This is a genomic window from Pseudomonas sp. GM21, assembly GCF_000282215.1.
GTDB lineage: Bacteria > Pseudomonadota > Gammaproteobacteria > Pseudomonadales > Pseudomonadaceae > Aquipseudomonas.
In genome coordinates, this window is the sequence record NZ_AKJS01000101.1 from 1 (window position 1) to 44,425 (window position 44,425).

46 protein-coding genes and 2 pseudogenes are annotated in these 44,425 nt (G+C 59.3%); 22 read left to right on the plus strand and 26 right to left on the minus strand.

The window, feature by feature from the left end:
• Window positions 1-20: 20 nt before the first annotated feature.
• Window positions 21-167, minus strand: a pseudogene (locus tag PMI22_RS30605) (PAAR domain-containing protein); the annotation flags it as partial.
• A gap of 455 nt (window positions 168-622) precedes the next feature.
• On the opposite strand from PMI22_RS30605, the gene PMI22_RS13045 reads away from it, so the two are divergent.
• Entirely contained in the window at window positions 623-973 is a 351-nt protein-coding gene (locus PMI22_RS13045; RefSeq protein WP_007946331.1) for a DUF6152 family protein, read from the plus strand.
• Window positions 973-1,485 (plus strand): DUF6644 family protein, encoded by a 513-nt coding sequence (locus PMI22_RS13040; protein ID WP_007946332.1) that lies wholly within the window; start codon window positions 973-975, stop codon window positions 1,483-1,485. The genes PMI22_RS13045 and PMI22_RS13040 overlap by 1 nt, the downstream gene beginning before the upstream one ends.
• 114 nt (window positions 1,486-1,599) lie before the next feature.
• Here PMI22_RS13040 and PMI22_RS13035 read toward each other — a convergent pair whose 3' ends face one another.
• The 6 genes from PMI22_RS13035 to PMI22_RS13005 all read right to left on the minus strand — a co-directional run bounded on the left by PMI22_RS13035 (window position 1,600) and on the right by PMI22_RS13005 (window position 8,019).
• Window positions 1,600-1,872, minus strand: a complete 273-nt coding sequence (locus tag PMI22_RS13035) for a hypothetical protein (protein ID WP_007946333.1) — start codon at window positions 1,870-1,872, stop codon at window positions 1,600-1,602.
• Window positions 1,873-2,016: 144 nt separating this feature from the next.
• Window positions 2,017-2,463: an NUDIX hydrolase gene (locus tag PMI22_RS13030; RefSeq protein ID WP_007946334.1), complete on the minus strand. Its 447-nt coding sequence runs from the start codon at window positions 2,461-2,463 to the stop codon at window positions 2,017-2,019.
• A gap of 114 nt (window positions 2,464-2,577) precedes the next feature.
• A complete protein-coding gene (locus tag PMI22_RS13025) occupies window positions 2,578-3,126 on the minus strand; it encodes a cupin domain-containing protein (RefSeq protein ID WP_007946335.1) in 549 nt (182 codons plus the stop codon).
• Between the two features lie 419 nt (window positions 3,127-3,545).
• Window positions 3,546-4,829, minus strand: coding sequence for an NAD(P)/FAD-dependent oxidoreductase (locus PMI22_RS13015; protein ID WP_033049308.1), 1,284 nt, complete (start codon window positions 4,827-4,829; stop codon window positions 3,546-3,548).
• Window positions 4,830-4,900: 71 nt separating this feature from the next.
• On the minus strand, window positions 4,901-6,391 hold the full coding sequence (locus PMI22_RS13010) for an aldehyde dehydrogenase (RefSeq protein ID WP_007946338.1): 1,491 nt from the start codon (window positions 6,389-6,391) through the stop codon (window positions 4,901-4,903).
• 251 nt (window positions 6,392-6,642) lie between these two features.
• A complete protein-coding gene (locus tag PMI22_RS13005; RefSeq protein WP_007946339.1) occupies window positions 6,643-8,019 on the minus strand; it encodes a glutamine synthetase family protein in 1,377 nt (458 codons plus the stop codon).
• Between the two features lie 284 nt (window positions 8,020-8,303).
• On the opposite strand from PMI22_RS13005, the gene PMI22_RS13000 reads away from it, so the two are divergent.
• From PMI22_RS13000 to PMI22_RS12980, 5 genes are all read left to right on the plus strand, one after another.
• The gene (locus PMI22_RS13000) at window positions 8,304-9,065 is read left to right on the plus strand and encodes a gamma-glutamyl-gamma-aminobutyrate hydrolase family protein (RefSeq protein WP_007946340.1); all 762 of its coding nucleotides are present in this window, start codon (window positions 8,304-8,306) and stop codon (window positions 9,063-9,065) included.
• Window positions 9,066-9,274: 209 nt separating this feature from the next.
• Entirely contained in the window at window positions 9,275-10,417 is a 1,143-nt protein-coding gene (gene potA, locus PMI22_RS12995) for a polyamine ABC transporter ATP-binding protein (RefSeq protein ID WP_007946341.1), read from the plus strand.
• Window positions 10,418-10,446: 29 nt separating this feature from the next.
• Window positions 10,447-11,328: an ABC transporter permease subunit gene (locus PMI22_RS12990; protein ID WP_162131646.1), complete on the plus strand. Its 882-nt coding sequence runs from the start codon at window positions 10,447-10,449 to the stop codon at window positions 11,326-11,328.
• Window positions 11,325-12,209 (plus strand): ABC transporter permease subunit, encoded by an 885-nt coding sequence (locus PMI22_RS12985; protein ID WP_007946343.1) that lies wholly within the window; start codon window positions 11,325-11,327, stop codon window positions 12,207-12,209. The genes PMI22_RS12990 and PMI22_RS12985 overlap by 4 nt, the downstream gene beginning before the upstream one ends.
• A 214-nt stretch (window positions 12,210-12,423) precedes the next feature.
• Window positions 12,424-13,521 (plus strand): polyamine ABC transporter substrate-binding protein, encoded by a 1,098-nt coding sequence (locus PMI22_RS12980; RefSeq protein WP_007946344.1) that lies wholly within the window; start codon window positions 12,424-12,426, stop codon window positions 13,519-13,521.
• A gap of 232 nt (window positions 13,522-13,753) precedes the next feature.
• Here the strand turns inward: PMI22_RS12980 and thpR are convergent, their stop codons facing one another.
• Window positions 13,754-14,293 carry an RNA 2',3'-cyclic phosphodiesterase gene (thpR, locus tag PMI22_RS12975; RefSeq protein WP_007946345.1) on the minus strand — a complete coding sequence of 180 codons (540 nt, stop codon included), beginning with the start codon at window positions 14,291-14,293 and terminating at the stop codon, window positions 13,754-13,756.
• A gap of 60 nt (window positions 14,294-14,353) precedes the next feature.
• Between thpR and PMI22_RS12970 the strand changes: the two genes are divergently transcribed.
• Complete coding sequence (locus tag PMI22_RS12970; RefSeq protein ID WP_007946346.1) at window positions 14,354-14,548, plus strand: hypothetical protein; 195 nt, start codon at window positions 14,354-14,356, stop codon at window positions 14,546-14,548.
• 14 nt (window positions 14,549-14,562) lie between these two features.
• On the opposite strand, the gene PMI22_RS12965 is transcribed toward PMI22_RS12970, so the two are convergent.
• Both PMI22_RS12965 and PMI22_RS12960 read right to left on the minus strand, forming a co-directional pair.
• Window positions 14,563-14,916 carry a DUF1428 domain-containing protein gene (locus PMI22_RS12965; RefSeq protein WP_007946347.1) on the minus strand — a complete coding sequence of 118 codons (354 nt, stop codon included), beginning with the start codon at window positions 14,914-14,916 and terminating at the stop codon, window positions 14,563-14,565.
• A 2-nt stretch (window positions 14,917-14,918) separates the two neighbouring features.
• The gene (locus PMI22_RS12960) at window positions 14,919-16,007 is read right to left on the minus strand and encodes a hypothetical protein (protein WP_007946348.1); all 1,089 of its coding nucleotides are present in this window, start codon (window positions 16,005-16,007) and stop codon (window positions 14,919-14,921) included.
• A 422-nt stretch (window positions 16,008-16,429) separates the two neighbouring features.
• Here PMI22_RS12960 and PMI22_RS12955 point away from each other — a divergent pair, with 422 nt between their 5' ends.
• Window positions 16,430-16,699: a hypothetical protein gene (locus tag PMI22_RS12955; protein ID WP_007946351.1), complete on the plus strand. Its 270-nt coding sequence runs from the start codon at window positions 16,430-16,432 to the stop codon at window positions 16,697-16,699.
• On the opposite strand, the gene PMI22_RS12950 is transcribed toward PMI22_RS12955, so the two are convergent.
• Together PMI22_RS12950 and PMI22_RS12945 are read right to left on the minus strand one after the other, a co-directional pair.
• The gene (locus PMI22_RS12950; RefSeq protein WP_007946352.1) at window positions 16,696-17,334 is read right to left on the minus strand and encodes a Vgb family protein; all 639 of its coding nucleotides are present in this window, start codon (window positions 17,332-17,334) and stop codon (window positions 16,696-16,698) included. The two genes, PMI22_RS12955 and PMI22_RS12950, sit on opposite strands and share 4 nt — an antisense overlap.
• Window positions 17,335-17,370: 36 nt before the next feature.
• The gene (locus PMI22_RS12945) at window positions 17,371-18,582 is read right to left on the minus strand and encodes a hypothetical protein (protein WP_007946353.1); all 1,212 of its coding nucleotides are present in this window, start codon (window positions 18,580-18,582) and stop codon (window positions 17,371-17,373) included.
• Between the two features lie 184 nt (window positions 18,583-18,766).
• Between PMI22_RS12945 and PMI22_RS12940 the strand changes: the two genes are divergently transcribed.
• A complete protein-coding gene (locus PMI22_RS12940; protein ID WP_007946354.1) occupies window positions 18,767-19,198 on the plus strand; it encodes a nuclear transport factor 2 family protein in 432 nt (143 codons plus the stop codon).
• 73 nt (window positions 19,199-19,271) lie between these two features.
• Here PMI22_RS12940 and PMI22_RS12935 read toward each other — a convergent pair whose 3' ends face one another.
• Window positions 19,272-20,474 carry an NAD(P)/FAD-dependent oxidoreductase gene (locus tag PMI22_RS12935; RefSeq protein WP_007946355.1) on the minus strand — a complete coding sequence of 401 codons (1,203 nt, stop codon included), beginning with the start codon at window positions 20,472-20,474 and terminating at the stop codon, window positions 19,272-19,274.
• Window positions 20,475-20,720: 246 nt separating this feature from the next.
• Here PMI22_RS12935 and PMI22_RS12930 point away from each other — a divergent pair, with 246 nt between their 5' ends.
• Both PMI22_RS12930 and PMI22_RS12925 read left to right on the plus strand, forming a co-directional pair.
• Window positions 20,721-21,290 (plus strand): RrF2 family transcriptional regulator, encoded by a 570-nt coding sequence (locus PMI22_RS12930; protein WP_007946356.1) that lies wholly within the window; start codon window positions 20,721-20,723, stop codon window positions 21,288-21,290.
• A gap of 49 nt (window positions 21,291-21,339) precedes the next feature.
• A complete protein-coding gene (locus PMI22_RS12925) occupies window positions 21,340-21,741 on the plus strand; it encodes a hypothetical protein (RefSeq protein ID WP_007946357.1) in 402 nt (133 codons plus the stop codon).
• A gap of 133 nt (window positions 21,742-21,874) precedes the next feature.
• Here PMI22_RS12925 and PMI22_RS32280 read toward each other — a convergent pair.
• The 3 genes and pseudogenes from PMI22_RS32280 to PMI22_RS12915 form a co-directional block, all read right to left on the minus strand.
• Window positions 21,875-22,006 (minus strand): annotated as a pseudogene (locus PMI22_RS32280) (DUF6124 family protein); the annotation flags it as partial.
• A 372-nt stretch (window positions 22,007-22,378) separates the two neighbouring features.
• Window positions 22,379-23,164 (minus strand): hypothetical protein, encoded by a 786-nt coding sequence (locus PMI22_RS12920; RefSeq protein ID WP_007946358.1) that lies wholly within the window; start codon window positions 23,162-23,164, stop codon window positions 22,379-22,381.
• A gap of 16 nt (window positions 23,165-23,180) precedes the next feature.
• Window positions 23,181-23,993 (minus strand): DUF2092 domain-containing protein, encoded by an 813-nt coding sequence (locus PMI22_RS12915; RefSeq protein WP_007946359.1) that lies wholly within the window; start codon window positions 23,991-23,993, stop codon window positions 23,181-23,183.
• Window positions 23,994-24,243: 250 nt separating this feature from the next.
• Here PMI22_RS12915 and PMI22_RS12910 point away from each other — a divergent pair, with 250 nt between their 5' ends.
• The 3 genes from PMI22_RS12910 (at window position 24,244) to PMI22_RS12900 (ending at window position 25,899) form a co-directional block, all read left to right on the plus strand.
• A complete protein-coding gene (locus PMI22_RS12910) occupies window positions 24,244-24,921 on the plus strand; it encodes a DUF3313 domain-containing protein (protein WP_007946360.1) in 678 nt (225 codons plus the stop codon).
• A gap of 63 nt (window positions 24,922-24,984) precedes the next feature.
• Window positions 24,985-25,413, plus strand: a complete 429-nt coding sequence (locus PMI22_RS12905; protein ID WP_007946361.1) for a hypothetical protein — start codon at window positions 24,985-24,987, stop codon at window positions 25,411-25,413.
• A 27-nt stretch (window positions 25,414-25,440) separates the two neighbouring features.
• Window positions 25,441-25,899, plus strand: coding sequence for a glycine zipper 2TM domain-containing protein (locus PMI22_RS12900; protein ID WP_007946362.1), 459 nt, complete (start codon window positions 25,441-25,443; stop codon window positions 25,897-25,899).
• A 31-nt stretch (window positions 25,900-25,930) separates the two neighbouring features.
• Here PMI22_RS12900 and PMI22_RS12895 read toward each other — a convergent pair whose 3' ends face one another.
• Window positions 25,931-26,743 (minus strand): hypothetical protein, encoded by an 813-nt coding sequence (locus tag PMI22_RS12895; RefSeq protein ID WP_007946364.1) that lies wholly within the window; start codon window positions 26,741-26,743, stop codon window positions 25,931-25,933.
• A 228-nt stretch (window positions 26,744-26,971) separates the two neighbouring features.
• Here PMI22_RS12895 and PMI22_RS12890 point away from each other — a divergent pair, with 228 nt between their 5' ends.
• From PMI22_RS12890 to PMI22_RS12880, 3 genes are all read left to right on the plus strand, one after another.
• Complete coding sequence (locus tag PMI22_RS12890; protein WP_007946365.1) at window positions 26,972-28,585, plus strand: arylsulfatase; 1,614 nt, start codon at window positions 26,972-26,974, stop codon at window positions 28,583-28,585.
• Window positions 28,586-28,652: 67 nt separating this feature from the next.
• Window positions 28,653-29,918 carry an OmpP1/FadL family transporter gene (locus tag PMI22_RS12885; RefSeq protein WP_007946366.1) on the plus strand — a complete coding sequence of 422 codons (1,266 nt, stop codon included), beginning with the start codon at window positions 28,653-28,655 and terminating at the stop codon, window positions 29,916-29,918.
• A gap of 50 nt (window positions 29,919-29,968) precedes the next feature.
• Window positions 29,969-30,643, plus strand: a complete 675-nt coding sequence (locus PMI22_RS12880) for a DUF3313 domain-containing protein (RefSeq protein ID WP_007946367.1) — start codon at window positions 29,969-29,971, stop codon at window positions 30,641-30,643.
• A gap of 68 nt (window positions 30,644-30,711) precedes the next feature.
• Here PMI22_RS12880 and ligD read toward each other — a convergent pair whose 3' ends face one another.
• From ligD to PMI22_RS12860, 4 genes are all read right to left on the minus strand, one after another.
• Window positions 30,712-33,288 (minus strand): DNA ligase D, encoded by a 2,577-nt coding sequence (ligD, locus tag PMI22_RS12875; RefSeq protein ID WP_007946369.1) that lies wholly within the window; start codon window positions 33,286-33,288, stop codon window positions 30,712-30,714.
• Window positions 33,285-34,277: a methyltransferase gene (locus PMI22_RS12870; protein ID WP_007946370.1), complete on the minus strand. Its 993-nt coding sequence runs from the start codon at window positions 34,275-34,277 to the stop codon at window positions 33,285-33,287. The genes ligD and PMI22_RS12870 overlap by 4 nt, the downstream gene beginning before the upstream one ends.
• A 10-nt stretch (window positions 34,278-34,287) precedes the next feature.
• Window positions 34,288-35,664, minus strand: coding sequence for an iron-containing redox enzyme family protein (locus PMI22_RS12865; RefSeq protein WP_007946371.1), 1,377 nt, complete (start codon window positions 35,662-35,664; stop codon window positions 34,288-34,290).
• A gap of 261 nt (window positions 35,665-35,925) precedes the next feature.
• Window positions 35,926-36,651 carry a tellurite resistance TerB family protein gene (locus tag PMI22_RS12860; protein WP_007946373.1) on the minus strand — a complete coding sequence of 242 codons (726 nt, stop codon included), beginning with the start codon at window positions 36,649-36,651 and terminating at the stop codon, window positions 35,926-35,928.
• A gap of 227 nt (window positions 36,652-36,878) precedes the next feature.
• Here PMI22_RS12860 and pcsA point away from each other — a divergent pair, with 227 nt between their 5' ends.
• Window positions 36,879-37,601, plus strand: a complete 723-nt coding sequence (gene pcsA / locus PMI22_RS12855) for a phosphatidylcholine synthase (protein ID WP_033049304.1) — start codon at window positions 36,879-36,881, stop codon at window positions 37,599-37,601.
• 175 nt (window positions 37,602-37,776) lie between these two features.
• On the opposite strand, the gene PMI22_RS12850 is transcribed toward pcsA, so the two are convergent.
• Together PMI22_RS12850 and PMI22_RS12845 are read right to left on the minus strand one after the other, a co-directional pair.
• Window positions 37,777-38,589, minus strand: coding sequence for a class I SAM-dependent methyltransferase (locus PMI22_RS12850; RefSeq protein ID WP_007946375.1), 813 nt, complete (start codon window positions 38,587-38,589; stop codon window positions 37,777-37,779).
• Window positions 38,590-38,626: 37 nt separating this feature from the next.
• A complete protein-coding gene (locus tag PMI22_RS12845) occupies window positions 38,627-38,896 on the minus strand; it encodes a DUF4242 domain-containing protein (RefSeq protein WP_007946376.1) in 270 nt (89 codons plus the stop codon).
• Window positions 38,897-39,077: 181 nt separating this feature from the next.
• On the opposite strand from PMI22_RS12845, the gene PMI22_RS12840 reads away from it, so the two are divergent.
• On the plus strand, window positions 39,078-40,055 hold the full coding sequence (locus PMI22_RS12840) for an AraC family transcriptional regulator (RefSeq protein ID WP_007946377.1): 978 nt from the start codon (window positions 39,078-39,080) through the stop codon (window positions 40,053-40,055).
• A 22-nt stretch (window positions 40,056-40,077) separates the two neighbouring features.
• On the opposite strand, the gene PMI22_RS12835 is transcribed toward PMI22_RS12840, so the two are convergent.
• The 3 genes from PMI22_RS12835 to PMI22_RS12825 all read right to left on the minus strand — a co-directional run bounded on the left by PMI22_RS12835 (window position 40,078) and on the right by PMI22_RS12825 (window position 41,959).
• Window positions 40,078-41,286 carry a cytochrome c biogenesis protein DipZ gene (locus PMI22_RS12835; RefSeq protein WP_007946378.1) on the minus strand — a complete coding sequence of 403 codons (1,209 nt, stop codon included), beginning with the start codon at window positions 41,284-41,286 and terminating at the stop codon, window positions 40,078-40,080.
• A gap of 148 nt (window positions 41,287-41,434) precedes the next feature.
• Complete coding sequence (locus tag PMI22_RS12830) at window positions 41,435-41,647, minus strand: hypothetical protein (protein WP_007946379.1); 213 nt, start codon at window positions 41,645-41,647, stop codon at window positions 41,435-41,437.
• Window positions 41,648-41,695: 48 nt separating this feature from the next.
• The gene (locus tag PMI22_RS12825; RefSeq protein ID WP_007946381.1) at window positions 41,696-41,959 is read right to left on the minus strand and encodes a DUF2790 domain-containing protein; all 264 of its coding nucleotides are present in this window, start codon (window positions 41,957-41,959) and stop codon (window positions 41,696-41,698) included.
• A gap of 306 nt (window positions 41,960-42,265) precedes the next feature.
• Between PMI22_RS12825 and PMI22_RS12820 the strand changes: the two genes are divergently transcribed.
• Window positions 42,266-43,006, plus strand: a complete 741-nt coding sequence (locus PMI22_RS12820; RefSeq protein ID WP_007946382.1) for a response regulator — start codon at window positions 42,266-42,268, stop codon at window positions 43,004-43,006.
• Complete coding sequence (locus tag PMI22_RS12815; protein WP_007946383.1) at window positions 43,003-44,313, plus strand: ATP-binding protein; 1,311 nt, start codon at window positions 43,003-43,005, stop codon at window positions 44,311-44,313. Before PMI22_RS12820 ends, PMI22_RS12815 begins: the two co-directional genes overlap by 4 nt.
• Window positions 44,314-44,425: the final 112 nt, after the last annotated feature.

Consider the following 44,425-nt stretch of genomic DNA (forward strand, 5'->3'; position numbering starts at 1 on the left):
AACTACCTTGAAAAACGCCGAACAGCACCACAGCCACAGGTATCACCCACACGAGCTGCACCCATGAAGTTGATATTTGTGTCGGCGCTAGCTGAAGCAATAGGGGTTGTACCGTGACCTGGCATTGGACAGACATGCTTGTCGCCCAACCGTGCAGAAGAAATCATGCAGCATCCTTAATCGTCCTTGGAAAAACCCGCGCTGAGGCGCGGGCAGAATGACGTTACTCCGGAATCCGATGGCTGACTTTAGGACATCTCCCAAAAGTCACGCTCCGATTTCCGACTCCATGTCATTGCTGGGGCCCGAGGGTAACCGGTCTGGATTGAGGTTTTGAATAGTGGCAGTTCGCCTAATGAGGGTTTCGTATCAGAAAAACCACGACGATGGACGACCTGCCCCTTGCCCTCACGCTCAAAATTCCCACTGACTTCCCTAATCATCGACAACGACACACTCGTACCAGGTGCCCAGCAAAAGGTGACACAGCTATTTACTAAATAAACCTGTCACCTTTTTCGTTGTCACCGTTTTCGTCTATTTTTATAGATGCTCTGGATTGACCTTTTCCTGATCAGAACGGGCTGACGGTCATCAATGATCCGTAACAGGAGATCGCATCATGAAGCGCTTGCTTGGGTCCCTTGGATTTTCATTGTTACTAGTGGCATCGGCGGTGTTCGCTCATCACGGCTGGAGTGAGTACGACTCGAGCAAAACGTTGCAGCTGGACGGAACGATCGAGGAATCCGGTTACTCCCACCCGCATGGGTTCGTTCGCCTGAAAACCGACGACAAGACTTGGAACGTAGTACTGGCGCCACCCTCGCGCATGGAGAACCGTGGTCTTTCCAGGGAAATGCTGAGTGTCGGCAATCGGGCGCTGGTGGTGGGCTATCAGAATCGCAACAAACCCGATGAACTGCGCGCAGAACGCATCACCGTCGACAACAAAACCATTGAGTTACGCTGATGCAGACAACTGGCACCCGCGACGGATCGGGTCTTGAGGGCTGGCTGGACTATGTGGGCGACTCGCAACTCGGGTCGGCCATGCGAAGCGAGTTATGGATGTACCCGATAGTCGAAGTGCTTCACATCATTGGTTTCGTGGTGCTTGTCGGCTCTGTCGTGCTGTTCGATCTGCGGGTTCTCGGGTGCTCGAGAGATCTTCCGGTGACGGCACTGGCTCGCCACCTCCTGAGGTGGGGAGTCGCGGCCCTGCTATTGATTGTCCCGGCTGGGCTGATGATGTTTTCAGCACATCCGCATGACTTCGCATCCAACGACGTGTTTATTCTGAAGCTTTGCCTGATCGGTATTGCGGGCCTCAATGCGGCTGTTTTTCACGTTGGTGTCTTGCGCTCAGTAGACCGGTGGAATACGGACACCGCGGCGCCTGGAATAGCAAAAATCCAGGCGATCCTTTCGATTATGTTATGGATCAGCGTGGTGCTCTGCGGCCGACTGCTGGCCTACACCTGACGTAGCTGCCCTCACGATGCGGCAACAGGGATGGAAGAAAAAATGCCCATATCTCACGACACAGGCATTTTCTTCATCCGACCAACCAATAGCCGTACTGGCTCAACCAAAAAACTAACTTCCGCCACTGCTACTGCTGCTACCTTGCGGCCCACTCGCCTTGGTGCCAGCCGCTGCCGGGCCGTTATCGGTTGTCCCGCCATCCGCGCCTTTGGGAAGCGTAGCGGCATCAGGATCAGCATTGGTGGGTTTAGGTGCGGGATCGCGAGTCTCGGTCTTGCCATCGGTAGAGGTGCCTGCCGGTGTTGTGTCCGCTGCGACAGCGTACAGCGAACTGCCCGACAGAAACGCTGCGAGCGTCAGGACCACAATTTTTGGATTCATCATTTTGATTCTTCCTGTGTGTTGGGATAACACAACATTGGAAGAATGACGGATGAAATCGTGCTAAGAGGCGGACGAGCGGTGGTGTCTGGCCGCTTTTCACCTGTGTGCAACTAAATAGATCTGCCACCTTTTTGATGCAGAGTTTCAGGCAATCGCGACTGTTTTTTTCAGCAATTCATACAGCCCATCAGGAACCAACGGCGCTTCATCAGTAAAGCCTTCCCACGTAAGCCACTTCGCAGCGAAGGTTGCGCCATCGGTTTCTTGGCCGTCCAAGTGCGGCAACTCATAGACGCTGGCATCCACAAACTTCGCATCGTAAACCTGCACAATTTCGTGTCCTGGCCTGCCAGCGTACGTAAAGATGTTTTCAAGCGTACCGAGCAAGCGGACATCGGTGATGGCCAATCCAAGTTCTTCCTGAACTTCACGTTCAATGGCTTCGGCACTGGTTTCGCCAAACTCGATGCCGCCGCCGATCGGGCGGAAGAATGGGCGGTTTTTGATGGGGTCGTGGGCTTCGCTGAGCAGTATCTTGCCATCATGATGGAAGATGCAGAGTGCGAGGGGGCGGATGCGATGTGTGGTCATTAGGTGAAGTCCATTTTCTTTGAAAAACGCTGAATCAGCTGCTTCCATTTAACATTGGTGTTGGATGCGGACGCAGCCTTCGGCAGCTGCTACAGGGGTGCGTCCGTTTTTGGGTTAGAAGTTTGCTGGAGTGTTGGCACTGATGATTTCCGCTTCGTCCTGCCCAATATTGCGAAACTTGTGCGGCAGGGTTGTCGGGAAGTAATAGCCGTCGCCAGCATTCAGCACACTGATCTGTCCATCCACCGTGAGCTCAACGGTGCCACGGGTCACGAGCCCACACTCCTCCCCTTCCGAGTGCACAATCGGCTCTTCCCCCGAGCTCGCCCCAGGCGCGTACTGCTCGCGCAACAAGCGCATCTGCCGGCTCGGTACAGAAGCGCCAATCAGCAACAACCGCAGCCCATGACGGCCCAGATCCGGTTGTTCATTGGCGCGGAACACGTATTGATGCTCACGCGGTGGCTGGTCGAAGGTAAAGAAGTCTGCCAGAGACATGGGAATGCCTTCGAGCAGTTTTTTCAGGGAGCTGACGGAGGGACTGACGCGATTCTGTTCGATCAGGGAGATGGTGGCATTGGTGACGCCGCTACGCCGGGCCAGCTCGCGCTGGGACAGTTTGTAGCTTTCGCGTACTAATTTGAGTCGTGAGCCCGTGTCCATGACAGCCTTATGCGAGAAATACTTAAGGGTTATGGGGGTGGATGGCGGGCGACTTTTGGCCGCGAAAATACCGCTTCCCTGTCCCGGAAATTTGAAAGGCGGGTATTAAATCACGTTTGGGGGTGTTGCTCAGCAGGTTCGATAACTGGTTAGTGAAAAAGCTGAAGGTGCTCATGGCAGACCTTTTAGCGATGTGAGTATTGGGGGTGTCAGGTGATATTGAGGGCGGCTGATATGGCGTCATCGCGAGCAGGCTCGCTCCCACAGTTTGGGCCTGGGCGTGTACACATTTTGTGTTCGCCATAGATCTCCTGTGGGAGCCGGGCTTGCCCGCGATGGCGGTGTGTCAGGCGACATCAATGGTGGCTGATACGACCTCATCGCGGGCAAGCCCGCTCCCACAGGTTTTGCAGCGTTTATCAGATCCCGAACCGATCGCGCAGCGCGTAGTATGCGGCGCCCATGGCGGTGAGCGGGGCCTGGAAGGTGCGGCCGCCGATCATGGGCATGTGCGGTAAGGACGCGAACGCATCGAAGCGTTCGGCGTCACCGCGGATCATTTCCGAGATCAGTTTACCGGCCAGGTGCGAGCAGGTGACGCCGTGACCGCTGTAGCCTTGCATGTAGTAGGCGTTTTTCTCGATGCGGCCGAATTGCGGCATGCGGGACATGGTCAGCAGGAAGTTGCCGGTCCAGCGGTAGTCGATCTTCACGTCCTTGAGTTGCGGGAAGGTCTTGAGGATTTTCGGCTTGATCAGCTGTTCAATGTCGTCCGGTTCCCGCGCGCCGTAGACCACGCCGCCGCCGTACAGCAGTCGGTTGTCGGCGGTGAGGCGGTAGTAGTCCAGCAGGTAGTTGCAGTCTTCGACGCAGTAGTTGTTTTTGATCAGGCTGCGCGCAACCTTTTCCGACAACGGTTCGGTGACGACGATTTGCGAGCCGCACGGCATGCTCTTGCTGGTCACACGATTGTCGAGGCCCTGCGGCAGGTAGGCGTTACCGGCGATCAGCAGGTACTTGGCGCGGACCACGCCTTTGGCTGTGCGCACGGTAATCGGTTCGCCGTAAGTGATTTCCACCGCCGCCGATTGTTCGTAGATTTTGCCGCCCAGGCCGATGATGGCCGAGGCTTCGCCGAGGGCCAGGTTCAACGGATGGATGTGCCCGCCCTGCATGTCCAGCAGGCCGCCGACGTAAGCGTCGGAACCGACTTCGCGCTTGATGTCAGCCGCGTCGAGCATTTTCAGGTTCTTGTTACCGTAGCGCTCCCAGCTCTTCTTCTGCTCGGCCAGGCCTTTGAGTTGCTTCTTGTTCATCGCGGCGAAGATGCCGCCCGAACGGTAATCGCACTGGATGTCGTAGTGTTGTATGCGCTGACGAATGATGTCGGCGCCTTCGAAAATCATGCTGCCGAGGACTTCGGCGGTTTTGTCGCCGTAGCGTTCTTCGATGACATCGACGTCGCGACTGTAGGAGTTGACCAGTTGACCGCCGTTGCGACCGCTGGCGCCGAATCCGACTTTGGCGGCTTCAAGTACGGTCACGCTGTAGCCCGCTTCCGCGAGGAACAGGGCCGAGGACAAACCGGTATAGCCGGCGCCGATGATGCAGACGTCGCAGTCCACCGCTTGTTCGAGCACCGGGAAGTCGCCAGTGAAATTGCGGGTGGCGGCGTAGTAGCTGTTTACGTGGGTTTGTTTCACAGAATCTTGTTTCATAGCTTTCTCCGATGGCCACCGGCAGCTAGCCTGCGACCGTCGCTTTTTTATAGGTATTAGAGCTTGATCCAGGTCGCTTTGAGTTCGGTGTATTTGTCGAACGCGTGCAGCGATTTGTCCCGACCGTTACCCGACTGCTTGTACCCGCCGAACGGCGCGGTCATGTCGCCGCCGTCGTACTGGTTGACCCAGACGCTGCCGGCGCGCAAACCGCGAGCGAAGGTGTGGGCCTTGCTCAGGTTGCTGGTCCAGACACCGGCGGCCAGGCCGAAGATGCTGTCGTTGGCAATGGCCAGGGCTTCTTCAGCGGTGTCGAAGGTGATCAGCGACAGTACCGGGCCGAAGATTTCTTCGCGGGCGATGGTCATGGCGTTGGTCACGCCGTCGAATATCGCCGGCTCCACGTACAGGCCACCGGTGCTTTCGAGGGTGCGGCTGCCGCCAGCGATCAGTTGCGCGCCCTGGTCTTTACCGACCTGGATGTAGCGCAACACGTTGTCCAGTTGACGCTGGTCGACGACCGCACCGACAGTGGTTTCCGGGTCCAGTGCGTGTCCCGGTTTCCACGCTTGCAGTGCTTCCACCAGCAGCGGGATGAACTGCTCGCGAATCGAACGTTCCACCAACAACCGAGAGCCGGCGGTGCAGACTTCTCCCTGGTTGAAGGCAATCGCACCGGCCGCCGCCTGTGCAGCCGCGTGCAAATCCGGCGCGTCGGCGAACACCACGTTCGGGCTCTTGCCCCCGGCTTCGAGCCAGACGCGTTTCATGTTGCTTTGCCCGGCGTAGATCATCAGTTGCTTGGCTATCGCGGTCGAGCCGGTGAAGGCCAGCACGTCGACATCCATGTGCAAGGCCAGCGCCTTGCCGACGGTGTGGCCGTAGCCCGGCAGGACGTTGAACACGCCTTTGGGGATGCCGGCGTCCAGCGCCAACTGGGCGATGCGGATCGCGGTCAGCGGCGATTTTTCCGAAGGCTTGAGGATGAACGAGTTGCCGGCTGCCAGGGCCGGAGCGAACTTCCAGCTGGCCATGATCAACGGGAAGTTCCACGGCACGATGGCGGCAACCACGCCCGCAGGTTCGCGGGTGATGAGGCCAAGTTGGTCGTGCGGCGTGGCGGCGACTTCGTCGTAGATCTTGTCGATGGCTTCGGCGCTCCAGCGGATCGCGTTGGCGGTCGCAGGAATGTCGATGTTCATCGAGTCGTTGATCGGCTTGCCCATGTCGAGGGTTTCGAGCAGGGCCAGTTCTTCCTGGTTGGCCAGGATCAGGTCGGCGAAGCGAATCAGGATGCGCTTGCGCTGGGCCGGAGCGAGGTTGGCCCAGATCCCGGATTCGAACGTGCGGCGCGCGACTGCGACAGCCGCATTGGCGTCGGCCTCGTCGGTGCTGGCGACGTTGGCCAGGAAACGGCCGTCGACCGGGCTCATGCATTCAAAGGTGTCACCGCTGAGTGCCGGGCAGTAGTGGCCGTCGATGAAGGCACGGGCTTCGATGGTTAGGGACTGGAAGCGTTGTTCCCAGTCGCTGCGAGTGTTTGTCATGGTTGTGACTCGACGCAGAGGAATAAGTAGTCGTTGGATTAAAGCCAGTCAGTGAAGAAGTCTCAGCCGTAGCGCGTTCTTTTGTAGCAGCTGGCGTAGCCTGCGTTCGGCTGCGAAGAAGTCGTGAAATCAGGCGATGTGGTGCTTCAGGAAGGCCCAGCGCTCAGGTTTTACGACTGCTTCGCAGCCGAACGCAGGCTTCGCCAGCTGCTACAGGTTTCGTTGCCGTCTAACTGACTGGTATCAGGCCATCAGACGGTGTGCAGATACCAGTTGTACTCAAGGTCGGAGATGGAGTTCTCGAACTCGGCCAGCTCGCTTTCCTTGCACGCCACGAACACGTCGATGTACAGCGGGTCGATGTAGCGGGCCATGACTTCGCTGTCGTCCAGCTCGCGCAAGGCGTCGCGCAGGTTGTTCGGCAGGCTCTGCTCGTTTTGCTCGTAGCTGTTGCCTTCCACCGGTGCGCCCGGCTCGATCTGGTTGGTCAGGCCATGGTGAATACCGGCCAGCACCGACGCCATCAGCAAATACGGGTTGGCGTCGGCACCAGCGACACGATGCTCGATGCGCACCGCGTCCGGCGAACCGGTCGGCACACGGACAGCCACGGTACGGTTGTCGATGCCCCAGCTTGGCGAGTTCGGTACATAGAACTGCGCGCCGAAACGACGGTAGGAGTTGACGTTCGGGCACAGGAACGCCATCTGCGCCGGCAGGGTCTCGAGCACACCGCCGATCGCGTGTCGCAGCGCGGCGTTCTGCTCGGGATCCTCGCTGGCAAAGATGTTGTTGCCTTCTTTGTCGAGAATCGAAATGTGCACGTGCAAACCATTGCCCGCCTGGCCCGGATATGGCTTGGCCATAAACGTGGTGTCCATCTCGTGGTCGTAGGCGATGTTCTTCACCAAACGCTTGAGCAACACCGCGTAGTCGCAGGCCTTGATCGGGTCATTGACGTGATGCAGGTTGACTTCGAACTGCGCCGGGGCACTTTCCTTGACGATGGCGTCGGCAGGAATGCCCTGCTCTTTCGCGCCTTCGAGGATGTCTTGCAGGCAATCGACGTATTCGTCGAGGTCGTCGATCAGGTACACCTGGGTCGACATCGGACGCTTGCCCGAAACCGGCGAACGTGGCGATTGCGGACGACCGTTCACGTTGTCCTGGTCGATCAGGTAGAACTCGAGTTCGAACGCGGCGCAGATGGTCAAGCCCATGTCATCGAACTTGCTCACCACCTGACGCAGCACTTCCCGAGGGTCAGCGAAGAACGGCTGGCCTTCGAGTTCGTGCATGGTCATTAACAGTTGCGCGGTCGGGCGCTTCTGCCATGGCTCGATGCTGAGCGTATTAGGGATCGGAAAGCAGATCCGGTCAGAGTCGCCGATGTCCAGACCCAGGCCGGTGCTTTCCACCGTGGAACCGTTGATGTCCAGAGCAAACAGAGACGCCGGCAGGTTAATGCCTTTTTCGTAGACCTTATGAAGACTGGTGCGCTCGATGCGCTTGCCGCGCACCACGCCGTTCATATCCGCAATCAGAAGGTCGACGTACAAAACCTCAGGATATTTCTTAAGGAATGCGTTTGCTTCGTTGAGTTGAACGGCACGCAGAGGGACCGACATGATGCACCTATTTTTTAGCTGTTAATTATTATGTTCACTACCTTGTTGCGGACCCAGTCAACCCGAACGGCAAAGTGAAGTCAATAGCGAACACATGAGCCTTCAACCTTTATTTTTGGGCCTTTCAGGGGGGCGAGAGTGCCAATTCAGTCTTGAGCACCACGTAAACACTGGAGACCGGACGTTCAGCGTTTAGAATTTTTTACATGAGAGTTGTTAATTAAAATCAACAAGGCTAAGCTCCGGAAAAGCTCGTTCAAGTGTGAAACTTCGAGGTGATAAAAATGGCATTCAAGCCATTGATCGGCGTTACTGCATGCGTCAAACAGATTGGCCTGCACCCCTACCACGTCAGCGGCGACAAGTACTTGCGTGCTGTCAGCGTCGCGGCTCTGGGGCTGCCTGTGGTCATCCCTTCCCAGGGCGAACTGACTGAAATCGAGGATGTGCTCGCGCATCTCGACGGTCTGCTGCTGACCGGCTCCCCCTCGAATGTGGAACCTTTCCACTATCAAGGCCCGGCCAGCGCTCCCGGCACGGATCATGATCCGGCGCGGGACGCCACGACCCTTCCTTTATTACGTGCGGCCATTGCAGCCGGCGTGCCGGTGCTCGGCATCTGCCGGGGCTTTCAGGAAATGAACGTGGCGTTTGGTGGCAGCCTTCACCAAAAGGTCCACGAACTGCCGGGCATGCTCGATCACCGCGAAGCGGACAGCCCGGAGCTGGCGGTGCAATACGCACCGGCCCATGCGGTGACGGTGCAACCGGGGGGCGTGTTCGAAGCCCTGGAGTTGCCGGGGGAGTTCAGGGTCAATTCGATTCACAGTCAGGGAATCGACAGACTCGCGCCCGGCCTGCGTGCCGAAGCCATCGCACCGGACGGTTTGATCGAGGCGATTTCGGTGGAGCACAGCCCAACGTTTGCCGTCGGCGTGCAATGGCATCCGGAATGGCAGGTGCGTTCGAATCCTCCTTATTTGAGTATTTTCCAGGCGTTCGGCGATGCATGCCGGCGACGAGCCGCGCTGCGTAAAACCCGCTGACTTAATACACAAACAACCTTTACTGCCCCCGCGAGCCAGACGGGCGTGCCTTTGCGCGCCCGCCCCTCGCGACAGCAACACACTGCGATAACAACAAGTACCACCAGGCAGCCAGGACGGCGGCGCCGAATAAGCCCGGTTAGGGCTAGCAATCCACTATTAAGTCAGGCCGCGTTGGTCCGACGACTGAAACCTGTTGGGAGTTTCACATGGCAAACGCCTCCAGCATTTACAGGAAGGCTCTTGAAGGTCACCAGACATCGAAGAAGGTGTTGGTGAAGGTTGACCGCGTCACCAAGAAATTCGACGAAACCACCGCTGTGGACGATGTCTCGCTTGAGATTCATCAAGGCGAAATCTTCGCCCTGCTCGGCGGTTCCGGTTCCGGTAAATCGACCCTGCTGCGCATGCTCGCAGGTTTCGAGCGCCCGACCGATGGCCGGATTTTCCTCGACGGCGTGGACATCACCGACATGCCGCCGTACGAGCGGCCGATCAACATGATGTTCCAGTCGTACGCCTTGTTCCCGCACATGACGGTTGCGCAGAACATTGCCTTCGGCCTCAAGCAGGACCGTTTGCCCGCCAGCGAAATCGACGCCCGCGTTGAAGAAATGCTGCGCCTGGTGCACATGACCCAATACGCCAAGCGCAAGCCGCACCAATTGTCCGGCGGTCAGCGTCAGCGTGTGGCCCTGGCTCGCTCCCTGGCCAAGCGTCCGAAGCTGTTGCTGCTCGACGAACCCATGGGCGCACTGGATAAAAAGCTGCGTTCACAGATGCAGCTTGAGCTTGTCGAGATCATCGAGCGCGTCGGCGTGACATGCGTGATGGTGACCCACGACCAGGAAGAGGCCATGACCATGGCCCAGCGCATCGCGATCATGCACCTGGGCTGGATCGCGCAAATCGGCAGCCCGGTCGACATCTACGAAGCACCGGTCAGCCGCATGGTCTGCGAGTTCATCGGCAACGTGAACGCCTTTGAAGGCACGGTGGTGGAAGACCTTGAAGGTCACGCGATCATCCACAGCCCGGACCTGGAACAGAAGATCTACGTTGGTCACGGCGTCAGCACCTCGGTGCAGGACAAGTCGATCACCTACGCCATCCGCCCGGAAAAAATGCTGGTCAGCACGGTCAAGCCCGAGAACCGCTACAACTGGTCACAAGGCAAAGTGCATGACATCGCCTACCTCGGCGGTCACTCGGTGTTCTACGTGCAACTGCCTGGCGGCAAAGTCGTCCAGTCGTTCATGGCCAACGCCGAACGCCGTGGCGCGCGCCCGACTTGGGACGACACTGTCTACGTGTGGTGGGAAGACGACAGCGGCGTGGTACTGCGCTCATGAAAACACTCAATCAGCAGTTCATGCGGCTGATGCCGAGTGGTCGAAAGCTCGTCATCGGGGTTCCCTTCCTGTGGCTGTGCCTGTTTTTCCTGTTGCCGTTCTTCCTGGTGATGAAGATCAGCTTCTCGGAAGCGGCGCTGGCCATTCCTCCTTATTCGGAGATTTACACCTACGCCGAACAGAAGTTTCAGCTGTTTTTGAACGTCGGCAACTACCTGTTGCTGACTGACGATGAGCTGTACATCTCGGCCTACCTCGGCTCGTTGAAGGTCGCGTTGTTCAGCACGCTGATGTGCCTGGTACTCGGTTTCCCGATGGCCTACGCCATTACCAAGGCCAACAAGGAAACGCAAAACGTCCTGATGCTGTTGATCATGATGCCGACCTGGACCGCGATCCTGATCCGCGTGTATGCGTGGATGGGTATCCTCAGCAACAACGGTCTGCTCAATGGGTTTTTGATGTGGACCGGGCTGACCGACCACCCCATCGAGATCCTCAACACCAACACCGCCGTGTACATCGGCGTGGTTTACGCCTACTTGCCGTTCATGGTGTTGCCGCTGTACGCCAACCTGGTCAAACACGATCAAAGCCTGCTGGAAGCGGCTTCGGATCTGGGTTCGAGCAACTTCAACAACTTCTGGAAAATCACTGTGCCGCTGGCCAAGAACGGCATCATCGCAGGCTGCATGCTGGTGTTCATTCCGGTGGTCGGTGAGTTCGTGATTCCGGAACTGCTGGGCGGCCCGGAGACCCTGATGATCGGTCGCGTGCTGTGGCAAGAGTTCTTCAACAACCGTGACTGGCCGGTGGCATCTGCCCTGGCGGTGGTGATGCTGTTGATCCTGATTGTGCCGATTCTGCTGTTTAACCGCAGCCAGGCCAAAGAAATGGAGGCACGGGGATGAAACGCTTCGGATTTTCAAAGTTCATGCTGATTTTCGGCTTGTCGTTCATCTACTTGCCGATGCTGATTCTGGTGATCTACTCGTTCAACGCCTCGAAACTGGTGACCGTGTGGGGCGGCTGGTCGTTCAAGTGGTACGCCGGTTTGCTCGACAACACGCAACTGATGGGCTCGGTGGTGCGCTCGCTGGAAATCGCCTGCTACACGGCAATAGCAGCGGTTGCGCTGGGGACCTTGGCGGCGTTTGTACTGACTCGCGTTACGCGCTTCAAGGGTCGCACGCTGTTTGGCGGCCTCGTTACCGCACCGTTGGTGATGCCGGAAGTGATCACCGGTCTGTCGTTGCTGCTGCTGTTCGTGGCCATGGCGCAGTTGATCGGTTGGCCGCAGGAACGCGGGATCATCACCATCTGGATCGCCCACACCACCTTCTGTGCGGCGTATGTGGCAGTCGTGGTATCCGCCCGCTTGCGTGAGCTGGACCTGTCCATCGAAGAAGCGGCCATGGACCTCGGGGCCAAGCCGTTCAAGGTGTTTTTCCTGATCACCATTCCGATGATCGCGCCCTCGTTGGCGGCCGGCGGCATGATGTCGTTTGCCCTGTCACTGGATGACCTGGTGTTGGCGAGTTTCGTGTCCGGGCCGGGTTCGACCACCTTGCCGATGGAAGTGTTCTCGGCGGTGCGTCTGGGCGTGAAGCCCGAGATCAACGCCGTGGCCAGTCTGATCCTGTTGGCGGTATCGATTGTGACCTTCATGGTCTGGTACTTCAGCCGCCGCGCCGAAGCTACCCGCAAGCGTGCGATCCAGGAGGCGATGGACCAGACCGCCAGCGAATCGTGGCAACAACCGAATAAGCAAATGGTAGAAGCGACCGCTTAAGGCCTGCTGCACACACTTTGTAGCAGCTGGCGAAGCCTGCGTCCGGCTGCGTAGCAGTCGTCAATCCAGGCACTGCGGCTCTATCAGGAAGATCGAGTTCGCAGGTTTTACGACTGCTCCGCAGCCGGACGCAGGCTTCGCCAGCTGCTACAAGGGGTGCGCCAAGAGTGCAATTGTTTTGCGTATTTGAATAAAAAAGAATGGAGTTGTACCGATGAAAATGTTTGGCAGGACTCTGCTGACACTGTCCTTATTGGGCGCAATGGCTACCGGCGCCCAGGCCAATGACAAGGTACTGCGCGTCTACAACTGGTCGGATTACATCGCCCCGGACACCGTCAAGAAGTTCGAAGACGAGACCGGCATTCGCGTGACCTACGATGTGTTCGACAGCAATGAAACCCTTGAGGCACGCCTGCTCGCAGGCAAATCCGGCTACGACATCGTTGTGCCGTCCAACAGTTTTCTGGCCAAGCAGATCAAGGCTGGCGTCTATCAGACGCTGGACAAATCGAAGCTGCCAAACTGGAAAAACCTCAATCCGGTGCTGCTGAAAAACGCTTCCGCCAGCGACCCGGATAACGCACATGCTTTCCCCTACATGTGGGGCTCGATCGGCATCGGCTTCAACCCGGCCAAGGTCAAGGAAGTGCTCGGCGCCAACGCCCCGACTAATTCCTGGGACTTGCTGTTCAAGCCGGAAAACGCTGAAAAGCTCAAAGCCTGCGGCATCAGCTTCCTCGACTCGCCCACCGAAATGCTCCCGGCCGCCCTGCACTACCTGGGCTACCCGGTGAATTCGCAGGACAAAGGCCAGATCGCCGAAGCTGAAGCGCTGTTCATGAAAATTCGTCCTTCCGTGGCGTACTTCCATTCGTCGAAGTACATCTCCGACCTGGCCAACGGCAACATCTGCGTGGCGGTCGGTTATTCCGGCGACGTGCTGCAAGCCAAGGCCCGCGCCCAGGAGTCGGGCAACTCGGTGCAGATCGACTACAGCATCCCGAAAGAAGGCGCCGGCAGTTTCTACGACATGGTCGCCATTCCCCGGGACGCGGCGAACGTCGAGAACGCCTACCTGTTCATGAACTTCCTGATGCGCCCGGACATCATCGCCGAGATCACCAACAACATCGGCTACAGCAACGCCAACGCGGCGGCGACGCCATTGGTGGATGAAGCGATTCGCGATGATCCGGGGTCGTATCCGTCGCAAGACGTGATGGCGACGTTGTATGCGATTCCGGATATGCCGATCGGGGTTCAGCGAGTGATGACCCGGGGCTGGACGCGGGTCAAGCTCGGCAAGTAATGATCGTTCCCACGCTCCGCGTGGGAATGCAGCCCGGGACGCTCCGTGTCCCTTTCCACAGCCGAACGCGGAGCGTCCGTGGAGGCATTCCCACGCAGAGCGTGGGAACGATCAGTGTCACAGTTTCCGTTCCCGCAGCGCCTTACCACCGCTGCACGCTCCCTGCAGCAGAACGGCCTCACCTGGCTCCTCGGTTAAGGTGAATTCGGGCGCCCTCCTCGGGCGCCTTTTTTTATGCCGGCACCAGCGGCCATTCAGCCAACGCTCGATAACGCCCCTTGTGCGATTCAAACAACACAAAGCAATCAGCCCGCAGGAAAAACTCCGGCGGCGTTGCGGACTCAGGCACCGGCAGCCGATAGTCACGCATCAAGGTCAAATGCGGCCTGAACTCCTTCGGCGCATCCTCCAGCCCAAACGGCAACATCGCCTGCTCCAGCGCATACACCAGCCGCAACAACGCCGGCGGCGCCTGCTCCGGTGCCAGCACCAACACCCCGGCCCTGCGCCAGACATCCAGTCGATCAAGCGCCAGCTTCAACGGCACACCCGGCACGCGAACCTTGGCGGCGGCGGTGCAGATCTCGGCGATCTGCGCCACACCCACCGCGCCCAAAAACTTCAACGTCAGGTGAAAGTTTTCCGCCGGCACCGGGCGCCCGCTGCGCAGTTCAAGCGCGCTGCGCCATTGGGCGATCGCCTTGCGTTGCTCGGGCGGGCAGTTCAGGGCAAAAAACAGCCGTTTGAGGGGTTCATGGGGTTCGTCGCTCACGCCTGGCACCTCCTGACATGCACGTTATAGTTGAACCAACCGAAAACAACGGGAGGGGCCATGCGGCAGATCATCAGCAAGGAACCGTGGTGGGCGATGCCACCGCAACCGGGGCAGGATGAGTCCGAGCTGGAATGGGGCTGGCTGGTTCACTATAGCGAAGGTGAGCCACGTTTCGAGTTCGTCAGGGAGCGGCCGACGGACAACGAGATCCGTAATCGCAAGAGTTGCCGGATCACCCCGAGCGCGGAGTGATCCGGGTGTTTGTATCAGGTCTGATAGATGATGTTGAAGCCGCCGAAGATCATTCGCTGACCATCGAACGGCATTGAATTGACGTCCGGTTGCATGCGCGGGTCGGCCATCATTTTCTGCATGCCGGCACTGCGGGTCGGCTTGTCTGGCCAGATGATCCAGGAAAACACCACGGTTTCGTCTTCCTTGAGTTTCACAGCCATCGGAAACGAGGTCACTTTGCCGTCTGGCACGTCGTCTCCCCAGCATTCAACAATGCTCAAGGCGCCGTTCTCCTTGAAAATCGCGCTGGTGATTTCGGCGTGCTTCTTGAATTGCTCACGTTTAGCGGTCGGTACGGCAATCACACAGCCATCGACATAAGACATGGTCATTCTCCTGTGGGGGATTGAGGGTCAAGCTGATGGTTAGTCGATTCCGTCGGGCTCCAATCGACAGACCCGGTAACCGAATCGACCGGCGGCGGTTCGGCACTTGCCGCCAGATTGCCTTCGATCTGCCCCGCCATGTACAGCGTCCCCGCCATCACACCGGTCGTCGGATTTTGCACCAGCTTCAGCCAGGCCTTGTCGAACGTATTGCCCAGGCTGCTGCGAATCAGCGCCTCGCTGTCCGGTCGGTCGGCAGCCTGGATGAGTGCGCGGATCCCGGCCACGCCGACGGTAATCAAGCCCCCGGCTAGTTTCCCGGCGGCGGCGGCCACGGCGCTGGCGGCCCCGCGCGGGGCCATTTCCGCTTCCATGCGTTGACTGGCGCGCTTGGCCACAGGCGCCATGGCGGTGTCCTCAGAACCAATCCCCTTGTCACCGCCCGCCTTGTGGATCTTGTCGATCAGCGCTGCATAAGCCGGCAGTGAGGCCAGCGGCTCCGTACGCACGACCTGGTAAAGCGAGGCATTGCGCGCGGGCGGCGGCCCAAGGGCGATGGCGGGGATTTTCTGGATGCGGCCATTGATCTGCGCCATCGGTATGCCGTGACGCTTGGACGTTTTTTGCAGCTCTTCCTGAAGTATGTCCACGTAGAACGCCGTGGACTGGCCGAGAATCGCGTCGGGATCAATCTCGACCGCAACCGGCGCCAGCACCCGTTGCTGGTATTGCTCAAGCAGATAGCCCGCCAGACGCTTGGCCGAGGCATCCTGCTCGCCCTTGGCGTTGAGGGTGTACCAGCTGACTTTCATCGATAGCCATTCCTGGGTCCAGTAACTGCTGAACCAGGGGATGAAATTCTCTTCGGTGAGTTGGTAGACCCGCGTGCGCCAGTAATCCATGGCCCCGCGCGAGTAGATTCGCGTCTGCTCGGTGGCCGATTGCGATGCCGCGACGATTTCGCGATCCACCTGTCGCCAGGTGCTATCGGAGACCACCACCACAACCTGCGCCACCACCGGGGCACGCTCAGGCGTGGCGCATCCCGCCAACACCACCAACACGGCGACGATCAGCGAACGCAGGTTCAAGATCGCGGTTTCCTACAGTCGCCCTCGGGCAGAATGCCCGAAACTCAAAGGCCTATTGGTTTGAGTATAGGTAGCGCTGTTTGTTCGCCGTGGGTTGGATAGCGAATTTGAGGGCCTCATCGCCGGCAAGCCGGTCTCGCTCCCACAGTTTTGAACTCATCGCGATCCAAATGTGGGAGCGAGCCTGCTCGCGATGAGGCCCTCAAGAACACCATCATTAACATCGATATTCACCATCGCGACGAATGCCTTCCGCAATAAACCCCTCAGGCGCACGATCACCCCCATCACAACGCAACGTCCGCCTCGGAGGGCCACATCATGTTGATCCATCTCCTGACCTGTCTGGCCCTGACCGCCGTGACGCTGACGCTTTTTTCCGGTTTTATCCTGGACATCGGCCAGACCGAGGAGCACCCATCATGATCCACTCCGTCAGCCTGGCCGTGAGCTTCCCGGTATTTGGCACTAACTACTACGCGCAGGAATTCGTCTCGCGCAAAGAATTGTCACTGGTGTTCGACCCAACTTTCGAGGCATTGCTGATGCCGGCGGCGGCCAACCACTTCAGCAACGAAGTGGTCGGTCTCAACGATCAGTTCCGCTTTCTCAATGACGTGCTGGTCGAACACCTGCTGGAGATCGAACTGACCCAAAGCGCACCTCGCTCGTCGCGTCAGTTTTCATTCTAGGACGACACGGGCCGACGGACGGCCCGCACCTTGCCGCTGTTGCCACCGCCACAGAAAAACCGCTCGCCGCCGTCCGACTCAAGGCCGGACACCCCTACCCCTGGCGGCATTTCGACGGCCTCCAGGACGTTGCCGGTGATCGGGTCAATTCGCCGCAATTCACTTTGATCTTCCTCCCACGTGCCATGCCACAGATCGCCGTCCACCCAAGTCACCCCGGTGACAAAACGGTTGGACTCGATGGTGCGCAGAATGGCCCCGGTGTCGGGGTCGATCTGATGGATTTTGCGCGCCCGGTACTGGCCGACCCACAGCGTGCCTTCCGCCCAGGTCAGCCCCGAATCAGTGCCCCCACCGGGCGCCGGAATGCTGGCGAGAACACGACCGCTTTGCGGATCGATCTTGTGGATGCGTTCGCCGGCGATCTGGAACAAGTGCTGGCCGTCAAAGGCTGTTCCCGCGTCTGCGGCGACGTTGATTGAACCCGTTGGTTGTCCACTTTCCGGATCGAGGGCGTTGAGCTTTTCTCCGGAAGCAAACCAGACGCGCCGGCCGTCAAACGAGACGCCATGCACGCTGTCGACGCCGGGAAACGGGCCGTATTCACGGATGATTTCAGCAGTTGAACGTTTCATGGTTGCATCCTCTTCACTGGGTGTGTGGAGTGGATCCTAATCACCCGGCAACAACGCCGTGAGTAACAATGTCGTCGCGAATCCCGGCAACGGAGGTGTCATCCAGCGCCGGGCGCGGCCACGGCCAAACGCCTGCACTTTGCCGACGACCGCCAGTGCATCAAGTGCCCGTTGCACGCTGCGCTGACTGGTGCCCAGCGCCATTGCCAGGGCCGAACTCGACCACGACTCACCATCCGCCAGAAACGCCAGCAGCGCCGCGTGCTGCTCCTCCACCGGTCGCGCCAGCACCACGACGTCCGGCGACACCAGGGCAAAGCCGCGCTTCGTTGCGCTAATCCCGGCCAACGGTCGAAGCGCCGCCCGCAGCCGTCCGACCTCGACGCGCAACCGCGCACGATGGGATTCATCACTGAGCTTCAAGCGAAAAGCATAGGCGATGAGTGTTTCCCGGGGGACATCGGCCGGCCAGGCTTCGGCCAATGCCCGCGCGAGGGTGAACAACACTGGGCGTCTGGCCAGGGACACCGACATGCCGGCGCCGCGCACCACGTATCGACACGCATCGACGACCAGCGATGTTGAGGCGAGCAGTGCTTCCACCTCATCCAGCTTCAGCGGCCGCGCCTCGCCACGGCAGATGAGCCGGGCGGCGGGGGCGTTCATGACCTGAGCGACATGGTCGACTTCAGCGCTCAGCGCCGGGATACCCGCCTCGTCTGCAAAGCGTTCGGCCCGCTCCAGTGCAGCGCGGGCCTTTTTGATCTCCAGTCGGCGCATCGCGATGCCGGTCACCACCAGCTCATGCGCGGCACGCAGGGCTGGCGGCAAAGGCGCCGGGTCCAAACGGGCGAGCCGTTCCTCGACCTGTTCGAGATGGCCGATCAGCAACAGCCTTCGGATCTCCAGATACCGCGCGTGCGCCGCATTCACCCAATCACCGTGGGCTTCGAGCGTTGCCCGCGCCGTGTCGAGGGCTTTTTCCGGCCAGCTCAAATCTCGAGCCGCCAGGGCAATTTCGGCTTCGGCCACCACACAGCGCGCCCGGGCCGTCGGCTCTTTCGGGCCAAATGCCCGCCCTGCCCGTTTGACCAGCGCCTTCGCGCGTTCCAGATCACCGAGCTGGGCCATGGCAATGCCGCGCAGTGCCAGCGCCGGCGCATCGTCGCGCAAGGCAACCCGGTTCAACGCCCCGAGCGGATCTCCCGCCGCCAATGCTCGGGCGGCGGCGGTGATCAGCGAGTCCATGTGAGTCGCGCCACAGTGGTCACTCCCAACGTTTGATGTCCGCTGGTTAGTCTATCTCACGCCACTCAAACAGCCCGGACACTCACCAGCAAGGCGCGGACCGCACAGGGTATTCTCCAAATTCCTTTTAGGTTGTACGATGACCGACGAGTCACCCTATTCCCATAACAACAAGGAAACACCTATGAAGAACGTCAAACTACTGGTCGGTTTTCTATGCCTCTTCAGTGGCTACGTCGCGGCCGCCCCGGCACCGGGCGAGAAAGAAGTCGCCAGCGCCGTCGACCATCTGACCCAAGCCATGCTGCACAAGAACATTCCCGAGCTTAAAGCGCTGACCGCCGAGAATCTGACCTACGGGCATTCCAGCGGCAAGGTTCAGGACAAGACCGATTTCATCGCCGATATCGAAACCGGCAAAAGTGCCTTCAAGACCCTGGAAATGCAGAACCAGACCATCAACATCTCGGGTGACACCGCGCTGGTTCGCAATCATTTCTCGGCACAAGCGCTCAAGGGCACCGAAGTGGTTCCGACCGAAATCGAGAACTTCCAGATCTGGCAAAAGAAGGGTGGCAAATGGCTGCTGGTCGGCCGTCAGGCTTTCCGCATCTAGCTTTCCATATACAAAAAAAGATCCCGCCCAAGGTCACTTGAGCGGGATTTTTCTATGTGTCAAAGCAGCGCGGTCAAGCCACCGGGATCATCGGATCCGCAGCTGCCAACGCACTGGCACGGTCGGCTGCCGGCGGGTAGATCCAGACAGTATTGATCTGGGTTTTCAGCTCTTTGCCTTCCTGCTTGACCAGTTTCACCTGACGATCCCACCCCTCGGTGTACACCGCGCCCCAGGCGCCCAGATCCAGGCACGTCACGTACTTGGGTTGGCTATAAGGCGTCGGGGCCACGCCCAGAATATGCGCCGCCACGTTGTTACCGGCGTGACGCCCCAGCGAGATGGCGTGCTGGCAGGTCATCATTGCGTAGTTGCCGATGTCATCGCAGGCCGCGTAAGCCACATCGCCCGTGGCATAGATGTCGTCCTGGCCGATGACTTTCAGATGGCTGTCCACATGCAGACGGCCCTGGCGATCACGCTCGGCAGGGATCTGCTCAGTCAGAGAACTGGCCCGCACACCGGTGGTCCAGACCACGGTCTTGGCGTCGATGCGTTGACCATCATCCAAGGTCACGCCGTTTTCGTCGACGGCTACCACTGATGACTTCAATTGCCATTTCACCCCCAGTTCCGTGCTCGCTTGCGCAATCGACTGGCTGATTTCGGCGCCCATCGAAGCCCCGACCTTTTCGCCACGGTCGACGATGATCACTTCAATATCGGCATCCGCACCGAAGATAGCCCGCAGACGCGCCGGCATTTCGGTCGCCGTTTCAATCCCGGTGAAACCTCCGCCCGCCACCACGACGGTGTTGCGGGCTTTGTTGCCTGGCAGGCTGGCCAGGGATTTGAGGTGGTTTTCCAGACGCACGGCTTGTTCGATCTGGTCCACATCAAAGGCATGTTCGGCCACGCCCGGGGTATTCGGCAGGGCCAGGCGGCTGCCGGTCGCCAGAACGAGTTTGTCGTAGCTGCAGGTCTGCCGGGCGCCCGAAGCATCGATGTAGCCAACACGTTTTAGCTCCACGTCGATGGTGTCTGCGGCGCCCTTGATGAACTTCACACCCACCGCATCGAACAGCTCACCGATCGGTGCAGCCAGTTGATGCGCGTTCGGTTCGTAGAAGCGCGGACGCACGCGCAGCTCGGCCTGGGGCGCCATAACCGTGACCTCTACGCCGTTGTGATCATGCAGGTCGAACAGGCGTGTGGCACTCAATGCCGACCACATGCCGCCGAAACCTGCGCCGATGACCAGAATGTGCTGTTTCATGGTTTTAACTCCGAGGATGACCCAAGACAGAACTCGTTGCCGAGCAGACATCGGCGACTATAGTGATCCGAGTTACAGGGTGCAACATCCATTTAACAATGGTTACTATCGTCAACATTGATACCTCGACAATCCCACAACAGCTTTACTCAATAAGGAACACCGGGCAGCTAGCCTCGCCAGCGGATCATTGCCCCCTAAACCATCGACTGTTAATATTGGCGACTCATTCAGTCGGAGATTCTGATGTCTCTTTACAGCGCAGGCGTTGAATACGGCATTCATTGCCTAATTTTTTTGGTGGGCGATTCCGGCGATAGCCGCGAGGCGAGCGTGCGCGACCTTGCCGAGCTGCAAGGTGTACCGCTGGATTACCTGGCCAAGATTTTCACCCGGTTGGCCAAGGCAAAACTGGTGATCGCCACCGAAGGCGTGCGCGGCGGGTTCAAACTGGCGCGGCCGGCGGACGAAATCAGTGTGCTGGATATCGTCAACGCCATTGATGGCCAGAAACTGATCTTTGATTGCCGCGAAATTCGCGGGCGCTGTGCAGTGTTCGACGGCGCCCCACCGGCGTGGGCCCTCGACGGTCCTTGCGCGGTGCACGCCGTCATGATGACCGCGCAAAAACGCATGGAAGATGCGCTCGCGCAGCAGACCATTCTCGATTTGGCCAGACGGGTCGGGCGCAAAGCCCCTGCCGAATTCGGTACTCGCTTGAACAGCTGGATGAATGACCGGCGGGAAAAGAAAACCCCCAGCAGTGCGCCGATTGAGGACGAGCAGATCATCCCGACGAAGGAAATCCCGGACTGACGTTTCATCTATGGGCAAACCGGATTAGAGCGCTCTATGATTGAACCCCATGACCACCTCCGCTCCGATCCGCTCACCCTGCCCGCCCGGCGTCTGCATCTGCGGGCGTGACCCGTTGCTGGAAACACCGGGGGCGGACGTGCGCATCCTGTTCCTGACCCGTCAGGAAGAAAAACGTCTGCTCGACCGACTGGAAAATCTTCAGAGCCTGGCCGACCTCGAACGCCTGCAACAACGGATGCATGAGCAATTGGGCATCCGCGTCGAGATCGTCCCCAGCTTCAACGAAGTGCGCACCATGCGCGGCATCGGAATCACCCTCGCCGAGCAGCCCGGGCTGTGCCGTAAAACCCGCCAGTCGATCCCCGCCGCTATTCGCCGCAGTCTGGAAAAGCGCCCCGAAATCGCCTACGACATCCTCAACGCCAACGACCTGTTGCGGGATGCCTGACAGTCGCTGCGCAATACTAGTCTTGCAGTGAGCTGTGACAAGGGAGATTGTCGGAACGCCGCACCGTCCAACCGGGCTGCACAGCGGCCCAAAAAAGGCACCGCTGCACAATTCTGCGTCAGTCACTCAGGCATTAAGCTGGCATATCGATTTGATCCAGCACCCGGTTCGCGGTGATCTCCGCCACCATGATGCTGTTTGAACCCCCCAACAACGCATAGCGCGCCTCCCCCTCCAGGTGATCCACCAACTGATGGACCATCAGCATGGGAATGCCCGACTGACAGGAGCTTATGCACCTTACTTATAACCCCGGGCGACTAAACCCGACCACTGCTGGGCAGTGGCAGGGAAACGATAGAGGCCAGGCCCAGGGCGCACAAGCCGGCAGATTCTGGCGTAACGGTAGGCGTAGCAGCTGGCGAAGCCTGCGTTCGGCTGCGCAGCAGTCGTGAAACAGGAGTTTGCGGTCTACCTGAAACACCGCATCGGCTGATTTCACGACTGCTGCGCAGCCGAACGCAGGCTTCGCCAGCTGCTACAAAGTGCGGTTTGGCTTAACTGACTGGCATTAGGGCAAGCCCCCTCACCACAAAGCTACCTCGTCCATGCCAATCAAATGTCCGAGCGAGGCTGATCATGGCGGCGTCACCACGGTGTAATACACCCCGTTGGCGCCATAGGCAGGTTGCAACCAGGAATTGCCGCATTGGTAGTACGTGCTCTGGGCAAAAGTCTGCAAGTTACAGCCGGGAGGCAGGCTGGCGTAGGTCTGGCCCAAGGGCATGCTCGGCGGTCCTGAAGCAACCATCCCGGCGTTATAGCCAGCGCTGAAATCGTCGGCGTCGGCATTCTCGTCGACCATCGACCCGACAGCCGAGCCCACCGCCACGCCCGTCGCGGCTGCAGCGACCGGATTGACACCGCCACAGTAATAACAGCCGCCGCTGGCGATCACAGCGGCGGGGGGATGGTAGTAGGCGGTCCCGTAGGGAACTGACTGGTAAGCGCCCCCGCCATAAGCGGGCCCCCTGTAAGCTGTCGTGCCATAACCGTCCGCGTGGTAGCCATAAGCGTTGGCGCCATCCTCTCCTTGTGCATGCCAGGCACCGTCCTCGCCGGACGCCGTTCCGCCCTCGGCACCCGAGCCTTGCCAGGAGCCGCCGCCACCAGAAGCCGAACCACCGCGATAGCTTGAACCGCTCCAGCTGCCGTCACCACCGGAGGCCGAGCCGCCACGATTGGTTTCGCCACTCCAACTGCCATCGCCGCCCGAAGCCGAACCGAATTCGCCGGAACGACTCCATGAACCGCCACCACCGTATGAACGCCCAAAACCGCCAGCGTGCGACCAGGCTGCCGCCTCGTTACACATCAGCGTGGCGATTAACAGGCCCGCGAACTTCAAGGTGGATCTGTTCATGATTCAACCTCCTCGTTCAGGGTTGGGTGACCGGTTCTTTAGCGCCTTGCGGGGCGCGAAGGACGGGCGGCGGGACAAACTTGATCCGGTGCGCCGACTCGATCCCGTCGGGTTTGAAAAACGCCGCAGGCATCGCTGAACTGAGCTTCCAGTCACTGAAATCGATCTGATGGCGGGATCGGGTCGGGTCATCGAGAAACACTGCGCGCAACCGGCGCGGGAGCTTGTCCTCGGTTCCGATCCAGGCTTGGACGAACACGGTGTCGCTGGTGTAAGCAATCACATCGGTGGTGGTATCACCGACCACTGTGGACTGGCCGATATAGAACGCCACACGCATGTCCCTGGACAAATCTTTATAAGGATCAGCGACGATAACGTCGGTAAACGGAAAATAGATGGCCGCACGCAGGTACGCGGCCTCCAGCATCGCATCGATGGTGGGAGGCCCGTCGACTTGGGCAAGCAGGTTGTCTTTGCGCTGGAAGGCATAGGCTTGCTTGCCGTCGTAATAAAACTCGGTGGCCGGACCATCGCCTGAAGTCATGACACGCAGCTGATTCGGGCGCTGCTCGGTGACCAGCGCCACCGAGCTATAGGCCAGGGGCGGCCCCAGCCGGCTGGGCTTTTCGTAGGTGGTAACGGCTTTGAAACTCAGACCCTGTGTGCCGGTCAAGCGAGCGCTCATGGCCTTCAGAATGTCCAGCGCCTTGGGCTCCAATTGCGCCGCCGGCGCAGCGACCGCAGGTGTCTGGGCCGCGTGCAACGGGGTGACAACCATCAACATGCTGACCATGAGCAGGCGGACATACTGCTGGAGGGTAGGCATCTTTTGTTCTCCGCAGTGAGTGGACCATCTGGACTATCAGCAAAGCTCAATTTGCTGCCATTCGCCATCCAATCGAAAAAATAACCCCTCAAATCCGGGCAAAAAAAGTCAACGCGTCACGCTTTGGCTGGATATTTCAGCATTGCTACCTACGCTCTCTTGCAGAGGTATTTGTAACTCGAAGCGAGTGGGCGATGCCCGGCTGTTTCATCACCGAAACATTCGACTTTATCCCTGGAGCACACACACCATGAACTTGTCCCGAAACCTGCTGATCGGCACCGCATTAGCCGCAATCCTGCTCGGCGGTTGTACCTCGAAAGTCACCGAGACGACGCAGTACTCCGGGTTCCTGTCGAGCTACAGCGACCTCAAGGAAGTCGAAACGCCCAGCGGTGGCACGGCGATGCGCTGGGTGAGCCCCTCGTTTGACCGCAATGCGTATACCACCGTGGCGTTCAATACGCTGGAGTTCTACCCCGCGCCAAAACCCAACGAGCGGGTCAATAAGCAGACGTTGCTCGACTTGCAGAGCTACATGACCAGCACGGCCAAAAGCGTGCTGGGCCAGAAATACCGGATAGTGCCTAGCGTTGCCGCAGCACCGGCCGGAGCAAGAACCTTGGTCCTGCGCGCGGCAATCACCGGGGTCACTGCCTCGAACGAAGGCATGAAGTGGTATGAAGTGGTGCCGATTGCGGCCGTTGTCGGCGCGACGCAGGCTGCCACCGGTCACCGGGATCAGAACACTAACCTGTTCATCGAAGCCGAGCTCATCGACGCAGGGACCAATCAGACCGTGGTCAAAGTCGTGCGCAAGGTATTCGGCACCCCGCTGGAGAACGACAAGGAGGCAATCACCGCCCAGGACTTCAAAGCCGCGATCGACAAACTGAATGCCGATATATGGGCGTTTATCCGCAGTTGAACCCTGTTTCAACCGCCAGAAAAAGTTGGCGGTTGAATTAACCTGAAGCAGAGGTCATTTGCCATGCAACCGCTTTCATTTCGTCCGTTTTCAAGGGTGCACAGAACAGTATTTTTCACAGCGCTCATCACCGGTCTACTGGCGTTAAGCGGCTGCGCAACGGTGGACGCGCAGACAACCGCGTATGTCGGGGTCCCGCAGTACCCTGCGACTATTCCAGCCGAAGTCCAGATATTACGCACAGAACCGACGCGCCCCTTCGTCCGACTGGGTGAAATTCTGGTTGATGCCAGTATCGAACCGGCACCCCCAATGGCCGAGATCGAACTGAAACTGCAAGACGAAGGCGCCAAACTTGGCGCAGACGCGGTCGTCGTGGTTTACGACCAGATTGCGACTGTCGGGGCCTATGTGTCCGGCCCGCTATGGGCCCGAGACGTCAATACGATTCAGGGGCGCAAGCTCAAAGCCATTGCCATCAAATTCAAATAATCGACTATCGATAAAGAGGTACACCGCATGAAAGCAATACTGTCCTGGATGACCCTTACGTTGACGGCTGTGTTAATCAGTGCCTGCTCTGCCGTCGGATCAACCGATGGCGGTGCCGGTGAGATCGAGGTTCGAGCAGGGAAGATCGAGCAGATCACGCTGACACAGATGCAGACCAATCACGACAGCGGTGTCGGTGCCGTGCTCGGCGGTCTTGGCGGACTGGGTATCGGCAGCCTGATCGGTCATGGCACCGGGCGCGATGTCGCCATGGTTGCCGGGGCGCTCGCCGGTGCTGCCGGCGGAAACTATGTAGAGAAGAAAAAGTATGACCAACCGGTAGCAGCGCAGCAGATTATCGTGCGGGTCACCAGTGGCGTGCTGGTATCGGTGACTCAGCCGATCAATCCGAACTTGAGTAAAGGCATGAAGGTGTACATCGAAGGCCAAGGCAATGATGCCCGGGTGGTAGCGCAAGGCGGTTAAGGTCACGAGACCGACTTGAGCGGGCTAGGGCTTATCGTGGAAACAAAAACGTAATTGCCGCACGAAATCCCCAGCCCTGCGCCCCATCCTCGGGACTGTCAGCCCAATAGCGTGGCCCAACCTGTATGGTCAGCGGCTGGCCTCCCAGCTTGAGCAGCTGAGTCACCGTGGCATTGATGGGGACCGACCATTCCTTGGTTTGCCAGTTGTAGGTCGACTCGGTATTCACACCAAACGTGGTGTAGGTGTGAGTGGTGTACGACCAAAACGGCTGCAAAAACGTCTGATTGACCTTTTCCGCATTCGGCTGCTCGCCGCTCAGGCTCCAGATCTGATTGGCCAGAATGCCTCGCGTCCATCCGTGTGATTGTTTCAGCGCCACGATGGTCGGCCCTGCCCCCCACTGCCGACTGCTCAGCAACCTGTCACTACCGGTGGGAATCAGCAACACCGGCCCACCACCCAGAATCCAGCCACTTTCCGTCGGGTCCTTGGGCGAGAAGAAAAAACTTTGAGTCACATCACCCACACCGGACTTGTCCGCCACGCCGCCCGGAGCCAGGCCATGCTGGTCAATGATCGGCAGGATCGTGCGGGAGATCAGGTTCCAACGGTCATTTAACTCGAAGGGCAGGACCGGCTGGACGTTGGTCAGGCTTTGCATGCCCTCCCCCGTGGGCCCCATCTTCTGATTCCAGTTGTACTGGATCGGCAAGCTGTACAAGTCCGCGATCGGGTTCAGGGATTTTTTGGCCAGCTCCGCGGAATCATCAGCGTGAACACTCAACACCCCGAAGAACAGGGCACAAGGCAACAAGTATTGCTCAGGTCGTTGGCTAGGCATGATTAAACACCCTGATGGTTTGAGTATCAGCAAAGCGCAGTTTCCTTACGCTCGCCATTCAAACCCTAAACAAATTGCGGTTTTGAGCATGTTTTGCCTCTTTTAAGAGGGCTGCGTCTGGAATTTTCACAATACCTACCTAATCTCATCGTGGGGGGATCCCGCATTTCAGGCGTTACCTGAGGGCTTTCTTTAAGCGTACCTATAGCCGTACACAGGGTCTCGATCATGAATCGGAAAAAGATATTCTCCACACTCGCAATACCTATGCTGATGTCCGCAATGTTAGTCCCCGCCATGACACATGCCGCCGATAAGCCGCCCAACATCCTGGTGATCATGGGCGATGACATTGGCTGGTCCAACATCGGTGTCTACAACCAGGGCATGATGTCCGGTCGCACCCCTCATCTCGACCAGCTCGCCAATGAGGGCATGCGCTTTACCGATTATTACGCCGAGGCCAGTTGTACGGCCGGACGCGCCAACTTCATTACCGGTGAACTGCCGATCCGCACGGGCATGACCACCGTCGGCCAGGCCGGCTCGCCCATCGGCATTCCCGCCGAAGCCGTGACCATCGCCACCACCCTGAAATCCATGGGTTATGCCACCGGCCAGTTCGGCAAGAACCACCTGGGCGACTTGAACGAATTCCTGCCCACCGTCCACGGCTTCGATGAGTTCTTCGGTTACCTCTATCACCTGGACGCCATGGAAGACCCGGCGCACCCCAACTATCCGAAGGACCTGCTGGACAAGGTCGGTCCGCGCAACATGGTCCACAGCTGGGCCACCACCACCGATGACACCACCGTCATGCCGCGCTGGGGCAAGGTCGGCAAACAGAAAATCGAAGACGCCGGCACGCTGTATCCAGAGCGGATGAAAACTGTCGACGACGAAATTCGCGACAAGACCTTCACCTTCATCGACAAGGCCAAACAGGACAACAAACCGTTTTTCGTCTGGTTGAACCCGACCCGTATGCACATCGTCACCCACCTGTCCGACAAGTATGAGGCCATGCGCAATTCGGAAAACGGCTGGTCGGAACAGGAAGCCGGCATGGCGCAGCTTGATGACGTCGTCGGCGATGTCATGGCCAAGCTGAAAAAGGATGGCATGGATGACAACACCATCGTGATTTTCACCACCGACAATGGCGCGGAAAACTTCACCTGGCCAGACGGCGGCACCACGCCGTTTGCCATGGGTAAAGGCACCATTATGGAAGGTGGTTTCCGGGTACCGGCGATCATTCGCTGGCCGGGCAAAGTGCCGGCTAACACGATTGGCAACGGCATCATTTCCGGCCTGGACTGGTTCCCGACCCTGGTCGCTGCGGCGGGTAACCCGAACATCACCCCGGAACTGCTCAAGGGCAAACAACTGGGCGATACCACCTACAAGGTGCACCTCGATGGCTACGACCAGACACCGATGATCACCGGAAAAGGTCCGTCGAACCGGCATGAAATCTTCTACTTTGGAGAAAGTACGCTGGGTGCGGTACGCATTGATGATTACAAGTATCGTTTCATTGACCAGCCGGGTGGGTGGCTGGGAGCTAAAGTGGCTGTGGATGTGCCGTTCCTGACCAACCTTCGTCTGGACCCTTTTGAACGCATGGGTTGGCCGGAAAATCAGTCAGCACAGGGCTCGCAACAGTACTTCGACTGGTTCAAGTTCCAGTTCTGGCGTTTCGTATTCGTCCAGCAGCAAGTGGCTAAACTGGCTGAAACCGCAATAGAGTTTCCGCCCATGCAAAAAGGCGCGAGTTTTAACCTCGATTCGGTCAAGGCCAAGATCGAGGCAGCCCGAGCGGCGATGGCCAAGTAAGCAACCCAATCCACGGGTGGCCGACTGGGCCACCCGTTTTTGAATGGACATTTGGTGAGGTCAATCCATGCTAACAAGAACAGTTGCCCTACCCACTTTCACGCTCCTTACCCTGTGCTGCCAGCAAGCTTGGGCCGGCGGCATCAATCTTTACGAAATCGGCACGGATAACGTCGGTCTGGCCAACGCCGGTGCCGCCGCCCGCGCTCAAGGCCCCTCGACCATCGCCTACAACCCGGCGGGCATGAGTTACTTGCCGGGCACGCAAATCACCGGCGGCTTGCAAGTGCTCTACGGTGACGTTTCCTTTGATCGCGATGCCGGCACCGAACCGGGCAGCGGCAGTGGCAACGCCCTCGATCCGATTCCCGGCGGCAGCTTCTTCGTCACCCATGAGCTGGACGATCAATGGAGTGTCGGTTTCGGCACCTACGGCGATTTCGGGCTTGCCATCAATTACGACAACGATTGGTCGGGGCGTTATTTTGCACAAAACGCCAGCATCGTCGGTTTGTCCATGGTGCCCAGTGTCTCCTACCGCTTCAACGAGCAATGGTCGGTAGGCGTGGGCGTCAAAGCCATGTACGGCGAGTTGAAGGCGCAAACCGCCATTGACCGTAGCCCCTTCGGTTTCACTGATCGCACGGACGGCCAGTACAAGTACCGCGATGGCACTTGGGGCTATGGCGCCAACGTAGGGGTGATCTTCGCCCCGCAGACCGGCACGCGTATTGGCCTGACCTACACCAGCCAGGTCGATCTGGACTTTGAAGACCGGCTGGATGTGAAAGGCGATGGTCGACTGCTGGAGCGAATCAACAACACTCAAACCGACCTCGACGTCAAAGTGCCGCAAACCGTCACCCTCAGCCTGTTCCAGCAAATGGACTCGCAATTGGCATTGTTGGCCTCGGTGAACTGGCAGGACTGGTCGAAGTTCGGCGACATCGGCGTACAGGTCGATACCACGGCATTTGGATCGCAGTCGACAACGGTCGACGCCCATTTCAAGGACACCTGGCACCTCTCACTGGGTGCGCAATACCAGGCCACCGAGCAATGGCTATGGAACGTCGGTGTGGCTTACGACAGCAGCGCCGTGTCGGACAGCAACCGCAGCGTGATTTTGCCGATGAACGAAAGCTGGCGCCTTGGGACAGGAGCCACCTATGCTCTTGACAAGGACACCGACGTTAACGTCAGCTGGGCGCTGATTTGGCTCGGTGACATGCCAGACCAGCAGACCAAGACCGTTTCGGGCAATCAGATTTCCGGTCAATTTGATAGCGCATGGATTCAAGCGCTGACAGGGAATATGACTTGGCGTTTTTGATGCATAGCAAAAAAAAAAAACATAATTTAAACCATGGAGTAAACAACACTATGATTCTGTCCCGAAGCTTGGTTATCGGTGCTGCATTGACCGGCGTCCTGTTGGGCGGTTGTACCTCGAAAGTCACGGAGACGACGCAATACTCCGGTTTCCTGTCTAGCTACAACAACTTGAAGGAAGTCGAAACACCTAGCGGTGGTACCGCGATGCGTTGGGTGAGCCCATCGTGGAACCCGAACGCGTATAACACCGCAGTGTTCAACAAACTGGATTTCTATCCGGCGCCTAAACCCAATGAACGGGTCAACAAGCAGACGCTGGCCGATATTCAGAACTACATGAGCACCAAGGCCAGGGCCACACTGGGCACGAAATACCAGGTGGTCAGCGCCCCGTCAGCCGTTCCGGCCGGTTCCAGAACCTTGATCCTGCGCGCGGCAATCACTGGGGTCAGCGCCTCGAACGAAGGCATGAAGTGGTATGAAGTGGTGCCGATTGCGGCCGTCGTCGGGGCGACTCAGGCAGCCACCGGCCACCGCGATCAGAACACCGAGCTGTTTATCGAAGCGGAATTCGTCGACGCCCAAAACAACCAGACCGTGGCCCGAGTAGTGCGCAAGGTGTTTGGCTCGACCCTGGAAAACGAAAGCCAGAATGTCACGGCGCAAGACTTCAAAACCGCCATCGACAAACTGAACTCTGACCTGCTGCAATTCATCAACTAACTGCTTTCAAGTAATAAAGTGGTCCGGCCGGCGCCCCGTTAACGGGGCGTCGGCCTCTTGAGCGCCGATCACTTTTTCATCCCCACCCGCCGTCGCATCTCGGCCGTAATCGTCTGCCGGGTTTTCTTCAGGTCCGCCCAAGGCTCATCCCCCACCTCGGCCAGGCGTTCATGCACGGTGTGCACGTTCCATTGATTGCCGCCCTTGAGCTCGGCAACTTCCTCGCGAAAGACCGGCACCGATACCGGCAACCCTTCACGGGTGCGTGCCGCGTAGGCGCAAATGGTGGTCGCGCCCAGACCGTTGCGCAGGTAATCGATGAAAATCCGCCCTACCCGATTCTTCGGTCCCGACACTGCGGAAAAACGCTCCGGCAACAACTTGGCCATGTGGCTGACAATCGCATGGCTGAAGTCTTTTACTTCGTCCCAGCCGAGCTTGCGGGTTAACGGCACGACCAGGTGAATGCCTTTGCCGCCACTGGTTTTAAGAAATGCCTTGAGCCCCAGTTCATCGAGCACCGACAGCGTCAGTTGAGTGGCTTCGACCATGCTCTTCCAGGGCAGCGCCGGGTCCGGGTCGAGGTCGAGCACAAAGCGGTCGGGCCGGTCGAGGTTGTCCGCGGTGGCATTCCAGGTGTGCAGTTCCACCGTGCTCATCTGTACGGCGCCAATTAGCGCTTCGGCGTTGTTGATGATCATCACCGGTTGGCCGGTCAGTTCCTTGTCCAGCGTGGTGATGCCGGGGATGGCCAGGCGCTCGGCGTTTTTCTGGAAAAACAGTTCACCGGCGATGCCGTCCGGCGCGCGCACCAACGCCACGGGCCGGTCCTTGAGCTCGGGCAAAATCCACTCGGCAACGCGGGCATAATACTCGGCCAGTTGCATTTTGGTGGTGCCGCTGGAGGCGTCGATAATCCGGTCTGGGTGGGTGATGCGCACCTTGCCTTCGTCCAGGCCGATCTGCGACGGCGCGGGTGGGTCTGTTTTCTTTTTCGCCGCAGCGGACGTTTTTTTCTCTGGAGTCTTCACCACTTTCGGCTGCTCCTCTGTGATGTTATCGGCGGACTTGTCATCGCGCAGGCCATGGAATACCGCATGGCGAACCGAGCCTTCCTTGGTCATTTCAGCGTACGCCACTTCCGCCAACAGTACGGGCTTTAACCAGTGCACACCCTTGGCCTCGAAACCGGTGGGTGGATTGACCACAGCCGACTTTTTCACCTTCAACGGTTTCATCTGTTCGTAGATGCGCTTGAGGGTTGTCTCGTTGAACCCGGTGCCGACCTTGCCGGCGTAACGCAACTCCCCGCTGTCACGGTCATGCAAGCCGAGCAGCAAGGCACCGAAGGCATTGCGCGAACCTTTCGGGTCGGTATAGCCGACCACCACAAATTCCTGGCGGTGTTTGCACTTGAGCTTGATCCAGTCGCTACTGCGCCGAGATACGTACGGCGAGCCCAGACGTTTGCCGATCAGCCCTTCCATCTGCATCTGGCAGGCACTGTTGAGCAAGGCTTCCGGCGCTTCGTCGAACGAGTCCGAGAAGCGCAACAACGGGTCTTGATTGAGTTTGAGCACGGTGGACAACGCCACCCTGCGCTCCTCGACCGGCACCTCGCGCAGGTCCACACCATTGAGGTAAGGCAGGTCGAACAGGTAATACAGGATGTTGGCGCTGGCACCGGCGTCGAAGGCATTTTGCAGGGCCTGAAAGTCCGGCACACCCTGCTCGTCGGCCACCACCATTTCACCGTCGAGCCAGGCCGATTCGAGGTTCAGTGCCGCTAACGCCCGGGCTTGCCTTGGCAATTTGTGGGTCCAGTCGTGGCCGTTACGAGTGAAGAGCTTGATGTCACCGTGATCGATGCGGGCCATGATCCGGTAGCCGTCGAACTTGATCTCGTAGCTCCACTGGCCCTCCGGGGCCTTTTCCACCAGCGTGGCCAGTTCGGGTTTGAGCTGGTCCGGCAGTTTGGCTTTGTGGGCACCGGTGAGTGGTGCCGACGGCGTCTTGGCGCTGGGTTTGGCGGGCTTCTTGACGGGTTTGGGTTTGGCCGCTGTTTTTGCTGGTTTGGTGACGAGGGTCCGGTCACTCAGCACGCTGTCGGGCTCGGCAGCGACCACGTCGTAATCGCTCTCGGGCTTGGCCGCGCTGTCCTGATGCTTGATCAAGAACCATTGTTCCTGCTTGCCCGGCATATGCGTGCGCACCAGGTTCCACAGCCCGCCGAGCTTCTCGCCTTGCAGTTCGAACTTGAGCTTGCCCTTGGCGTAGGCCTTGGCCGGATCCTCCTGGGGAATCCACACGCCACGGTCCCAGACAATCACATCACCCGCCCCGTAATGCCCTTCGGGAATGTTGCCTTCGAAGGTCGCGTAGTCCAGCGGATGATCTTCGACGTGGACCGCCAGGCGCTTGACCTTGGGGTCGAGCGAAGGGCCTTTGGGCACCGCCCAGCTTTTCAGCGCGCCATCGAGTTCCAGGCGAAAATCGTAGTGCAGGCGTGAAGCGTCGTGCTTCTGAATGCAAAACTGCAACGCATGGTCTTTCGCATTGTTCTTTGCGGGGCGTTTGCTCGCGGCGGGTTCAGAGGTCGCCGAGAAGTCACGCATGCGGTTGTAGTCGTCGAGGGTCTTGTTCATGGCGCACCCGCCGACGCAACGATCCCCCCGATACCGGGGCCGACCCGCGTGACGATCAGCGCCACCACTGCAATCCGTTCCACCCGTTGATAACCGGGGGTCAGCAGTTCTTCGCCGAACACGTCGGGATCGAGCTCACGGTAAGTCCAGCCGAACATCGGCGACTCCAGGCGCGGGGTCAGTGCTTGCAGAAACGGATCGAGGCCATCGATCATTGCCACTCCGGTGTACAGCACCAGCGAACCGCCGGGTGCCAGCCGGTTCAAGGCTTGCTCGACAATGCGCAGCGACAGTTGCGCACCGAACGCCCCGCCGCCATGGCGATAGGCGCGCTCGGCCGGGTCGGCCATATAGGGTGGATTGGCAACGATCAGGTCGAAGTGACCGTCGACGCCCTGCAATACATCGCTGGCTTCGGTGCTGACATTGGCCACCTCGGCGAGCGCGGCATTGATGGCCGTCAGGCGCAGCGCCGCCGGGTTGATGTCGACTGCCAGAACCTGGGCTTCACGGCGTGCACGGGCAATCACAATCGCGCCGACGCCAGCCCCACAGCCGATGTCCACGGCACGCCGGATCGGGACGAAATTGTGTTGCAGATGGGCATGGATCAGTTGCGCAAACCGGTACGTGTCCGGACCAAAGAATACCGAGTCAGCTGCGTCGGTTGGAAAGGCCGAATGCACAAACAACAGGTCATCCAGGCTCGACCAGCGCACCCGGCTTTTCAAGTGGCCGTTGCTTTCTTCGAGTACGCCAGCCTGTTGCAACTGCCGCTGCTCATCCGCCAACAACAGCCCCGGCTCGAACGGCCGTGACCAACCGAAGACATCGCGCAAGGTCTGGGCTTGGCGCCCCAAGGCTCGATCCAGCACTCGCTGATGCGTCAGTGGCGTTGGTGTGGTGAATCGATAGCCGTCAGCCTGCAACCGGCGTCCCAGTTGCAATAATGCCAGGTCGGCAGTGTCCATGTGTTCTTCCTGATTCATGTAAGGCTCCTTAGCGAACGCTGGATTTGAGCTCGATGAATCGTCGCGTGGCCAACAGGCCGGCGGGATGGGAATGCCGATGCGCCGACAGCCACGGGATCAACACCTGCATTTGCTCGGCGGCGGTCCGTCCCTCCAGCGCCGCTTGCAGGCTCTGGACATCCGGATCGCTGGCCGGCAAGGCGGGTTCGACGGCGTCACCGAGGCTGCGGCGATACGCTGGCGGCGGACGCTCGGGCGTCCAGTCACCGGCGATCCAGTCGTGCAGCAGTTGTTTTTCATAAGGGCTGAACACCCCGAACATGGCCGCGCCATCGCCCTCGATCAGCTGCCAGAAACGGCTGCCTTGCGGGTCCTGGTGACGCTTGATCCAGCCTTTGTTTTCGAGGGCAGCAAGAAAGCCCGGCAACTGCTCGGGTGCCGACAGCCACTGGTTGACGGTCTTGCCTTCAAAGCGGCAGTAGTCGGAATGCATGTGCTGGCCGAACGGACGTTTGCGCTCCAGCATGTTCAGCACTTCGTCATAGAGGTTGAACGACTCGATGATCGCCCGACTGCCCTGCCCCAGATCATTCAGCCGATACCCTTCCACGACCCGACGCAGAAATTCGTCGCGATCACCCTCCAGCGGCATTAGTTGCAACACTGCCTGCACGGCTTTGTGCGCGTGGCCGGTGCTGGCATTGTCGATGGTCACGTGCAGAGTGAAGTAATACGGATCAATGCCCAACTCACTGAGTTCATAGGCGCTGATCAGCAAGTGCAGCGGCAGTTGTTCATAGCCCAGGTTATAGCCGATCACCTCGGGTAAAAACTCATCGGCGCATGCACCCAGCGCCAGTTGTATCGCGCCTTGCAGGTAATGCTCGTCGGCGATGACGCCGGTGTCCTGCAAGCCCAGTTCAGCCAGCAGCCTGCGGTAAATCACCACATGGTTCTGCGCCGGGTTGCCGTCGCCCAACTCTTCCAGGTAGGTGCAGATCAGCCCGTCGAAACGCGGATCGCGCCACTGCGGCAACAACCCGGCCAGCCAGGCGCCGTCCACCAGTTTGGTCGGCGCTACGGCTTGCAGGAAAAACAGCGCGTGGGCTTTGTTGCTGAAAAACTGCCGCTCGCCCCCTGCTTTGCGCGCTTTGAGGTAGTCGGCGTATTGGCGCGCCACCTCGGTGGCGTGCTGTTCGACAAAGTCTTGCAGGGCCGAGAGGTCTTGCGGCAGGTCCTGGGGCAGGTTCGCCGCTTGCTGCAGTTGAGCGTACAGAAATGTCCGGGCAATAGATGCCGCGTCGTCGCTCAACAGCAACTGCTCGTAGGTCTGCTTCAGGCTACCGGTGGCAGAAATCGCCTGCTCGTGGGCAGGCCGGGATTGGAGCTGTGTCAGGGCAGTCATGGGCGCATCTCTCGGTCTATGGCCAGTGGCAGGACGCTCAAGCAACACGTCTCTACATCAGCAGAGCGATGGCGCCGGATAAAAATTCAATCGGCGTTGAAAATGCCCGGACAGACGGGCGCGAACAACACAACTGACCGCGTTATCGATCTTCGCGAGCAGGCTCGCTCCCACAATGGATCTGTGTTTACAAATCTAATGTGGGAGCGAGCCTGCTCGCGAAAGCAATCTGATAGCCAACATAATTTATGTGGCTGCCCCTCAGGCAGCGCCACCCTTGGCCCGCTGCTCCAGATGCACCTGCAACTCGGGCTCGATCTTCAGCGCCGCCGCCAGTTCGTCCAGATAGGCACGCTCGGCCTCCCCTTGATCGTTCACCAGCATTACGCTGGCGAGGTACATTTCCGCCGCAATCGCCGGGTCGGTGGCCGACACCGACACATCGGTGGCATCCAGCGGCCGGGCGACTTCTTCATCCAGCCATTGCTGAAGGTCGGGGTCATCAATATGTTTGCCGATTTCAGCGGTGATCATCTGCATCTCTGCATCATCAATGCGGCCATCGGCCTTCGCCGCTGCAATCAAGGCGCGTAGCACGGCATGGCTGTGGTCTTCGACGTCCGGGCCCGACAATAAGTCGACTGTGCGCGGCGGCTGTTGTGGCGCTGTGGCCTGACTGCGCTGCCACGCCTGATACGCCTGAAAGGCCATCATCCCCAACGAGGCCAGGGCGGCATAGCGGGTGCCGCCTCCGGAGCGACTTTGGCTCGGACCGCCTGTGGGTGAGCCGCCACCCAGCAAACCGCCGAGCAAGTCATCCAGGCCACCACCGCCACTGCTTGAGCCGGCCTTGCCGCCCATCAGGCTGCCCAGTAACCCGCCCATTCCGCCGAGCGGATTTTGAGATGACGCACCACCGCCGCTCGATTGCGACATCGAGCCCTGGCCGGCCCGTAGTAATTGTTCGAGTAGATCGCTGGTGTTCATGACGATGTCCTCCTGAAGGGAAGTGAATCAGTCAGGCAACGATAGTTCTCGCCGGCTAATGCGCCACCACCGTTGGGCTGGCGTGAAGCCCGGCACGTCGCCAGGATCTACCGACGGTGAACCTTACCCCCGGATTCCCGGTCGATACCTGCAACCCGCCCGGTTTGCCGACACCTCCACTTGAAGGGGTGATAACAGGCTTGCTTCACTTTCTGGAGAACGCCCCCGTGATTTCGACCCTACACATTGCCAGGCTCAAAGCATGGGGAGCCCATGGTTTCACCGCGACCGGCGTAGTGACCGCCTTCCTCGCCACGCTGGCGTTGCTGGACAACCAACCGACCCAGTGCCTGCTGTGGCTGGGGGTTGCGCTGATCGTCGACGGGCTGGATGGCGCACTTGCGCGCAAGGTCAATGTGCAGTCGGTGCTGCCCGGTTTTGATGGTTCGATTCTGGACCTGGTCATCGATTACCTGACCTATGTGTTTATACCGGCGCTGTTTATTTATCGCTACGTGCCGTTGCCGGACTACACGCTGCTGCTGACGGTGTCGCTGATTCTGGTGTCCTCGCTGTTGTGCTTCTGCAACGTCAACATGAAAAGCCAAGACAATTACTTCCAGGGTTTTCCGGCCGCATGGAACGTGGTCGCGCTGTGTCTGTACATCATCGCGCCAACACCGTGGATCACCTTGCTCACCGTCATCGGCCTGGCCCTGTTGACGGTGACGCGGATGAAGTTCCTGCACCCGTTTCGCGTGCGCCGCTTTATGCCCGTCAACATCGCCGTGACGGCCATCTGGTTGTTGTGCAGTTTGTCGCTGGTGCTCAACCATCCGGTCATCAACCCGATGGTGATGGGACTTTGGCTACTGATGTCGGCTTACTTTCTGGGGGTCTGCATCTGGCGCACGGCACGGGAGTGGTTTGATGGCTCGCGCCAGCCATAATGCCGACATGGCCATTCATATCGTTCGACTCGGCTCACCGCTCACACCCGATGAAGGTCTGCGTGTTTGTAAGGAACTCGCATGGCTTGGAGCTGTGGGAGTTCAGCTGCCTTCCGATAAGCCTTAAAAATAAAGTCATCAAGACAGTTGCTCCCACATTTAGATCTACGCCAGATCAGCGCCGTGTGATGACGACTTCAAGGTATTCGCTCGGCACCACCAGCGACTTCTCCCCTGCCCGGTTCGCCCGGCTCAGCAGCTCGGTCAGGTCCTGTTCAAACGCCTGGGCACCCTCGGGCGGCAGCACCGCAAAGGCTTTATGGACCGGCCCGTACCAGGTGCGGAAGGTGTCGATGAAGTGCGCCGCCGAGCGATAGCGGAAGTTGAAGGTACGGCGTGTCACTTGGACCAGAAAGTCGCGTTCATCGAAGTGTGAATGCAGCCAGGTTTCGGTGCCCCAGTTAGACGGTGGTTGTGCGCCCGCCGGTGGCGGCAGGTGCCGGCCCAGGGTCTTGAACATCTGCCCGACATAGCCTTCCGGCGTCCAGTTGGCCAGGCCGATTCGCCCACCGGGGCGGCAGACTCGTGCCAGTTCGGCGGCGGCTTTGGCCTGATCGGGCGTAAACATCACGCCGAAGGTCGACAGCACGGCATCGAAGCTCGCGTCCTCGAACGGCAGCGCTTCAGCGTCGGCTACCTGGAAGGTCACGTCCAGGTGCTCTGCCCTGGCCCGGTCTTCGCCACGCTCCAGCAACGCGGCAACGTAGTCGGTGGAAGTGACCTTGCAGCCACGGCGTGCGGCGGCGAGTGTTGCATTGCCGTTGCCAGCGGCGACGTCCAGCACCCGCTCGTCACAGAGCAGGTCGCAGGTTTCGGCAAGTTGCTCGCCGACAATCTGCAACGTGGTGCCGATGACGGCGTAGTCGCCGCTGGCCCAGGAGGCCATCTGGCGGTTTTTAAGGGCAGTGAGATCAATCGGTGTACTCATGAAGTCTGCTCCGTAAGGATTGCAAAGCGACCGCGGCCTATTCAGCCGTGGTGGGATCGATAATGTTCGCCACTTGGGAAATTCGGTTGGCCGGGAAACCACTGCGGGTGGCGTGTTCTTTGATGAGCGCTTCGTTGGGTGCGATGTACACGCAGTATAGTTTGTCACCGGTGACGTAACTCTGGAGCCACTGCACTTCTGGCAGGTCGCGCAACACATTGCAGGACTTTAGCGAGGCGGCTTTCAAATCGCGCTCTGACAGTGCTCCAACGCCCGGGATCTCGCGCTCTATGACGAACTTTGGCATGGCAACCTCTCATTCTTGTTATTGATAACAGGGTCGGTAGTGCCCTGTTGAATCAACTATCGCCCCAGCTCGGGCCAACGTCCTGCCCGATCGTCGGCCAACCTTGTCCGATCGTCCGGAGGTTAGCCACGGTGCGGCGACAGGCTCACAATCAACACCATCCGCACATCGGAAAACCGCCATGGACGCCCTGTCACAAACCTTGCGTGTCGTGCGCCTGGTTGGCGCGATTTTCATCAATGCCCGGTTCACCGCGCCTTGGTGCTACCAGTCGCCCAGCGCCGATACGGCGGCACCGTTTCTGGAGCCCGGTGCCGAACGCGTGGTGATCTTTCACTTGATCACCGAGGGTGAGTGTTATGTCGAACTCGGTGACGATCCTCCGTTGCTGCTGACGGCCGGCGATGTGGTGGTTTTCCCCCAAGGCCATGCCCATCGTATGTGTTCTAAACCGGGTCTGGCGCCCGCCACCGGCGCGCGGCTGGACGTGGTACTGGCCCGGCGACCACGGCAGTTGAGTTATGGCGGCGGCGGCGCAGTCACGCGGTTGGTGTGCGGCTACCTGGCGTGCGATACGCGGTTGGCCGGCATGCTGCTTACCGGGCTGCCTCCGGTGGTGCGGGTAAACGTGCGCGGCTCGAATGCCGGCATGTGGCTCGAATCTTCGGTGCGTTATGCGTTGGCTGAAGCCCGCTCGCCAAGGCCCGGTGGCGAAGGTGTGCTGGCGAAACTGGCCGAGGTGTTGTTCATCGAAGTGCTGCGCCTGTACATGAACGAACAGGGCGAAGGGCGTACCGGGTGGCTGGCCGGGGTCGGTGACCGGATTGTCGGCGGCGCGTTGAACGCCCTGCACAAAAAGCCTTGCCACGCCTGGACGCTGGATGAGCTGGCGCGCACGGCCGGCACCTCAAGATCGGTGTTGGCGGAACGCTTTCAGCAAATGGTCGGGAGTTCGCCGATGCAGTACCTGACGCAATGGCGGATGTTGCTGGCGGCCAACCTGTTACGCAGCAGTAACAGCTCACTGATGCGCATTGCCGAAGAAGTGGGTTACCAGACGGATACGGCATTCAGCCGGGCCTTTCGTCGCGAGTTCGGTGCGCCCCCGGCCGCGTGGCGGCGCATTCAGGCAAACAAACCAATGGCCCATGGCGCGTAGCTGTGGGCCATTGATTTGATCGTCATGCCGCCGGGGCTTTCGCCTCTTCCAGCAGTTGCTGGATCACCTTCTCCTGAGTGTCGTAGCTGCCTTCACCGAAGTGGGTGTAACGCACCTGCCCCTTGGCGTCGATCAGGTAGTGGGCGGGCCAGTACTGATTGTCAAAGTTGCGCCAGATCGCGTAGTTGTTGTCGATGGCCACCGGGTAGGTGATGCCGAGCTTTTTCACCTGCTCCTTGACGTTGTCGATGATGCGTTCGAAACCGTATTCCGGGGTGTGCACGCCGATCACCACCAGGCCATCCTTCTCGTATTTCTTCGCCCAATCCTTCACATACGGCAGCGTGTGCTGGCAGTTGATGCAGTCATAGGTCCAGAAATCCACCAGCACCACTTTGCCTTTCAGCGATTCGTTGGTCAGGGCTGGCGAATTGAGCCATTCGACGGCGCCATTGATTGACGGCATGGCGCCTTGGGCGTTGTCCATCGTATCGGCCTTCACTTTGCTGACGAAGTAATCGACCACTTTCGGCACGGTTTCCATCACGCCTTTCTCAAGGCTGCTGACGGCTTCGGACGAAGTACCGGCCAGCAGGACTTTGTCGGCACCACTGGAAATCACCGCCGCCGCCGCCAGCACCGCAACACCGGTACCTCGACGCAACCAACCGGTGACCGGGATCGACGCTTTCAAGCGATTGACCAGGCCGCGTCCAGCGAAAATCAAAGTGCCCAGGGACAACGCACTGCCCAGGCCGTACGCCAACAACAACAGGCTGGTTTGCGCATTGGCGCCTTGCAGCATGGCGCCGGTGAGGATCACCCCGAGGATCGGCCCGGCACAGGGTGCCCACAGCAGGCCGGTGGCCACACCGATCATCACCGAACTCAACGGGCCGGACAGGTTGCGACTGTCGGGATCAAGGCGATTGCCAAGCGCCACGAACGGGCGGGCCATCACGTCACCGACCCGGGCAGAGATCAGCGACACGGCAAACAGCCCCATCACGACCAAGGCGACCTGGCGACCGGTGTTGTTGGCTTGCACCACCCACTCGCTGCTGACCACGGCCAGGCTGGAGATCAGGGCAAAGGTCAGGACCATGCCGCCGAGGGTCAGCAGAATGGAGGACCGAGTACGTTTGACCCCGGCGAACAGGAACGGTACGACCGGCAGGATGCAGGGACTGAGGACGGTCAATATGCCGCCCAGGAAAGCGATGAGGAACATGGGATCACCTTTGAAATAATGAGCGCGACACATCGACATCCCTGTGGGAGCGAGCCTGCTCGCGATGGCGGTCTGGCAGTTACATAGATGTTGAATGTGCTGCCGTCATCGCGAGCAGGCTCGCTCCCACAGTGGAATGATGGGGTTTTCAGGCAGTCTGGCTATCCAGTTGCCGCCCCTGTGGAGTCCGGCTGCCACCGTCCTGGGCCAAAAACCCATTCGCATCCTTGTGCGCCACCGGCGTCAGCTGGAAGCAAGTAGCGCTGCCACAGCTACTCTGTTCAACAGCGGCATTGGCATGGGCGGCAGCACCGGCGAGGGTGAAGGCGATGGCGGTCAAATAGCGGCTTACGTTGTTCATGATGGGCTTCCTGTTTCAAAGGGGGTGGGCAATGACTGGTCGAGGTACTCAGTTGTCCGAGTTGCAGCCATCAGCCAATTTGCGGTAGTCCAGGACCTGGGTTTTGTTTTGCGAATCCAGGTAGGTCAGTTGTGCATCCACCACGCCGCAGTTCGGCGCCGCGTCCTGTTTCAGCGACACGACTTTCTGGATGTCCAAATGCGTGCCGTAGGTGTAGGTTTTCGGGGTAACGTCTGCTTCGGCACGGGCCGACAAGGTGCAGATGTTCAGTGCGGCAAACAGGCAAGCGGCGTAGATGGCTTTAGTGTTCATGGCGGTTTCCTCAAGGCTTCAATGGGTCAGTGGTTCGATTGAGCCGAGGCGGTCTGGTTTGCCTCGATGGAACCTATTAGAAGCCTGCGAGGTATCTGGTCTGTGTCGAAAACAGACGCGTATAAATCCGTACGTATCAAAGCTGGCTGCTGATACACAGCGATACAAAACCCCTGAAAAACCGTGTTTTTGCGTCTGCGTGTATCCGCTGTCATGCCGGATACACTGCAATACAAAGGGCTGAAGGCGAGCAGGCCAAGGCTCGATAGACTGCGCAACATCTCCCATTGATAGAGGCCAGGCCCCATGGAACACGTCGATCACATTCTCATCGTGGACGATGACCGCGAGATCCGGGAACTGGTGGGCAACTACCTCAAGAAGAACGGCCTGCGCACCACGGTCGTCGCCGACGGGCGCCAGATGCGTGCGTTTCTTGAAACCACCCCAGTGGACCTGATCGTGCTCGACATCATGATGCCCGGCGACGACGGCCTGATGCTCTGCCGCGAATTGCGCGCTGGTAAACACAAGGCCACCCCGGTGTTGATGCTGACCGCGCGCAACGACGAAACCGACCGCATCATCGGCCTGGAGATGGGCGCCGACGATTACCTCGTGAAACCGTTCGCCGCCCGCGAACTGCTCGCCCGAATCAACGCCGTGCTGCGGCGCACGCGCATGTTGCCGCCCAACCTGGTGGTGACGGAAAGCGGTCGTCTGCTGGCGTTCGGGCGCTGGCGCCTCGACACTTCGGCCCGGCATTTGCTGGACGAAGACGGCACCATGGTCGCGCTCAGCGGCGCCGAATACCGGCTGCTGCGGGTCTTTCTCGATCACCCGCAGCGGGTGCTCAATCGCGATCAACTGCTGAACCTGACCCAGGGCCGCGACGCCGACCTGTTCGACCGCTCCATCGACTTGCTGGTCAGCCGTTTGCGCCAGCGTCTGCTCGACGACGCCCGCGTGCCGGCTTACATCAAAACCGTGCGCAGTGAGGGTTATGTGTTTTCACTGCCGGTGGAAGTACTCGGGGCGCCCTCATGAACCTCAACCTGCGCTGGCCCCGCACCCTTGCCTCGCGGCTCTCGCTGATCTTCTTGATCGGCTTGATCCTCGCGCAGGCGCTGTCCTTCGGCGCGCAGTATTACGAGCGTTACGAAAGCGCGAAGAACACCATGCTCGGCAACCTGGAGACCGACGTCTCGACCTCCATCGCTATCCTCGACCGCTTGCCGGCGGCGGAACGAATGAGCTGGCTGAAACAACTGGACCGGCGCAATTACCGCTATCTGCTGGATGAAGGCTCGCCGGGCGAGGCCATGCGCGACACGCCGATTGCGGTGACCTCGATCAAGGACGCCATCGGCAAGGATTACCCGATGACCGTGAGCGACATTCCCGGCCCGATCAAACACTTTCAGGTTCATCTGAAACTGTCCGATGGCAGCCCCGTCACCATCGACGTACGCCCGTCGATGGTGCCGTTATCGCCGTGGCTACCCTTCGTCCTGCTCGGCCAATTGGCGGTGTTGATCGCCTGCACCTGGCTGGCCGTGCGCATCGCCATCCGCCCATTGACGCGCCTTGCCCAAGCCGTGGAAACCCTCGACCCCAATGCCCACGCCGTGCACCTGGACGAAAAAGGCCCCATCGAAGTCGCCCACGCGGCCAAGGCGTTCAATTCAATGCAGGCGCGCATCGCCGCCTACCTCAAGGAGCGCATGCAACTGCTGGCGGCGATTTCCCACGACCTGCAAACCCCGATCACCCGCATGAAACTGCGCGCCGAATTCATGGACGACTCCACCGAGAAAGACAAGTTGTGGAGCGACCTCGGCGAGATGGAGCATCTGGTGCGCGAAGGCGTCGCGTACGCGCGCAGCATTCATGGCGCCACCGAAGAAAGTCGCCGAACCGACCTGGATTCATTCCTCGACAGCCTGGTGTTCGACTATCAGGACATGGGCAAAGACGTGCAACTGAGTGGCAAAACTGGCGCGGTGATCGATACCCGGCCGCATGCGTTGCGGCGGGTATTGGTGAACCTCACCGACAACGCATTGAAATTTGCCGGCGCCGCTGAACTGAAGGTGGAAAGAAAAAACGGCAGCCTGTCGGTGACCGTCATGGATCGCGGCCCGGGCATTGCCGAGGAAGAACTGGCCCACGTGATGGAACCGTTTTACCGGGTGGAGAATTCGCGTAACCGCAGCACCGGCGGGACAGGATTGGGGTTGGCAATTGCCCAGCAACTGGCGACGGCAATCGGCGGGTCGTTGAGGTTGAGCAATCGTGAGGGTGGGGGGTTGTGTGCGGAGCTGAAGCTGTCGGCTAGGCCTGTCAATCAGTAGACCAGTGAGCTTTTCCGGGCGCACCTCTAAACCTGTGGGAGCGGGCTTGCCCTAATGCCGATCAGTTAAGCGATAACACGAACCGTAGCAGCTGGCGAAGCCTGCGTTCGGC

What these genes read in the sequence shown, in the direction of transcription:
- PMI22_RS13045 (WP_007946331.1), top strand. Translation starts at nt 623, where the DNA reads ATGAAGCGCTTGCTTGGGTCCCTTGGATTTTCATTGTTACTAGTGGCA.
- PMI22_RS13040 (WP_007946332.1), top strand. Translation starts at nt 973, where the DNA reads ATGCAGACAACTGGCACCCGCGACGGATCGGGTCTTGAGGGCTGGCTG.
- PMI22_RS13035 (WP_007946333.1), bottom strand. Translation starts at nt 1,872, where the DNA reads ATGATGAATCCAAAAATTGTGGTCCTGACGCTCGCAGCGTTTCTGTCG.
- PMI22_RS13030 (WP_007946334.1), bottom strand. Translation starts at nt 2,463, where the DNA reads ATGACCACACATCGCATCCGCCCCCTCGCACTCTGCATCTTCCATCAT.
- PMI22_RS13025 (WP_007946335.1), bottom strand. Translation starts at nt 3,126, where the DNA reads ATGGACACGGGCTCACGACTCAAATTAGTACGCGAAAGCTACAAACTG.
- PMI22_RS13010 (WP_007946338.1), bottom strand. Translation starts at nt 6,391, where the DNA reads ATGACAAACACTCGCAGCGACTGGGAACAACGCTTCCAGTCCCTAACC.
- PMI22_RS13005 (WP_007946339.1), bottom strand. Translation starts at nt 8,019, where the DNA reads ATGTCGGTCCCTCTGCGTGCCGTTCAACTCAACGAAGCAAACGCATTC.
- PMI22_RS13000 (WP_007946340.1), top strand. Translation starts at nt 8,304, where the DNA reads ATGGCATTCAAGCCATTGATCGGCGTTACTGCATGCGTCAAACAGATT.
- potA (WP_007946341.1), top strand. Translation starts at nt 9,275, where the DNA reads ATGGCAAACGCCTCCAGCATTTACAGGAAGGCTCTTGAAGGTCACCAG.
- PMI22_RS12990 (WP_162131646.1), top strand. Translation starts at nt 10,447, where the DNA reads ATGCCGAGTGGTCGAAAGCTCGTCATCGGGGTTCCCTTCCTGTGGCTG.
- PMI22_RS12985 (WP_007946343.1), top strand. Translation starts at nt 11,325, where the DNA reads ATGAAACGCTTCGGATTTTCAAAGTTCATGCTGATTTTCGGCTTGTCG.
- PMI22_RS12980 (WP_007946344.1), top strand. Translation starts at nt 12,424, where the DNA reads ATGAAAATGTTTGGCAGGACTCTGCTGACACTGTCCTTATTGGGCGCA.
- PMI22_RS12970 (WP_007946346.1), top strand. Translation starts at nt 14,354, where the DNA reads ATGCGGCAGATCATCAGCAAGGAACCGTGGTGGGCGATGCCACCGCAA.
- PMI22_RS12965 (WP_007946347.1), bottom strand. Translation starts at nt 14,916, where the DNA reads ATGTCTTATGTCGATGGCTGTGTGATTGCCGTACCGACCGCTAAACGT.
- PMI22_RS12955 (WP_007946351.1), top strand. Translation starts at nt 16,430, where the DNA reads ATGATCCACTCCGTCAGCCTGGCCGTGAGCTTCCCGGTATTTGGCACT.
- PMI22_RS12950 (WP_007946352.1), bottom strand. Translation starts at nt 17,334, where the DNA reads ATGAAACGTTCAACTGCTGAAATCATCCGTGAATACGGCCCGTTTCCC.
- PMI22_RS12945 (WP_007946353.1), bottom strand. Translation starts at nt 18,582, where the DNA reads ATGGACTCGCTGATCACCGCCGCCGCCCGAGCATTGGCGGCGGGAGAT.
- PMI22_RS12940 (WP_007946354.1), top strand. Translation starts at nt 18,767, where the DNA reads ATGAAGAACGTCAAACTACTGGTCGGTTTTCTATGCCTCTTCAGTGGC.
- PMI22_RS12935 (WP_007946355.1), bottom strand. Translation starts at nt 20,474, where the DNA reads ATGAAACAGCACATTCTGGTCATCGGCGCAGGTTTCGGCGGCATGTGG.
- PMI22_RS12930 (WP_007946356.1), top strand. Translation starts at nt 20,721, where the DNA reads ATGTCTCTTTACAGCGCAGGCGTTGAATACGGCATTCATTGCCTAATT.
- PMI22_RS12925 (WP_007946357.1), top strand. Translation starts at nt 21,340, where the DNA reads ATGACCACCTCCGCTCCGATCCGCTCACCCTGCCCGCCCGGCGTCTGC.
- PMI22_RS12920 (WP_007946358.1), bottom strand. Translation starts at nt 23,164, where the DNA reads ATGAACAGATCCACCTTGAAGTTCGCGGGCCTGTTAATCGCCACGCTG.
- PMI22_RS12915 (WP_007946359.1), bottom strand. Translation starts at nt 23,993, where the DNA reads ATGCCTACCCTCCAGCAGTATGTCCGCCTGCTCATGGTCAGCATGTTG.
- PMI22_RS12910 (WP_007946360.1), top strand. Translation starts at nt 24,244, where the DNA reads ATGAACTTGTCCCGAAACCTGCTGATCGGCACCGCATTAGCCGCAATC.
- PMI22_RS12905 (WP_007946361.1), top strand. Translation starts at nt 24,985, where the DNA reads ATGCAACCGCTTTCATTTCGTCCGTTTTCAAGGGTGCACAGAACAGTA.
- PMI22_RS12900 (WP_007946362.1), top strand. Translation starts at nt 25,441, where the DNA reads ATGAAAGCAATACTGTCCTGGATGACCCTTACGTTGACGGCTGTGTTA.
- PMI22_RS12895 (WP_007946364.1), bottom strand. Translation starts at nt 26,743, where the DNA reads ATGCCTAGCCAACGACCTGAGCAATACTTGTTGCCTTGTGCCCTGTTC.
- PMI22_RS12890 (WP_007946365.1), top strand. Translation starts at nt 26,972, where the DNA reads ATGAATCGGAAAAAGATATTCTCCACACTCGCAATACCTATGCTGATG.
- PMI22_RS12885 (WP_007946366.1), top strand. Translation starts at nt 28,653, where the DNA reads ATGCTAACAAGAACAGTTGCCCTACCCACTTTCACGCTCCTTACCCTG.
- PMI22_RS12880 (WP_007946367.1), top strand. Translation starts at nt 29,969, where the DNA reads ATGATTCTGTCCCGAAGCTTGGTTATCGGTGCTGCATTGACCGGCGTC.
- ligD (WP_007946369.1), bottom strand. Translation starts at nt 33,288, where the DNA reads ATGAACAAGACCCTCGACGACTACAACCGCATGCGTGACTTCTCGGCG.
- PMI22_RS12870 (WP_007946370.1), bottom strand. Translation starts at nt 34,277, where the DNA reads ATGAATCAGGAAGAACACATGGACACTGCCGACCTGGCATTATTGCAA.
- PMI22_RS12865 (WP_007946371.1), bottom strand. Translation starts at nt 35,664, where the DNA reads ATGACTGCCCTGACACAGCTCCAATCCCGGCCTGCCCACGAGCAGGCG.
- PMI22_RS12860 (WP_007946373.1), bottom strand. Translation starts at nt 36,651, where the DNA reads ATGAACACCAGCGATCTACTCGAACAATTACTACGGGCCGGCCAGGGC.
- PMI22_RS12850 (WP_007946375.1), bottom strand. Translation starts at nt 38,589, where the DNA reads ATGAGTACACCGATTGATCTCACTGCCCTTAAAAACCGCCAGATGGCC.
- PMI22_RS12845 (WP_007946376.1), bottom strand. Translation starts at nt 38,896, where the DNA reads ATGCCAAAGTTCGTCATAGAGCGCGAGATCCCGGGCGTTGGAGCACTG.
- PMI22_RS12840 (WP_007946377.1), top strand. Translation starts at nt 39,078, where the DNA reads ATGGACGCCCTGTCACAAACCTTGCGTGTCGTGCGCCTGGTTGGCGCG.
- PMI22_RS12835 (WP_007946378.1), bottom strand. Translation starts at nt 41,286, where the DNA reads ATGTTCCTCATCGCTTTCCTGGGCGGCATATTGACCGTCCTCAGTCCC.
- PMI22_RS12830 (WP_007946379.1), bottom strand. Translation starts at nt 41,647, where the DNA reads ATGAACAACGTAAGCCGCTATTTGACCGCCATCGCCTTCACCCTCGCC.
- PMI22_RS12825 (WP_007946381.1), bottom strand. Translation starts at nt 41,959, where the DNA reads ATGAACACTAAAGCCATCTACGCCGCTTGCCTGTTTGCCGCACTGAAC.
- PMI22_RS12820 (WP_007946382.1), top strand. Translation starts at nt 42,266, where the DNA reads ATGGAACACGTCGATCACATTCTCATCGTGGACGATGACCGCGAGATC.
- PMI22_RS12815 (WP_007946383.1), top strand. Translation starts at nt 43,003, where the DNA reads ATGAACCTCAACCTGCGCTGGCCCCGCACCCTTGCCTCGCGGCTCTCG.